Source organism: Streptomyces sp. NPDC005820 (genome assembly GCF_040630255.1).
GTDB lineage: Bacteria > Actinomycetota > Actinomycetes > Streptomycetales > Streptomycetaceae > Streptomyces.
Genome location: NZ_JBEXXE010000022.1, coordinates 1 through 56,378, shown reverse-complemented (window position 1 = coordinate 56,378; position 56,378 = coordinate 1). Strand labels below are relative to the sequence as shown.

Below are 56,378 nucleotides of genomic sequence, written 5' to 3'. Positions count from 1 at the left end.
ATGACAAGGCTTGAACAATAGAAAAGCGTGATCTCTCCATGCTCAGTCCGCATGGGCGGGCCGGGCGGACGGCCAGCTGCCGCGCCCGACCGCCGCCTCGATCCGCCGGACCAGTTCCCGGGCGACGACCTGGACGGCGGGCGGTGTCCGGCCCGCCCGGGGAGTCGCGAGCACGATCGAGCGCCACACCTCCGGCTCGCACAGCGGCGCGGCGCTCAGGGTGCCGTGCGCCACGTCCTCGGCGATGCCGACGCCCGGCAGGACGGTCCAGCCGTGCCCGGCGAGGACCAGCTGTTTCTGCACCCGCAGGGAGTTGGTCTGCACGGCCACGTCCATGGCGGCCCGGGCCCGTCCCGCCGCGGCGTCGATCAGCGCCCGCAGCGCATGACCGGACGCCGGCATGACCAGCGGACGGGCCGCCACCTCGGCGAACGGCACCGGACGGTCGGCCCGCAGTCCGGCCGCCGGGGGAGCGACCACCCACAGGCGCTCCCGGACCAGCGGACGGGCGTTCAGCGAGGGCGTGCTGTCCAGGTTGTAGAGCAGCGTCAGATCCAGGTCGCCGTCGTCCAGCCAGCGCTGGAGATGCCCGGAGTAGCCCGTCATCAGCCGCAGTTCGACGCCGGGATGCTCCTGGGCCAGGGCCGACACCAGGGGCTCGGCCAGCAGGTCCGCCGTGCTCTCCAGCAGACCGGCGGTCACAATGCCGGTCACCGCGCCGGGCGCGGGCTGCACCTCGACGCGGGCCCGCTCCAGCTCGTTCAGCGCCCGCCGGGCGCGCTCCACCATCACCGTCCCGGCCTCGGTGGGCCGCATGCCCTGCCGGGTCCGCTCGAAGAGCGCGACGCCGAGCTCCTCCTCCAGGGTGCGGATCTGCCGGGTCACGGCCGGCTGCACCAGGTGCAGCAGCTCGGCGGCCCGGGTGACACTGCCCACCTCGGCGACCGTGACGAGCGCCTTGAGCTGCTTGAGGTCCATCGCTCTCCCGTCATCCCCGACCGGCGTCATCCCCGACCGGCATGGTGCCATCAGAATTTACTATTTCACCGCGCCTCCCATGAGCACCCATGATGTCGGTATGACCGAGCCGCCCGAAGCCCCGCTGCCGCTCGCCGGCATCACCGTCGTCAGCCTCGAACAGGCGGTCGCCGCCCCGTTCGCCACCCGCCAGCTGGCCGACCTGGGCGCCCGCGTGATCAAGGTGGAACGCCCCGGCGGCGGCGACTTCGCCCGCCGCTACGACACGACCGTGCACGGCGAGTCCAGCTACTTCGTGTGGCTCAACCGGTCCAAGGAGTCCCTGACCCTCGACCTCAAGACGGACCACGGCCGGGAGGCGCTGGAGCGGCTGCTGGGCCGGGCCGACGTGTTCGTCCAGAACCTGGCCCCGGGAGCCGCCGCCCGGATGGACCTCGGGGCGGAGGCGCTGCGCGCGCGCTTCCCCGCACTGATCCCGTGCTCCATCACCGGCTACGGCTCCGACGGCCCCTGGGCCGACCGCAAGGCGTACGACCTGCTGGTGCAGTGCCAGACCGGCCTGGTCTCGCTCACCGGAGGCCCCGCGGAACCCGCCCGGGTGGGCATCTCCATCGCCGACATCGCCTGCGGCATGTACGCCTACTCGGGCATCCTCACCGCCCTGTTCACCCGGGCCACCACCGGGGTCGCCCGGGCCGTCGAGGTCTCGCTGTTCGAGGCGCTCGCCGAGTGGATGGGGCAGCCCGCCCACTACACGCGCTTCGGCGGCACCCAGCCCCCGCGCGTCGGCACCCAGCACGCCACCATCGCCCCCTACGGCGCCTACACGGCCGCCGACGGCAAGGACGTCCTGTTCTCCATCCAGAACGAACGCGAATGGGCCGCCCTGTGCGAGCGGTTCCTGGGAGACCCCGGTCTGACCGACGACCCCCGCTTCGCGACCGGCCCGGCCCGGGTCGCCCACCGCGACGAACTGAACGCGATCGTCGCCGAGCGTTTCGCCGCGTCGGACAGCCACGAGGTGCGGGAACTGCTGGACGCGGCGGGCATCGCCAACGCCGACGTCAACGACGTCCACGACTTCCTCGCCCACCCCGTGCTCGCCGCCCGGGACCGCTGGCGGGAGGTGACGGTGCCCGGCGGAGCCGCGGTCCCGTCCCTCGTCCCGCCCGTGGACCTGGCCGGGGTGGTCCCCCGGATGGGCGCGGTCCCGGCCGCGGGCGAGCACACCGACGCCATCCTGGCCGAACTCGGCCTCCCACCGGCAAGGAGCGGCACCGCATGAGCACCCTGGACATCCTGTCCGAGGACGAACGGTTCGTCGTCCGCACGGTCCGCGACTTCGTGGACAAGGACGTGAAACCGGTCGTCCGGGAGCTGGAGCACACGGACACCTACCCCGAGGCCCTCATCGAGCGGATGAAACACCTCGGTGTCTTCGGTCTCGCCGTCCCCGAGGAGTACGGCGGCACCCCCGTCTCCACCCCCTGCTATGTGCTGGTCACCGAGGAACTGGCGCGCGGCTGGATGAGCCTGGCCGGCGCGATGGGCGGCCACACGGTCGTCGCCAAGCTGCTGCTGCACTTCGGCACCGAGGAGCAGAAACGGCGGTATCTGCCGCGGCTGGCCACCGGCGAGCTGCGCGCGACGATGGCGCTGACCGAGCCCGGGGGAGGCTCGGACCTCCAGGCGATGACCACCGTCGCCCGCAGGCTCCCCGACGGATACGTGGTCAACGGCGCCAAGACCTGGATCACCAACTCCCGGCGCTCCGGCCTGATCGCCCTGCTCTGCAAGACCGACCCCGACGCCACCCCCGCGCACCGGGGCATCTCGATCCTGCTCGCCGAACACGGCCCGGGACTCACCGTCTCCCGCGATCTGCCCAAGCTCGGCTACAAGGGCGTGGAGAGCTGCGAGCTGTCCTTCGAGGACTACCGGGCCCCGGCCGACGCCCTGCTCGGCGGGGTCGAGGGCAAGGGGTTCGCGCAGATGATGAAGGGACTGGAGACCGGCCGCCTCCAGGTCGCCGCCCGCGCCCTGGGCGTCGGCCGGGCGGCCCTGGAGGACGCGCTCGCCTACGCCCGGGAACGCGAGTCGTTCGGCAAGCCGATCTGGCGCCACCAGTCGATCGGCAACTACCTCGCGGACATGGCCACGTCCCTCACCGCCGCCCGCCAGCTCACCCTGTACGCCGCCCGGGAGGCGGAGGCGGGCCGCCGGGTCGACATGGAGGCCGGCATGGCCAAGCTGTTCGCCTCCGAGACGGCGATGCAGATCGCCCTCAACGCCGTCCGGATCCACGGGGGTTACGGCTACTCGACCGAGTTCGACGTCGAACGCTACTTCCGCGACGCCCCGTTGATGATCGTCGGCGAGGGCACCAACGAGATCCAGCGCAACGTCATCGCGAGCCAACTGGTCAGGCGCGGCGGCCTCGACACCTGACCGGCCGCCTCACTCGCCGAGCCGTCCGCGCCACTCGCTGGGCGACATGCCGTAGGCGGCGCGGAAGGCTCGGCTGAAGTGGGAGTAGCTGGTGAAGCCGTAGCGGTGGGCGACGGCCGTGAGCACGGGGGCGTCCCGGGCGGGGCGGCCGAGCGCGCGGCGGCAGGCCTCCAGCCGGCGGTGCCGGATCCAGCGGCCGACGGTGGTGCCCTCGGCCTGGAAGAGCCGGTGGACGTGCCGTACGGAGATGTGGTGGGCGGCGGCGATCGTGCGGGGGGTGAGGTCCGGATCGGTGAGATGGTCCTCGATGAAGCCCTTGATGCGCAGCCGCAGCAGGGTGCCGGCGGGGTCGGCGCCGGCGCGGGGGGTGCCGTGGGCCAGGCGCTCGGCGGCGAGGGTGGCCAGCAGGTCGGCGACGTTGCGGGCGAGCAGGGGGCGCAGGTGCGGTGCGTAGCCGCCGGCCCGGTCGGCGAGCCGGGAGAGGAACGGGACGACCAGGGCGGCGGTCTCGGTGTCGGGCGGGACCGGCGCCTCGGCGATGCGCCGCCGGTCGGCCTCGCGCAACCCCAGCGAGTGCGGCGGTAACCGGAAGGCGTGGGTGCGGGAGCCGTCCCCGCGGATGAGGGTGTAGGGCCGGGTGGTGTCGGTGAAGGCGAGGCAGCCGGGCCCGAGCAGGGTCCGCCGGTCGTTCTGGTCGAGGAAGACGCAGCCGCTGACCTGGAGCAGCACCGTGATGTGGTCGTCGGCCGTGAAGCGGCCGATCGCGTGGGCGGCCGGGGGGATCTCCACGGGGCCGGACTCGGTGGTGGTGACGCACAGCGGGCCGAGCCGATGGATGGTCACGGTACCGCCGAGCTGTGGATCGGCGGTGGACTGCGTGACGCTCATGGCGGTTCCTCCCCTGCGGTGATTCCTGTCGCTGCTAGACACGCGGGGCGGAACACGGGTTGGGGCCGAGGAGGCGTCGTCGCGGGGCATGATCTGTGGCGCGGACGGGCAACTCGGCCCGCGACCCGGCCCATACCTTCGTGCCGCCCGTAGATCGAACTCCCCGCCCCCGACCCGTGCGGGAGTTCCCGGTCCCAGGAGACGTGCGATGACGACTGCCCGCCAGGACCCCTCGGCGCCGCCTCCCGTGCAGGAACTCGGGGTCCCCTGGCGGGCGTTGAGCGTGGCACGGGTGACGGTGACGCAACAGGTGGCCGAGTGGGAGCAGCCGCCCTCGGACGGGTTCCGGATCGTCGCGCATCTGCGGGGTACCGCCCTGTTCGACGCGGACACCGGTGACGGCCGGCGGCGCACGGTGTCGTGCGCGCCCGGTGACGTCTGCCGGATCCCGCCCGGGCACCCCCGGGTCACGGTCCGTTGCCGGCTGCTCGGGCCGGGCCCCCTGGAGATGGCGCACATCCTCCTGTCGGCCGAGGTGTTCGAGCGCCACACGGCCGAGGAGCCGGGCGGCCGGCCCGTCGATCTCCGGTCGCTGGAGAGGCCGCCGGCCCCGGATCCGCTGATCTTCACCATGGCCGCCGCGCTGCTCCGGGCCCGCGAGGCGGGAGCGGGACAGCTCTACGCCGACTCCGCTGCGGAGTACCTCGCGGCGCATCTCCTCGCGCCCCTGCACGGGGCGGCCCCTGCCCCCGGCGCACTCGGCCGGCGCGAGCTGGACACCGTCGTCGCGTACATGCGGGCCCACCTCGCCGACCGCATCGGCCTGGACGACCTGGCCCGTCAGGTCGCCCTGAGCCGGTTCCACTTCCTGCGTCGGTTCTCCGCGACGACCGGGCGGACGCCCCATCAGTTCCTCACCGGTCTGCGGATCGAGACCGCGCGCCGGCTGCTGGAGACGGGTGACGAACCGGTGGGCAGGATCGGCCGCTCGTGCGGGTTCAGCACGGCCAGCCACTTCACCACGGTGTTCCGCAGACAGGTCGGCCACACGCCCACGGAGTACCGGCGGCTCCGGCGCGGACCCGCGTGACCGGACGGGACAGGCCCGGCCGAGGGGACACCCGGCCGGGCCTGCAGAGGGGAATGGATCAGATGTAGTCGGCCCAGTACGTGCTGAACCTGCCGACGCCGAGGTCGGCGAGCACGCCGAACGCGGCCGGGCTGAGATCCACGTCGTACGGCCCGCAGTTCGCACACCGGTCGACGATCTTTGCCCAGGTGGCCTTCCCTCCCGCGGCATAGACGATCACGTACTTGCCGCACACGGGGGAGTTGTTGGGGTTGGGGTAGCTGCCGTACATCTGCGGGGAGACCGCCGCCACCAGCTCGTTGTCGCCGTGCCACTCACCGCACGCCCCGACGCCGGCGCTCGGGTTGTACCAGGTGATGCTGCCGTAGTGCCAGGTCTCGGCGGAGGCGGGGGAGGCGCCCAACGCGGTTGTGGCGGCGATGCCGGCGGCGACTGCGCCGACCGTCAGAGAGCGCCGGGTGGCGCTGTTCATGGCTTTGACGGACTTCACGATGCGGGACACGTTTCAACTCCTGCGGGAGAGAAGGCGAGAGGGCGAACGCCGGTTCCGGAACCGTGCACGTGCTGTGGCCGGAAAGGACGATACGCACTCCACCCGCAGGAGCTCTGTCGTGAACGTGCGGTCGATTAACGTGTTGTTGCACAGGCCCGTACGAGGCTCTCGAAGAGCCCCTGTTGTGCGGGGTCCTCGTGGGCGGTGTCCTCGGGGTGCCACTGGACCGCGGTGAACCACCCTGCGGCGCCCGGGAGTTCGAGGCCCTCCACGGTGCCGTCGGCGGCACGTGCCGTGACCGTGAGGCCCGCGCCGACGCGGTCCACCCGCTGGTGGTGATAGCAGGACGCCTCGGCCTTCTCCGCGCCGAGCGCCTGCTCCAGCAGCGAGCCGCGCCGGACCGTCACCGGGTGCACGATGTGCCGGTGCTCGCCCTCGGGGCCGCCCATGTCCTGCTCCAGGGTGCCGCCGAGGGCGACGTTCACGACCTGCAGGCCGCGGCAGATCGCCAGCAGCGGCAGGCCCAGGGCGAGGGCGTGCCGGGCGAGGTCGAGGTCGAAGGCGTCCTGTGTGTCGTCGACGTCGTAGACGCTGGTGTGGGTGTCGGTGGCGCCGTAGCGGTACGGGGCGAGGTCGCCGCCGCCGGGGAGCAGCACGCCGTCGAAGCGGTTGAGGCGCCCGGGCAGCTCACCGGCGCAGGGGTGGACGGTCGCCGGTTCGCCGCCCGCCCGCCAGACGGCCTCGATCAGGGCGCGGGCGGTGACCTCCGCGGCGTACCGCAGCGCGGAGGTGGTCGCGGAGAAGCGGGCGGGGACGGCGATCAGAGGTCGCGTGGAGCTGCTCGTACGGCTCACAGCTGGATCCAGGTGGTCTTCAGTTCGGTGTACTTCTCGATCGCGTGCACAGACTTGTCGCGGCCGTTGCCCGACTGCTTCATGCCGCCGAACGGGACGGTCAGATCGCCCTCCTCGTAGCAGTTGACCCAGACCGTGCCGGCCTTCAGCGCGCGGGAGACCCGGTGGGCGGTGGACAGGTCGGAGGTCCACAGGCCGGCGGCGAGGCCGTACTCGGTGGCGTTGGCCAGCCGGACCGCCTCGTCCAGGTCGTCGAAGGCGAGGACGGACAGGACCGGCCCGAAGATCTCCTCCCGGGCCAGCCGCATGCCGGGGCCGACCCGGTCGAAGACGGTCGGTTCCAGGAAGGTGCCGCCGGTGGCGGGGAGGGTGCGGGAGCCGCCCGTGACCAGGCGGGCGCCCTCCTCCAGGCCCGTGGCGATGTGGTCCCGCACCCGCTCCAGATGGCTCTCTCCGACCAGGGCGCCCATCTCGGTGGCCGGGTCGAGAGGGTCGCCGATCCGCAGCTCGCGGGCCTGCCGGACGATCGCCTCGGTGACGCGTTCGGCGACGGAGGAGTGCACCAGCAGCCGGGACGGGGCGGTGCACATCTCGCCCTGGTTGAAGAAGATGCCCCAGGCGGCGGTGGCGGCGGCCTGCTCCAGGTCGGGGGCGTCGGGCAGGACGATGTTGGGCGACTTGCCGCCGAGCTCCAGCCAGACCCGCTTGAGGTTGGAGTCGGCGGCGTAGCGCAGGAAGTGCCGGCCGACGGCGGTGGAGCCGGTGAAGGCCAGCACGTCCACGTCCGGGTGCAGCCCGATAGCCCGGCCGGCCACCGGGCCGTCCCCGGTCACCACGTTGAGCACGCCCGGCGGCAGTCCGGCCTCGGTGGCGATCCGGCCGAGCAGCAGGGCCGACAGCGGTGAGTTCTCGGACGGCTTCAGGACGACCGTGCAGCCCGCCGCGAGCGCCGGGGCCACCTTCCAGCTCGCCAGCGTCAGCGGGAAGTTCCACGGCACCACGGCGCCCACGACCCCGGCCGGTTCCCGGGTGACCAGGGCCAGGGCGTCGGGGGCGGTGTGGGGCGACTCGTCGGTGAGTTTGTCGGCGAGCTGCCCGTACCAGCGGAACGTGTTGATCGCGGCGCGCAGTTCGATGCGGTACGCGTCACTGATCGGCTTGCCCATCTCCAGGCTGACGGTCAACGCCAGTTCGGTGCGCCGCTCTTCGAGGAGGTCGGCGACGCGCAGCAGGATCCGGCCGCGGTCGGCGGGTGCGAGGCGCGGCCAGGGGCCGGTGTCGAAGGCCCGGCGGGCGGCGGCCACGGCCAGGTCCACCTCGGCCTGTCCGGCGTCCGCGACCTCGGCCAGCACCCGGCCGTCGCGGGGGGAGACGACGGTGAACGCGGTCCCGCCGCCCGGCTCCTCCCGCCCGTCGATGTGGTGCCGGGTGGGCGGGGTCAGCTCCTCGGCGTGACGCAGCAGCTCGTCGTGGGCGAGGGCCGGCATCAGCTGTTCTCCTCCTCGTGTCCGGCGGTGGTGACGTGTCCGGCGGCGGTGGCGGGCGCGGTCGCCGCGAGGGGAGGCCGCCGGGTCAGCCGCGCCACGATCAGCCCCAGGACGAGCACGGCCGGGACGGTGAGCTGGAGCCAGAGGGCGGTGGTCGAGTCGCCGCCGATGAGCGTGGTGAAGTTCTGGACGATCAGCCAGATGGTCGCGGCGATGCCGAGCGCACCCAGCACCGGTGCGATCACCGTGTTCCAGATCCGGCGGTCGGCACCCGAGCGGCGGAAGAAGACGATCACGGCGACGGAGGTCAGGAAGTACAGCAGCATGGCGGCCAGTACGGCGACCCCGCTGAACCAGGAGAACAGCGTCAGCACCGGGTCCTTGCCGAGGACCGCGAACGGCATCACCAGCGCCACCGCGATCACCGTCTGCACGATGCCGGCCGCCCAGGGGGAGTGGCGCCGGTTGAGCGCGGTCAGCCGGTGCGGCAGCAGACCCTCGCGGCCCAGCGAGAACAGATAGCGGTTGGCGGAGTTGTGGAAGGCCAGGATGCCCGCGAACAGCGAGGTCGCCAGCAGGATGGGCAGTACGTCGCCCGCCCAGGACCCGAACTGGGCGGTGATGGGGGCGAAGACGAAGGAGGCGGCGTCGCCGGAGGCCAGTGCCTTGCCCGCCTCGTCCGTGACGCGTGACGCGCCGTGCGCGGAGACCAGCATCCAGGAGGTGAAGGCGAAGAAGCCGGTGACCACCGCGACCGACAGATAGGTGGCGCGCGGGACCGTCTTCTTCGGCTCCCGGGCCTCCTCGCCGTAGATGGCGGTGGCCTCGAAGCCGAACATGGACGCCACGGCGAACATCAGCGCCACCCCGGGAGCGCCCTGCAGCGCGGCGTGCGGGGAGAAGCTGTCGCCGAGGCCGAGCCCCTCGGGGCCGCCGCCCTTGAACAGGGTGACGAGCGCGAAGGCGATGAGGATGCTGAACTCCGCGAGGACGAACACGGTCAGCACCCTGGCGCCCATCTCGATGCCGGAGGCGCCCAGGATCTGGACGATCACCATGGTGACCAGCGTCCAGACCCACCACGCGACGTGCACGTCGGCGTAGTGCTCGACCAGACCGCTCACGGTGGCGCCGTAGAGCCCGTACATGGCGGCCTGGACGGCGCAGTAGGCGAAGAGGGCGACGCCGGCGCTGCCGGAGCCGGTCGAGCGGCCGAGGCCCTTGCCGATGTAGGTGTAGAAGGCGCCGGCGTCCACGACATGGCGGCCCATGGCGACGAAGCCGATGGAGAAGAGCAGGACCACCACACCGGCCGCGAGATACGCGGCGGGGGCGCCGGCCCCGTTGCCGATGGCGATGGCGATGGGGACCGCGCCGGCGATGCCGGTCAGCGGCGCCTGGGCGGAAAGGACGAAGAAGAGGATGCCCAGGACGCCGAGCGAGTCGGGCTTGAGCCGGCCTGTGGCGGAGGAATCGTGCGCGGAGTGCGGGGCGACCGCCGTCTGACTGTCCACTCGGATCACCTGTCGGGGGACGGGGAGGGATGGGAGTTCGTTTTAGGTCAAACGAGTTGCCTCATCGTGGGCGGGAACTATCCGTTTGGCAAGGGGGTGCGGTGGGTTTTCTGGCCGCGCGACGCGCAAAGCCCCGGACGGCTGACGTCCGGGGCTCGGGAAAGAGCAGGTGGAAGGGTTACGCGCGGGCCTCGCCGTCGGCGTCGAGGAGTCGGAGCAGGGAGCGCAGCTCCTCCACGGCGGAGTCCGTGACCTCGGGCTCGCCGAATATCAGCTGGTGCAGGACGAGCCCGTCGAGCGCGGCGAAGACCAGCCGGGTCAGCGCCCGGTCCGCGCCGGCCGGCAGCATCCGGCCCAGCTCGCGCCGGGTGGCGTCGAAGTACTGGTCGTAGAGCGCGCGCAGCTGGGGCAGCAGCTCCGGCCTGCGGCGCGACTCCAGCAGCAGCTCGTACTGGAACACCTGGGTGTCCGGGTCCGCCGAGACCATCTCGGACAGGCCGGTCGCGAAGTCCGCGACCTTGCCGGTGCCCGGTTCGAGGGCGCTGGTGCTCAGCGAGGTGCGGATCGTGTGGGCGAGGGCCTCCTCGATCAGCGCGTCGCGCGAGCCGAAGTGGTGGACGACCAGACCGTGGGTGACGCCGGCCTCCTCCGCGACGGCCCGGTAGGTGAGCTTGCGCAGTCCGCCCCGCGCCACCACGCGTACGGCGGCGTTCAGCAGGGCCTCGCGGCCCTCGCCGTACTGCAGCCGCTTGCGTGACGGCCGGCTCTCGGGGCCCGCAGGGGAATCGGTCATGCGGCGACCCTATCGCGGGGTGCCGGGGTGACCTTCAACACATCCGACGTCTGCTTCCGGGCAGGTGGCTTCATCCTGCACTTGTTGCTCATCGCGCACTGTTCCCGCAGCGCGAGCACGTGTCACCCGATCTCTGACAGCGCGTCATATGGCTTTCGATAAACGGAAGGTGGAGCTCACACCTACCTTCGGGTAATCGACGAGGGCGTTCATGAACGTCTCTCGTCCCGCACACCTGCCTCTAGTCTGTTGCCAGACCCCACCCAGTCTGCTGCCAGACCCCACCGAGAACAGGCGGCCGAGGGCATGAAAACACTGCGCCCGGAAGATCCCGAACAGCTAGGGCCCTACCGGCTCCTGGCCCGGCTCGGAGCGGGCGGCATGGGCCGGGTCTATCTGGCGCGGTCCTCGGACGGCCGCACCGTCGCGGTCAAGGTCATCCGGCCCGAGATGGCCGAGGACAGGAAGTTCCGCATCCGCTTCCGCCGTGAGGTGGCCGCGGCGGCGGCGGTCGGCGGCGTCTACACGGCGCCGGTGGTGGACGCCGCGCCGGACGCCGAGACACCCTGGCTCGCCACCGACTACGTGGCCGGCCCCACCCTCGCCGAGGCGGTCGCCGAACACGGACCGCTGCCGGTGGAGACGGTCCTCGCGCTGGGCGCCGGGATCGCCGAGGCGCTCATGGCGGTGCACGCCGAGGGGCTGGTGCACCGCGACCTCAAACCGTCCAACGTGCTGCTGGCCGCCGACGGCCCGCGCGTCATCGACTTCGGCATCGTCCGCGCCCGGGACGGCTATGAACTCACCGGCGACGGCTCCCTGTTCGGCTCCCTCGACTACATGTGCCCCGAACAGGCCACCGGGGGGCAGATGGGGCCGGAGGGAGACGTCTTCTGCCTCGGCTCGGTGCTCGCGTTCGCCGCGTCCGGACACGCTCCCTTCGGCGGGGCGGCCGGAGCCGCGCTGCTCTACCAGGTGGTCCACGGCTCGGCCGATCTGACCCAGGTGCCCGAGCCACTGGACAAGATCATCAGCCTCTGTCACGCCAAGGACCCGGCCCTGCGGATCGACCCCGACCGGCTCTCCGCCGCCTGTGCGCCCGGCGGCGCCGAACAGGTGCTGACCGAGGGCTGGCTGCCGGGACCCGTGGCCGACATGGTCACCGCGCACCGGGCGGCCGCGGCGCTCGCGGAGCGCCGGGCGATCGCGACGGATCTGGCCCGTGCCACGGGAGGGCCCGACGGCGTGCGCAGCGCGGAACCGGCCGCCTCCGCCGATGTGCCCGAGCCGCGGCCGTACGCGTCCGGCCGGGGCGGAGCGGCCTATGCGACGGTGGGCTGGTCCTCGTACGACACCGCCGCCGCCGGTGATCAGGGCGGTGCCGGTGGCGGTGACTGCCCCCGTGGGGGTGGCCCGGCCGGTGCCCGCGGCGCCGGGCGCACGGGTGAGCCGGGGGACCGGGACGACTACGCCGGAGGTCTCGCCACCGATGCGCCGGAAGCGGAACTCCATGTCCTCGGACAGCGACCGGAGGCCGCGCCGGGCCGCGCGACGGCGTTCGACCCGGTGCAGGCGGGGCCCCGGGGAGGGGCGGACACCCCGGCGCCGGAACGTTCCGCCACCCCCACGCCCCATCGGGCCCGCACCCGCTCCCGGGTCTCCCGGCGCACCCTCCTCACCGCCGCGGCGACCGCCGGCACGGGGCTCATCGGGGGCGCGGCCGTCGTGGCCGCCCGCAGAAGGCCGAGCCGACCGGGAGTGCGCCCGGCCGGCCCCGCGCCCGAGCCGGCCTGGGTCTTCCGGGGCGGCCCGCTGCTGCAGGCCCCGGCCGTCTTCCAGAACGGCACGGCCCTGCTCAAGACCCGCCCCGGCACCATGATCTGCCTCGACGTGACGAACGGCGCCCAGCCCAAGTGGGCCTACCAGGGCATCAGCCTCTCCCCCACGCCCGTCTTGCTGACGTACGGCGCGGCGGTCGCGCTCGGCGGGACGGGGGCGACCCTGATCGGCGTCGACCCGGCCGACGGCACCGAGAGGTTCACCCTCGACTTCGGCGAGGACTACCAGTTCGACCAACTGCTGGGCAGCTACGACGGCTACGCCATCTCGGTCCTCGGCGCCAGCCTGGAGCGCCGGTCGGGGGAGCAGGGCGTGGCGACCTCCACCAGCACCGTCTTCGGCGTCGACCTCCGGACCCGCCAGGCCCTCGTCATCCCCATCGACCCCGAGGACGTCGGCGTCCCCCTGCAGCCCGTCATCACCTCCAGCTACTTCGTCTACGCCGACGGACTGCGCAACGTCGCGGTCCGCGACACCCGTGACGGCGGCAGCCTGCGCTGGCGGCACCAGGTGGGCTACGACCTGCGGCCCGGGCTGGCCGTGCTCGGCCGGACCGTGTTCGCCATCGGCTCCGAGTTCATCGCCCTGGACCTGCCCACCGGGAAGATCCGCTGGCAGGTCAAGGCGGAGCGCGGCATGTTCGCCTCCCTCGGCGCGGCCGGCAACACGGTCTACGCCATCGGCACCGAGCCGTACGGCGTCCACGCCTTCAACGCGGCCAACGGCACCCGCCGCTGGTTCTGCGAGACGCCCCGCCTCAACGTCGACAACCCGATCGCGGTCGGCGCACACGCCGTCTACGTCCCCGCGTACGAGAACAAGGACGGCTTCTACGCCATCGACACCGCCTCCGGCCGTCTGCTGTGGAACTTCACCGACGGCCGCGAGACCGGCGTCAACGACTGGCAGCTCTCCTGCGACGGGGCCGGACACCTGGTGGCCCAGCACTTCGACCGGGCCTACGGACTGCCCGTCACCTGAGGCGGTGCGTAGGCTCCGGCCCCGTGAGCACCCCGCCCCCGGCCGACTGGAGCCGGCTCCACCACGCGTACGGCCGGGCGGCCGACGTACCCGGGCAGCTGGCCGCGCTGGCGGACCCGGATCCGGCGGTCCGCCGCGCGGCCGTGTCGGCCCTCACCGGCAACGTGTACCACCAGGGCACCCGTTGGCCCGCGAGCGCACACGTCGTCGCTCCCCTGGTCGCCCTCCTCGACACCCCCGCAGCACCGGACCGGGCCACCGTCCTCGGCCTCCTGCACGCCGTCGCCGTCGGCGACCTGCCCGACGACCTGCTCCCCTTCGACCCCGCACAGGCCTTCGCCGAGGCCGACCGGATCGGCCCCGAGGACGAACGGGCGGTGCTCCGCGTCCTGTTCGAGGAGGACGAGCCGGACCCCGAGTCCGTGGCCGAGGTGGCCGACGCCGTGGCTCTGCGCTGGGCCGCCGACGCCTATCACGCGGCCGGACGCCATACGACGTCCCTCCTCGGCCTGCTGCACGACCCCGACCCCGTCGTGGCGGCCCACGCGGCAGCCCTGGCCGTCTGGTACCCGCACACGGCCGGCCTGCCGGAGGCACTCACCGCCGTCCCGCACGGTCCCGCCCCCGCCAGGGCGTCCGCCAACCTCGCCCTGGCCCACCTCCCCGGCCCCCTCGGCCCCGGCGAACTCACCGCCCTGACCGCGTGCCTGGAGTCCCCGGACGCCACGGTCCGGGTGACGGCGGCCGTCGCGGCGGCCCGCCGCCGGCCGACGGCCCTGCCGGACGAGGCCCTGACGGTCCTCGTCCACGCCGACGCCACCGACATCCCCGGCGGCGTCCCGGGCTGGTCCCGCTCCCTCCGCGGCCACACGGCCCGCACCCTCCGGCACCTCGGCCTCTGACGGTGCCGCGCGGCGGTCCCGGCCGAAGGACGGTTCGGGTCAGACGTCGGCGAGCAGGATCGCCGGGCGTTCCACGCAGTCGGCCACGAACCGCAGGAAGCCGCCGGCGGTGCCGCCGTCGCAGACCCGGTGGTCGAAACTGAGCGACAGCTGAGTGACCTTGCGGACGGTCAACTCGCCGTCCACCACCCAGGGTTTGTCGATGATCCGGCCCACGCCGAGCAGCGCCGCCTCGGGGTGGTTGATGATCGGCGTGGAGCCGTCGACACCGAACACACCGTAGTTGTTGAGGGTGAAGGTGCCCCCGGTCAGCCGGTCGGGCGGCAGCTTCCCGGTCCGGGCCAGCTCGGTGGTCCGGGCCAGCTCCGCGGAGAGTTGGACCGTCGTCAGCCGGTGGGCGTCGCGTACGACGGGGACGACCAGACCGCGGTCGGTCTGCGCGGCGAAGCCCAGGTGCACCTCGTCGTACCGCAGGATCTCCCGACGCTCGGTGTCCACCGCCGAGTTGAGCTCCGGGTGGCGGCGCAGACCGGCGACACAGATCCGGGCCAGCAGCGCCAGCAGGCCGACACGGCGGCCGGGTTCGGCGGCCTCCAGCGCCTTCTTGGCCTGGAGCAGTCCGGTCGCGTCCACATCGACCCAGGTGGTGGCGTCGGGGATCTCGGCGCGACTGCGGGAGAGCTTGTCGGCGACGGCCCTGCGGACACCCCGGAGCGGGATGCGGGTGGGGCCCGCCGAGGGCTGCTCAGGTGCGGCTGTGGCTGTGGCTGTGGCTGTGGCTGCGGACTCGGCTGCGGACGCGGGTGCGGGTGCGGACTCGGCTGCGGGCGCGGCAGAGGCCGGCGCGGTGTGGGCGACGGCCTGTTCCACGTCTCGCCGCAGGACGACCCCGGCGGGACCGGACGGCACCAGCGCGGCGAGGTCGACGCCGTGGTCCCGGGCGAGCCTGCGGACGAGGGGGGAGATGACACGGGGGGCGTGCGACGCGCTCGGGTCTCCGGACCGGGCCACCGAAGCACCCTCGGCCACCGACGCCGTGCCGGCCACCGACGCCGTGCCGGCCACCGACGCCGCGCCGGCCGACGGCCCCGTGGCGGCCACCGACGCCGTGCCGGCCGACGGCCCCGTGGCGGCCGGTGCCGTGCCAGCCACCGGCCCCGTGCCGGCCACCGACGTCGCGCCGCTAACCGGCCCCGTGGCGGCCAGCCCCGTGCCGGCCGACGGCCCCGTGGCGGCCGGCGCCGAGCCGACCACCGGTGCTGTGCTGGCCGACGGCCCCGTGCTGGCCACCGGTGCTGTGCTGGCCGACGGCCCCGTGCCGGCCGCCGGCCCCGTGGCGGTCGGCGGTGCGATTCCGGTCGGTGGTGTGCTGATCGTCGTAGTGCCGATACGGGGGCGGCGACGGCGTGGGGCCGGGGCGTGGCCGGTGCCGTAGCCGATCAGGACGTTGCCCGAGCCGGCCTGCTCCTCCTCCCGGTAGCGCTCGGCGGCGGCCTCGCCCGGTGCGGGTGCCGCGGAGCCCACGGTGATCAGCGCTTCCCCCACCGCCAGGGCCGTCCCCGCCTCGGCGTGCAGACGCAGGACCGTCCCGGCGTACGGCACCGGCACCTCGACGGCGGCCTTGGCGGTCTCCACCTCGACCACGACCTGGTCGATCGTGACCGTGTCGCCGACGGCCACCTTCCACTCGACGATCTCCGCCTCGGTCAGCCCCTCGCCGAGGTCGGGCAGGCGGAACAGCTGCTCGCTCGCTGTCGCGGTGGTCATGCGGCCACCCCCTGCGGCTGCGGCAGGTGCCGGGTGTCGGGCTCGTCGGTGAACTGGAGACGGTCGACCGCGTCCAGGATCCGGTCGACGCCGGGCAGATGCGCGTGCTCCAGCTTCGGCGGAGGGTAGGGGATGTCGAAGCCCGTCACCCGCAGCACGGGCGCCGCGAGCGAGTGGAAGCAGCGCTCCTGCACCCGGGCCGCGATCTCCGCACCGACCCCGGCGAAGCCCTGCGCCTCCTGGACGACCACACAGCGCCCGGTCCGGCGCACCGACTCCGCGACGGTCCCGTCGTCGAAGGGCACCAGCGTCCGCAGGTCCACGACCTCCAGCTCGATCCCGTCCTCGGCGGCGGCCTCCGCCGCGGCCAGGGCCACCGGCACCGACGGGCCGTAGGCGACGAGCGTGGCGTCCCGGCCCGCCCGCCGGATCGCCGCCTGCCCGAACGGCCGCGCCCGGCGCGTCTCCAGATCAACCTCCTCGCGCGACCAGTACAGCTTCTTCGGCTCCAGGAAGACCACCGGATCGGGGTCGGCGATCGCGTCCCGCAGCAGCCAGTACGCGTCCTCGGCGGTGGCCGGCGTGACCACCTTCAGGCCGGGCGTGTGCGCGTAGTACGCCTCGCTGGAGTCGCAGTGGTGCTCCACCCCGCCGATCCCGCCCGCGTACGGCACCCGGATCACCATCGGCAGCCCGATCCGGCCCCGGGTGCGGTTGCGCGTCTTGGCGACATGCGAGGCGATCTGCTCGAACGCCGGGTACGCGAAGGCGTCGAACTGCATCTCCACCACGGGCCGGAACCCGCCCATCGCCATGCCGACCGCGAGACCGACGATGCCGGCCTCCGCGAGCGGGGTGTCGAAGCAGCGCTCCTCGCCGAAGTCGCGGGTCAGCCCGTCGGTGATGCGGAAGACCCCGCCGAGCGGGCCGACGTCCTCCCCGAAGACGAGGACCCGTTCGTCCTCGCCGAGCGCGTCGCGCAGGGCGGTGTTGAGCGCCTGCGCCATCGTGACCTTGGCCATCGTCGTCAGTCCTCCTGGGCCTGGGTGGTTGCGGCGAGCTCGGCCGCCAACTGGGCGCGCTGCTCCCGCAGTTGAGGGGTCGGCTCGGCGTAGACGTGGTCGAACAGCTCCAGCGGGTCGAGCACGGAGTCCGCGTTCATGCCCGCGCGCAGCGCCGCCGCCAGCTCCTCGGCCTCCTCCCGCACCGCCGCCACGTCGGCGTCGGTGAGCGCGCCGCGCGAGCGCAGATACGTCTCCAGCCGCGCGACCGGGTCGGCGGCCCGCCACCGCTCGACCTCGTCGTCCTGCCGGTAGCGGGTGGCGTCGTCGGCGTTGGTGTGCGCGTCCATGCGGTACGTGTGCGCCTCGACGAGGACGGGGCCGCTCCCGGCACGGGCGTGTGCGACGGCCGAGGCCAGCACCGCCAGGACCGCGACCGGGTCGTTGCCGTCGACCTGCTCGGAGCGCACCCCGTAGCCGATGCCCTTGTACGCCAGCGAGGGCGCCGCGGTCTGCCGGGCCAGCGGCACCGAGATCGCGTACTGGTTGTTCTGCACGAAGAACACGACCGGCGCCCGGAACACGGCGGCGAAGTTCAGCGCCTCGTGGAAGTCGCCCTCACTGGTGGCGCCGTCGCCGATCAGCGCCATCGCCACCCCGTCCTCGCCCTTGCGGCGCAGGGACTCGGCCATGCCGGTCGCGTGCAGCACCTGGGTGGCCAGCGGGGTGCACTGCGGGGCGACCCGGGTGGCGGCGGGGTCGTAGCCGCAGTGCCAGTCGCCGCGCAGCAGGGTCAGCACCTCGACCGGGGCGATGCCCCGGGTCACCAGGGCGACCGAGTCGCGGTAGGTCGGGAACAGCCAGTCGTCCGGGCGCAGCGCGAGCACCGCGCCGACCTGGCAGGCCTCCTGGCCGCGGCTGGACGGATAGACGGCGAGGCGGCCCTGCTTGGTCAGGGCGGTCGCCTGGGTGTCGAACCGGCGGCCCAGGACCATCCGCCGCCACGCCTCGCGCAGGGTCTCCACCGGGGGCTCCGCGTAGTCGGCGGGCGGCCGGGCGACGGGGGTGCCGTCCTCGGCCACGAACCGCACCGGCGTCAGCGACGGCAGGAGGCCCTGGACCGTCTGCCGGAGGCTCTTCACGGACATGGGGGGCACTCGCTTTCTCTGGACGCTTGACAGGAGAATGGTGGGCATCGCGGAATATGTGTTCAATAGCTCGGCAGAACCGGCGATGAACTGCCGGATGGAAGCGCCTGGGAGGACAATGTGTCCGAGGAAACCTCGCTGTCGGCGTCGATGGCCGGACGAACTGCCGTCCCGCTCGACGACATCGACCGGCAGATCCTGAGCCGCCTCCTCGAGGACGGCCGTATCTCGGTCCGCGCGCTCGCCGAGCAGGTGCACATCTCCCGGGCCAACGCCTACACCCGGATCGGGCGGCTGGTCGCCGAGGACGTCATCACCGGCTTCACCGCGCAGCTCAACCCCCAGCGGGCCGGCCTCGGCACCAGCGCCTACGTCACGCTGAGCATCGAGCAGAACGCCTGGCGGGACATCTCCCGCGAGCTGCGCGCGATCCCGTACGTGGAGCATGTCGCCCTGGTGACGGGCGACTTCGACGCCCTGGTGCTGGTGCGCGCACCCGACAACCTGACGCTGCGCAGGGTCGTCCTGGAGAGCATCCACGCGGTGCCCGGGGTGCGCTCCACCCGCACCTGGCTGGTCTTCGACGAGGTGCGGGGGCGCGGCGCCACCTGGACCGACTGAATCCGGTCATACGTGGACCAGCTCGGCGGCGACGTCGAGGCGGGCCGGCACCGGCGCCGACGACGGCGCGTGCCGGCGCGAGCGCACCACCCGGAACCGCCCGGTGATGAAGTCGGCACCCGAGCCCGGCAGGTCGGCGAAGGCCGAGGACGGGTCGGCGGGCAGGTCGTCGAGGTTCTCCACGAGATGCACCCCGGCGTCCAGCGCCGCCGTCTCGGCCGCCGCCAGCACCAGCGGATCGGTGGAGTGCACCGCGGCGTACAGCGCCCCGTGCCGGCCCACCGTGCGGCGCAGCAGGTCCAGACCGTGCGAGGTCGACTCGGTGCCCACCAGGAAGGTGACGGGCCCGGGCCACTCGCGGGTGTAGACCCGCTCGTCCGAGGCGCGCAGCCGCACCAGCAGCGGGCCGCGCAGCTCGGCCCCCGGATGGTCCGGGTGGGCCATCGCACCCGAGGAGCGCAGCACCGGACCGCAGCGCGCGGCCTCCGCCAGGGCGGCCCGCACCTCCTCACCGGTGATCGCCCCCAGCAGCCGCGCCGACCGGGCGGGGTGCCCGAGCAGCCGGTCCACGGCGTCACCGACGTCGGCCCCGAGGTCCCGCAGCGTCTTGTGCCCCTCGTCGGTGGCGAAGCCCCGCTCCGGGACCAGGATGTTCTGCGGGGTGGTGCGCACGGTGCCGTGACACCGGCACGCGGCCAGGGCGAGCCCCCGCACCAGTCCCCGGTAGTCGTCGGTGGAGTCCACGAGCACGGTGTTCAGCCCCGTCCGGTCGGCGAACACCACCGCCTGGCAGGCGTGCCGCTCCAGCCAGTTCGCGAAGCGCCCGGAGCCGGTGAAGTCGACGATCCGCACCGCCGGGTCCGTGGCCAGCCGCCGGTGCACCCGCCGCTCCGGCTCCGCCACCGCCAGCGTCACCAGGTCCGGGGAGTGTCCGGCCTCGGCCAGCACCTGCCGGGCGACCCGTACCGTGATCGCCAGCGGCAGCACCGAGCGCGGATGCGGGGCCACGATCACCGGGTTGCCGGTCACCAGGCTCGCGAACAGGCCCGGCCAGCCGTTCCAGAGCGGGAAGTCGGGACAGCCGACCAGCAGCGACACCCCCCTGGGCACCAGGGTGCAGGTGTCCCGCAGCGCACGCGGCCGACCGCCCCGTCCGGCGCTCTCCCAGTGCAGGTCCGCCGGGACGCGCTCCGACTCCGCGAAGGCCCGGGCCACCGCCTCCAGGGCCCGGTCCTGGGCGCGCGGTCCGGCGGCCCGGAACGCGGCCTCGAGGGTCTGGCCGGTCGTGTGGTGCACCGCCAGGGCCAGCTCGTGGCTGCGGGTGTTGAGCAGGCGCAGGATCTCCACGGCGAGCCCGGCCCGCCGGTACGGCCCCGCGGCCCGCCAGCCGGCCGCCGCCCGCCCGGCCGCCGCGACCAGCTCGGCGGGCTCGCAGCGCGGATAGGAGACGGCCGGCCCGACGCCGTACGGCGAGGACTCCGTGCGCACACGGCCCGCCTCGCCGGGCTGCCCCAGCTCGAAGGGCCGCCCCAGCAGCGAGTGGAACACCTTGCCCGCGGTGCGGGTCGACCTCATGCCCGCGTCGGCCGCGTCCTGGCCGGTCGCCTCCGTGAAGGGGCGACGGCACTCACCGGCGGCGAGCGCGCGGACCATCCCGTGCAGCAGCTCGCGGTGCCGTTCGTAGGGACCGGGGCGCATGGCCGTCAGCCTCTCCAGCTCGCCGCGAGCGCGAGCAGGGCGTCGTTCTCCTCCGGCAGCCCGATCGTCACCCGGACGCCCTCGCCGAGGAACGGGCGGACCATGACCCTGCCGTCCGCGCAGTGCAGGGCGAAGTCCCCGCTGTCGTTGCCGAGCGGCAGCCAGACGAAGTTGGACTGGGAGTCCGGCACGTCGTGGCCGAGCGCGCGCAGCCGCCCGGCGACCCGGTCGCGTTCGGCGACCGTGAGCGCGGCCCGCCGGGCGACCTCCGCCCGCTCGCCGAGCGCCACGACCGCCGCCCGCTGGGCGAGGGCGCTGACGCTGAACGGCACCTGCGTCCGCCGTACGTGCCCGGCGATCCCGGGCGGCGCGACGCAGTAGCCGACGCGCAGGCCCGCCAGGCCGTACGCTTTCGAGAAGGTCCGCAGCACCGCCACGTTCGGCCGGTCGCCGAGCAGCGCGAGACCGTCGGGGACCCGCGCCGGATCGGCGTACTCCCGGTACGCCTCGTCGACCACGATCAGCACGTCCCGCGGCACCCGGTCCGCGAACTCGGTGAGCGCCCGCGCGCCGACCGCCGTGGAGGTCGGGTTGTTCGGGTTGCACACGAACACCAGCCGGGTCCGGGCGGTGATCGCCGCCGCCATCGCGTCGAGGTCGAGGGCGTGGTCCCGCAGCGGCACCCGTACCGCCGTACCGCCCGCGACGGCGGTCAGGATCGGGTAGGCCTCGAACGACCGCCAGCCGAAGACCACCTCGTCGCCCGGCCCGACCACGGTGTGCAGCAACTGCCCGCACACCTCGGAGGACCCCGCGCCCACCGCGATCCGGTCCGGCTCCACGCCGTGGTGCTCGGCCAGCGCCTCGATCAGCGAGGCGGCGTGCAGATCCGGGTACCGCGACACACCGCCGGCGGACTCCACGAGGGTCGCCGCCACTCCGGGCAGCAGCCCGTGCGGGGATTCGTTGCTGGCCAGCACCACGGCCCCGGGCAGTTTGCGGCCCGGGACGTAGGCGGGCAGCTGGGACAGAGACGCACGGACGCGCACCATGCTCGACTCGCTTCTGCAGCGGGGGGCCCGAGGCCTGGCCGTCGGGCACTTGACAGGGAAATCGTGAAGAGCGGACGACAACCGCTCAACTGTTTGGCGAATTCGGCTACGAATCGTCGAAAAGTGGTCCGGAGATCGGCAAACCGTCTGCCGGGGAGCCCTGTGGGACCTTTGGTACGAGACGGACTGCGCACCCCGCGCCGTCCACCCGGCCACCTCCTTGATCACGCAACGGACACAGCGGGCCTTCGACGCCCCCGGCGCCCGGCGAGGCCCCCGCAGACTGCCGACCGCCCGTTCCGATCGCTGAGGGAGACCATGCACAGGACCCGGCCCCGGCCCCGGCCCCGGACCCGTCCGCGCCGTGGCGCGCTGACGGCGTACGCGGCGGGGATCGCGCTGCTCGCGACCGGCTGCTCGAATGCGTCCCCGGACGCGCGGACCGGCGGCTGCCGTGCCGACGGCGCATGGACGCAACGGGAACGGACCGCGTGGCTGAAGGCCGCGGTGACCTTCCGCGGGACCGTCGACGGGGCCGCATCGGCGTACGCGGACGCCTCGGTCGTCGTCCGCGCGCCGCGCACCGGGGATGTCCGGCCGCTGTGCCGCCCGCTCGAGGCGCAGGTCCAGTTCTGGACGCTCATGGGGGAGGGGCACGGCACGGAGCTGTCCTCCGTCCTGCGCTACCGGCTCGACACGGACGGGTCCAGGACCCGTACCGTCGGCTTCCCCTCCGTCCTTCCCGTCGGCGTGGACGGGGTCTGCGCCGGGGTGCTGGCGGCCGTGTATCCGGGCGCACCGCTGACCGGCGCCGAACTGCCGGAGAGCACACCGGAGCCGACCGGTTCGGCGGACGCGGACGTGGCGTTCCGCACGGAGCGTGTCGCCGCCTACCGGCTACTCACCCCGAGCGATCCCACGGCCTGCGCCACGGACCGGCCGGCCACCGGCCCGTCCCCCACCCCCACGGGTGCGGCGCGCTGGGACGCCTCCCACCCCTGACCGGCGCCGGGCGAGGACGGCGACGGGCGCGACCTGTGCGCACCGGTCCGGCCGGCGGGCCTCCATCCGGACGAGGACCCCGGCCGGCACACAAAGCCCTCACTCACCGGGCCGTACCGCCAGCACCGCGACCACCGCCCGGTGGTCCGTGCCCGGCAGGGTCCGTTCGCCGACGGAGACCCCCGTCAGGCCCGGGCCGTGCAGGACGTGGTCGAGCTGGACCAGGGGCGGGAGGAGCGCCTGGCCCGCGGGCCAGGTGCGGGCCCAGCCGCGGCCGAGCTCGGCGTGTGTGTCCGTGAGCCCCGCCGCCAGCAGCGAGCGCATCGGCGCGTGGTCGAGGGAGGCGTTGAAGTCGCCCAGGAAGACGGTGTCCGGGCCGTCGTCCCGGGTGACGGAGGTGAGCGCGGTGAAGTCCCGTGTCCAGCGGTCGGCGTCACCGAGCGGGTAGTACGTGTGGACGGCCACCAGCCGGACGGCCCGGCCGCCCACGGTCACCTCCGCCGTGGTCTGCGGCCAGGTGGTCCCGGCGTCCAGCGGACCGGCGTCGGTCAGCGGGAGCCGAGAGTAGATCGAGGAGTCGTTCTCGGGGTGGAGCTCCTGGTGGGGCAGCAGCCGGCCCAGACCCGCCTCGGCGAACGCGGCGACCCCGGCCCGGGTCAGCTCCTGCACGGCCAGTACGTCGATCCGCTCGGCCCGCACCAGCCGCAGCACCGCCTGCGGATCCACCCCGCCGACATGCGCGTTGAGCGTGGCCACCCGCAACTCGGCCGCCCCGGCCGGGACATGCCGCTCGTCGGACAGGAAGCGCGGTACCAGCACGGCGACTTGCGCGACCGCCAGCAGCGCGACCACGGCCACCGTCCACCGCGAGCGCAGCCCGGGCACGGTGGCCACGGTCACCAGCAGCAGGACGCTCAGTGCGGCGCCGTAGGGGAAGAGCACCATGGGAACCGCGAGCGCGGATCCCGCGTCCAGTCCCGTCAGTCGCACCACGAGCAGGGCGAACATCAGGCGTCCTCCACTTCCGCACGCCCCGGCGACGATCACCGGGCTCCGGAAGAGGACGACGGTGGCGGCCACAACGGTTGCCACCTGGTCGCAGGCCCTTCCGGGCATGATGACCGCAAGCGGTACGACACGGACGGACGGAGATGAATCGGTGCCCGAGACGGACGGGACGGCGATACGGCTGGTCGGCAGGGCCGGGGAACTCGCGCGGCTCGACGAGGTGATCGCCGGTCTCGGGCGGGCGGACGTTCCCGCCGTGGTCGACATCTCCGGGGACGCGGGGCTGGGCAAGAGCCGGCTGCTCGGCGAGGTCTGTGCGCGGGCGCGGCGGGCGGGGCTGGTGGTGTTGCGGGGGACGGCGACCGAGTTCGAGCGGTACACACCGTTCCAGGTGTTCACGGACGCCTTCGCGGATGCCGATCCCGCGTTTCTGGCGTCGGGCGGGGTGCCGGAGGCTGCGGGCGCGGTGGTGTTCGGGGTGGGTGCGGGTGCGGCGGGTGTGGCGGGGTCGGCGGGGATGCGCGGTGGTGACCGGTTCGGCCGGTACCGGGCTGTGGCGGAGGTACTGGGCGCTCTCGCGGGGCGGCACGGTGGGGTGATGGTGGCGCTGGACGATCTGCACTGGGCGGATCCGGCGTCGCTGGAACTGCTGGATCAGCTGATCCGGCATCCGGTGGGCGGGCGGGTGGTGCTGGTGGTGGCCCGGCGGGAGCGGCAGACGCCGTACGCGCCGGCTGCCGCGCTGGCCCGTGGGGTGGACCGGGGTGCGGTGCTCGGGGTGCGGCTGGGGCCGTTGCCGGAGCGGGAGTGGATCGAGGCGCTCGCCGCGGATCTGCCGCTGGAGGAGGCGCGGGGGCTGTACGCGGCGGGCGAGGGCAATCCGCTGTATCTGCGGTGTCTGCTGGATGCCCGCAGGCAGGGCGGGGCCGTACCCGCGGCCCGGGAGGTCGCTGTTTCGGGGGTGCCGGAGGGGCTGGCGGCGCTGCTGCTGGAGGAGGTGGGGGCGCTGAGCACGGTGGAGCGCGGTGTGGTCGAGGCGGTGGCGGTCCTGGGGGACCATGCCACGTCCGGCCTGCTGCGGGCGGTGTCCGCAGACTCCTCGGCGGAGGAGCTGGACGCCGGTACCGGTGCGGCGGTGCGGCGGGATCTGCTGCGCATGGGCGCCGACGGACGGTGGGTGCTGCGTCATCCGCTGGTGCGGGCGCTGGTCTACGAGAACATTCCCGCACTGCGCCGGGCCGCGCTGCACCGCGCGGTGGCGGAGGAGCTGACGCGCAGGGGGGCCGGTGCGGCCGAGCGGGCTCATCATGTGGAGCGGTCGCTGACGGGGTGGGACCCGGTGGCGGCGGAGGTGCTGACCGAGGCCGCCGCGCAGTGCGCGCCCACCGCTCCCGCGACGGCCGCGCACCTGCTGGAGGTGGTCCTGCGGCTGATGCCGGACACCCCCGCTCACGCGGGCCGGCGGGGTGAGCTGACACTGGCCCGGGCGAGGGCGCTCGCGGTCGGCGGGAGCCTGCGCGAGAGCCGGGATCTGCTGCACACCCTGATCAGCGGCTGCGGACCGCACGAGGCGGTGCTGCGCGGGGACGCGACGGCGCTGTGCGCCCTGATGGAACGGTACTTGGGGCATTCCCCGGAGGCGAGTGCCCTGCTGCGGCGGGAACTGACCCGTGATCCCGGGCCCGGCCCGCGCCAGGCGGTCTCCCTGGGCCTCGCGCTCGGCACGGCCGCCCTGAACACCGTCAGCTACCCGGCCGTCCGCGACGACATCCAGCGCACCCTCGCACTCGCCCGCTCCCACCACGACCCGATGGGAGAACTGGGCGCGCTGGCCCTGGCCGCGCTGGGCGAGGCCTATGAGGGGGAGACGGCAACGGCGACGCGGTCGGCCGACTCCGCCGCCGCGCTCGCCGACGGACTGACCGACCCCGACCTCACCGAACTCTCCGAGGCGCTGGTCTGGCTGGCCTGGGCGGAAGCCCTCCTGGAACGCTACGCCGACGCCGAACGCCACACCGACCGCGCACTGGACCTCGCCCGCCGCGCGGGCCAGGTCCATGTCCTGCCCCACCTGCTCACCGCCCGGGCCTTCGTCCACCTCACCACCTGCCGGCTGCCCACCGCCCTCGCGGCGGCCGAGGAGGCCGAAACCGTCGCCCGGGCCGTCGCCGGGGGCGACCTGCTCGCCTTCACCCTGAGCTTCAAAGCACTCATCCTCCTGCTGCACCGACCGCTCGGCGACACCCAGGCCCTCTGCACGGCCGAGGAGGCCGTGGCCGCCGCCGGCCCCAGCCGCCACTGGTGGGCGTCGCTCGCCGGATGCGTCCTCGGCCATACGGCCCTGGTCAGCGGCGACCCCCACCGCGCCCAGGACGCCATCCTGCGCGCCGGCGGCCCCGAACTCCTCGGCCTGCAGCCCTCCACCCGCCCCGGCCAGCTCGACACCCTCGTCGCCACCGCCCTCGCCACCGGCGACCCCGACCAGGCCGAGCGCTGGGCCGCCCAGGCCACCGCCGAAGCCGACCGCATCGACCTCGACGGCCAGCGCGCCGCCGCCCTGCGCGCCCGGGCCGCCCTCGCCCAGCACCACGGCGACCCCCACACCGCCGCACGCCTCCTCCAGGACGCCGCCCGCGCCTACGCCCCCTCCGGCGCCGGCCTCTGGCAGGCCTACTCCCTCCTGCTGGCCTCCACCCAGGCACAGGCGACGGGCGACCACCCGCGCGCCGTCGCACTGTGGGAACACGCCCAGCGCCTCGCCGAGACCGGCGGCGCCCGCCTCCTCACCGACCTGGCGGCACTCGTACGCCCCCGCACCGAGGAGCCCCCGCCCGCCCCGACCGAACTCGACCAGCTCACCGCACGCGAACGCCAGATCGCCGAACTCGTCGCCGAAGGACTCGGCAACCAGGCCATCGCCACCAAGCTGTTCCTCAGCCGCCGCACCGTCGAGACCCACCTGTCCGCCATCTACCGCAAGACATCCGTCCCGTCCCGCTCCGCCCTGGCCGGCCTCATGACCCGCGCCACCCTCGACCGGAGCCCGTAGACGGCCCGACCACATCCGGCGCGCCGGGGTACTGCCTGGCCGCCGTCGGCGACTGACCGCGGGGCGTCCGAAGGGCGCCGGACCTGTCGGCGGTGGTCGTAGTACCGGCGGAGGAGAACGCGGCCCGGGACGTACCAGTAGGGCGTCCTCCGATTTCGGTAGCTCGCGGTGCCAGTAGCCGCACGACGACGCGGAGGCCCCCGCCGGGGGAGTGTGGGCGGGCAAGCGAGATCGGATCGGGAGTTCGCTGACGTGGCTGCTTTTCTCTACCGACTGGGCCGTCTGGCCTTCCGGCGGCGCTGGTACGTCGCCCTGCTGTGGGCGGCGGTCCTGGCCGCCGTGGGACTGGGTGCGGCGCAGGCGCCCGGAGCCTCCGACGAGGAGTTCTCGGCGCCGGGCATCGAGTCCCAGAAGGCGTTCGACCTGCTGGGCGAGCGCTTCCCCGGCTCCGCCGCCGACGGGGCCACCGCCCGTGTCGTGTTCGTCGCCCCGGACGGGCGCAAGGTGACCGCCTCGGACGAGCGGGCCGCCATCGAGGACACCGTGCACGCCCTGGCCCGCGGTACGCAGGTCGCCGCCGTCGCGGACCCCTTCGAGACGAAGGCGGTCGGCGCGGACGGCTCGACGGCGTACGCGACCGTCACCTACAAGGTGCCGTCCGCCGAGGTCACCGACGCCAGCCGGACGGCGCTGGAGAAGGCCGCCGACCGGGCGCGGGAGGCCGGTCTGACCGTCGAGGCCGGCGGATCCGCGATGGACTCACCAACGACGACGCCGCCACCACGCCTTCGGCCGAGCCGGGCGGCGGCGGCTTCGGTCTGATGGGCATGCGCGAACGCGCCCACTCGGTGGGCACAGACCTGCGGGCCGGCCCACGCCCCGGGGGCGGCTGCGAGGTGACCACCGCCCTGCCGCTCCAGTCCCTCGCCCCGGAAGAACACGAGGCGGCAGGAAACGGGGCGGCAGAACGCAAGGCGCCAGAAGGCAAGCCGCAAGAAGGCAAGGCTCCGGAACACGAGGCGCCAGCCCACGAAGCCGCAGAACACCAAGCCCCAGAACACCAAGCCGCTGAACGCGAGGCGGTCCGGTGACCGTCCGCGTCCTGCTGGCCGACGACCAGGCTCTGCTGCGGGGCACGTTCCGGCTGCTCATCGACTCCTGCGAGGACCTGGAGGTGGTCGGCGAGGCCGCGAACGGTGCCGAGGCGGTCGACCTCGCCCGCGCCCTCATCACCCGCTTCCTAGCCGCCCCGGCCCCCGGCGCCCTGCTGGCGTCACCGGAGCGCCTGGCCACCCTCACGCCCCGCGAACGCGAGGTCACCGCGCTCGCCGCCCGGGGCAGGTCCAACGACGAGATCGCCGGGGAACTCGTCCTGAGCGTCCTGACCGTACGCAGTCACATCCAGCGTTCGCTGACCAAACTCGGCGCCCGCGACCGCGCCCAGCTCGTCGTCATCGCCTACCAGACGGGCCTGGTGCGCCCCGCGGGGCCGTGAGGCACGGTACGTGCCGTGATCTTGGGACTTGTACCCTCCCGGGTATGACGGATGACGAAGCCGCCCGCGCCGCACGGCTGTCGGAGGCCCAGGCGAAGGCCGTTCGGCTCTTCGCGGAGATCGAGGAGCGCGGGCTCGTGGCGCCGGGCCGGGGCGAGCGGGAGGTGAGTGACCGGATCCGCGACCTGGCCAACGAACTGTTCGGCACCACCCGGCACTGGCACAAGCGGATCGTGCGCTCGGGACCGAACACCCTCCTGCCGTACAAGGAGAACCCGCCGGACCGGGTGATCGGCGCGGACGACATCGTGTTCGCCGACTTCGGGCCGATCTTCGAGGAGTACGAGGCCGACTTCGGGCGGACCTTCGTCCTCGGCGAGGACCCGGTCAAGCACCGGCTGCGCGAGGATCTGCCGAAGGTCTTCGCGGCCGGCCGCCGGTACTTCGAGAGCGACCCCGACATCACCGGCAAGCGTCTGTACGCCGAGGTCGAGCGGCTGGCCGCCGGGGCCGGCTGGGAGCTGGGCGGCTGGCACGCCGGGCATCTGGTCGGCGAGTTCCCGCACGAGTGGATCGACGGCGCGGACGTCGAGTCGTACATCACCCCCGCCAACGACACCCCGCTGCGCCGCACCGACAAGGCGGGCCGCCGCTGCCACTGGATCCTGGAGATCCACCTCGTCGACCGCGAGCACGGTTTCGGCGGCTTCCACGAGGAACTGCTCACCCTCTGACCCACGGTGATCGGCCTCGGGCGCCGACGACCGCCGCGGCATGGGCCGCCGCGGCGGGTCTCAGCAGGGTGTCGAGCTGCTCGAACAGCCCGCCCGCGGCCATCCCCGGCCAGTCCGGCGGCAGCAGGTCCAGCGGGAGGCCCGGGTCCCGGTCGGGCAGTCGCCGCCACCGGGTCAGCATCGGCACATACGTCCGGAACGCCTCAAGGGGTCAGGAGCGGATCTTCTCCCGCGGGTCCCCGAAGGCGATGTGGTCGCCGGTGAAGAGGTCGACGTACGCGGACAGCTCCCGGCGTTCCGGGGTGCGGCGTGGCTCGGCCGCCAGGTTCCCGGGCGCGACCCACACCCCGGCGGCCGCCGTGCCGAAGCCGAGCCGGGTCGGGACCGTGCGCAGCTCGTGCCGCTTCTCGCGCTCGGACTCGGGCACGGAGAACACCGCCAGGACCCAGCCGTCCTCCCGGGTGGCCCGGGTCCGCCGGAAGATGCGCACATCTCCCTCGGCGAGCGTCTGCACGGTCGCGTCGGCCGGGGTGTAACCGGCGACCCCCGCCGGCCGCTCGCCGCGCAGCACCGCGCGGCGTTTCATCCGCGGTATCGAGGACCGTACGGCCCGGCTCTCCACCCCGAGGTCCGCCATCAGGGCGATCAACAACGCGACCGAGAGCCGGCGGGCGCGACTCGCGTCCGCCCGCCGGGGCGGTCGCCGAGGCCGTCCGCGCGGTCATCCGGCCTCCGGAGCGTCGGGTGCTGACAGGGCCCACGATCGGACCACATGTATTGACTTTAATTGACGGCCGTGAAAAATACGAGACATCGGATCCCGGACCCGACCGCCCGACCGAACGGAGCCCGTCCCATGGAGCCCGACCTGAGCACGTACCGGCTGGACCGATGACGGCTCCCGCACCGACCTCCGCCGTCTTCACCGCCGCCGTCACCCTGAAGCCCGCCGAGCCCGAGCACTTCGACCTCGCCTTCACCGCCGTCACCCAGCCCTGCCCCTGGCCCAAGGCCTACGGCGGCGACCTGGTCGCCCAGGCGGCGGCCGCCGCCATGCGGTCCGTGACCGACGGCAAGTCCCCGCACTCGATGCACAGTTACTTCCTGCGCCCCGCCGACATCGGCGCCGAGGTCCGCTACGAGGTGGAGGTGCTGCGCGACGGCCGCGGCTACAGCACCCGCCAGGTGCGCGGCTACCAGAACGGCAAGCCGCTCTACGTCTGCCTCGCCAACTTCACGGCGGGCGAGGCCGGTTCGGCCTTCCACACCACCCTCGCCGAGGAGGTGCCCGGCCCCGAGGACCTGCCCACCTCGGCCGAGTACCTGGCACAGCACGCCGCCGCCCCCCTGTCCGAGGAGGTCAGGACCTACTGGTCCGGCGGCCGCGGCTTCGACATGCGGCACGTCCCCGGCCCGGTCTACCTCACCGTCGAAGGAGACCGCCTGCCGCACCAGGCGGTCTGGATCAGGCCCTACGACCCGCTCCGCCCCGTCGACGGACTCACCGACGCCCAACGGGACCTGGCCGCCCTGGCCTACGTCTGCGACTACACGATCCTCGAACCCGTCCTGCGGGTCCTCGACCTGCCCTGGTCGCAGCCGGGGCTGGTCACCGCGAGCCTCGACCACGCCATGTGGTTCCACCGCCCGGCGCCGATGGGCGACTGGCTCCTCTACGTCCAGGAAGCCGCCGCCGCCGACGCGGGCCGCGGCCTCGGCACGGGCCGCTTCTTCACCCGCGACCGCCGCCACCTCGCCACCGTCGCCCAGGAGGGCATGATCCGCCCCGCCTGACCCGCCCCGCTCCCGGGCGGGATCCCGGAAGGACACGTCCGTTGCCCCCTCCCTTCCCCCTCTCTCCGTCGGCGCACGTCGACACCTTCACCCGCGACCATCTGCCGCCCGCGCACCAGTGGCCGACGATCGAGTTCAGCACGCCGGAACTGCACTACCCGGACCGGCTCAACGCGGCGACCGAACTCCTCGATCCCGCCGTCTCGCGCCACGGCCCCGACCGCCCCGCCCTGCGCACCCCGGCCGGCGAGGTGTGGACGTACGGCGAACTGCGTACCCGCGCCAACCGGATCGCCCAGGTCCTCACCGAGGACCTCGGTCTGGTACCGGGCGGACGCGTCCTGCTCCGCTCGCCCAACAACCCCTGGACGGTGGCCTGCTGGCTCGCCGTCCTCAAGGCCGGCGGAGTCGTGGTCACCACCATGGCCGCCCTGCGCGCCCGCGAGATCATCCCGGTCGTCGAACGCACCCGGCCGTCGATCGCCCTGGTGGACGCGCGGTTTGCCGAGGACCTGCACACCGTGCGGGACTCCGTGCTGCCGTCGCTGACCGTCGTCGAGTACGGGGGCACCGGCCCCGAGGACCTCCTTGCCCGGGCCGCCGCCAAATCCGGCGAGTTCACCGACGTCGACACCGCCGCCGACGACGTGGCACTGCTCGGCCCCACCTCGGGAAGCACCGGCGTCCCCAAGATCACCATGCACTTCCACCGGGACATCCTGTCCATCGACAACACCTTCGGCCGCCACACCCTCGGCCTGGTCCCCGACGACCTGGTCGCCTGCACCGCACCCCTGGCCTTCACCTTCGGCCTCGGCATGCTGGTCGTCTTCCCGCTGCGGGCCGGGGCCTGCGCCCTGCTCACCGAGTCCGCCACTCCGCTCCAGCTCGCCGACCTCGTGCACGAGCACGGCGTGACCGTCCTCGCGACCGCGCCCACCGCCTACCGCGCCATCCTGCGCGAGGGAGCGGAGAGCAGGCTGGCCGGACTGCGCGTCGGCGTCTCGGCGGGCGAGCACATCCCCCGCGCCACCTGGGACGACCTGCACAGCCGCATCGGACTCAAGGTCGTCGACGGCATCGGCGCCACCGAACTGCTGCACATCTTCATCGCCGCCGCCGGCGACGCCATCCGCCCCGGCTCCACCGGCCTGCCCGTCCCCGGCTACCGCGCCGCCGTCCTGGACGTGGACGGCACGGAACTCGGCCCCGGCGAGCCCGGCCGGCTCGGCGTGATCGGCCCCGTCGGCTGCCGCTACCTCGACGACCCCCGCCAGCACGACTACGTCCTGGACGGCTGGAACATCACCGGGGACGTCTTCCACCGGGACGAGGACGGCTACTTCCACTACCACGCCCGCAGCGACAACATGATCGTCTCCTCCGGCTACAACATCGGCGGCCCCGAGGTCGAGGCCGCCATCGACACCCATCCGGACGTCGTCGAATCGGCGGTCGTCGCCCGGCCCGATCCCGAACGCGGCTCGGTCGTCTGCGCGTTCGTCGTGCTGCGGGACGGCGTCGCGGGGGACGAGGTGAAGGCCAAGGAGATCCAGGACCACGTCAAACAGGTCCTGGCACCCTACAAGTACCCCCGCGACGTGCGCTTCCACGACGCCCTGCCACGCAACACCAGCGGAAAACTGCAGCGGTTCGCCCTCCGCAGGATCATCGAGGCCGAAGAGGCCGCCGGGCAGTGAGGACGACCCGGGTCAGGCGTCCGGCGCCGCGTGGACCCGCTTCCCGGCCACGAAGGTCTGCAGGACCCGGGTGCTCGCGATCTCCGCGGGCGGGCCCGTGAAGGGGTCCCGGTCGAGGACCACCAGGTCGGCCGCCTTGCCGACGGTGATGCTGCCGGTGAGGTCGTCGAGGTGGTTCACATGGGCGCTGCCCGCCGTGTACGCGGCGAGCGCGGTGCCGAGGTCGAGTCGCTGACCGGGCAGGAACTCGGGGGTGCCTGCCGGGGCGTCGGGGGAGACCCGGTTGACCGCGACATGAACGGCCTGCAGCGGGTCGGGGCTGCTGACCGGCCAGTCGCTGCCTGCGGCGAGCGTCGCCCCCGCCCGCAGCAGATCGCCGAACGGATACTGCCGGGCGCCGCGTTCGGGGCCCAGGAACGGCAGGGTCAGCTCGTCCATCTGCGGCTCGTGGGCGGCCCACAGCATCTGCAGGTTCGCGGTCGCGCCGAGCGGCCGGAAGCGCCGTACGTCGTCCGGGTGGACCACCTGGAGATGCGCCAGGTGGTGGCGGGTGTCGCGATGCCCGTTGGCGGTACGGGCCGCCTCCACCGCGTCCAGCGCCTCGCGCACCGCGCGGTCCCCGAGGGCGTGGAAGTGCACCTGGAAACCGAGCGCGTCGAGTTCCGTGACGTACTTCTTCAGATCGCCGGGGTCGACGAAGCTGATGCCGCTGGTGCCGGACCCACAGCCGCAGCCGGTGAGATACGGGTCGAGCATCGCGGCGGTGTGGTTCTCGGCGATGCCGTCCTGCATGATCTTCACCGTGCCGGCCCGGAACCGTCCCCCGCTCAACTCCTCGCGGCGGGCGACGAGTTCGGGGATCTGCTCGGCGCCGCGCTCCCGGTCCCACCACAGCGCGCCGACCACCCGGGCGGTGAGCAGCCCCCGCCGCCGCGCCTCGCGGTAGGCGGGCGCCGGATCGGTCATGTTGGCGTACGCGCCGACGATCGCGTCCTGCCAGGCGGTGACCCCGTGCGCGTGCAGCACGGCCTGGGCCCGCAGCAGGGCGGCCAGTTGTTCCTCGGGGGTGGGGGCGGGCACCAGCCGGCCCACGAGATGGACGGCGCCCTCCTGGAGCATGCCGGTGGGGTTGCCCTCGGCGTCCCGCTCGATCCGGCCGTCGACGGGATCGGGGGTACGGGCGTCGATGCCGGCGCGCTCCAGGGCCCGGCTGTTCACCCAGGCGCCGTGGTGGTCCCGGTTGGGCAGGAAGACGGGCCGGTCGGGGACGATCGCGTCGAGGGCCGCCGCGGTGGGGGCGCCGCCGGGGAACGCCTCCAGGGACCAGCCGCCGCCCGTGATCCACTCGGCGTCGGGGTTGCGGTCGGCGTACTCCCGGATCCGCCGCAGATACTCGGCGGGGTCGACGGTGTCGGCCAGATGGCACTGGCCGAGTTCCAGGCCCGCGCCCTGCGGGTGCACATGGGCGTCCTGGAACCCGGGGAGCAGCAGCTTCCCGGCGAGGTCGACGACCTCGGTGCCGGGACCGATCAGCGCGTGCACCTCGGCATGGCCCACGGCGGTGATCCGCCCGTCGTGCACGGCCACGGCCGTGGCGCGGCTGCGGGCGGGGTCGACGGTGTGGACGGGCCCGCCGGTGAGGACGAGATCGGCGGGGCCCTTGGCCTCGTACTGCGACATGGGGTCGGACTCCTGGAGGCAGGTGACGGGTGGGGGAGGGCGGGGCCGGCCGGGGTCTCAGACCGCCGCGCCGTCCATGGGCAGCGTGAGCGTCTCGGCGTCGGTGCCGCGTCCGGTGGTGAAGTACGGCGACCGGCGGACGTACTTGGCGACCGCGGCCATGCCGAGGCCGGCGAGGACGATGACGGCGGGCAGGGAGAACATGAACCACCCGTTGTCCGGGCTCAGCGCGAAGTGGTCGCTCATGGTGAGGTACGAGTAACCGAGATAGCAGCCGAGCCCCAGCAGCACCAGACTGGACACCGCGGGCACCCACACGGCGAGCAGCGCGGACCGCAGCCCCTCGCGCAGGGCCGACCGGAAGCGGACGGCGCAGGCGAGCGCGGTGAGACCGTAGTAGAGGGCGACGAGCAGCCCGATGGCGTTGACGGCCGCCAGCAGCATGTCGCTCAGCTTGGGGATGGCGACGGCCAGCAGGGCGATCACGGTGGCGATCGCCAGCACCACGACCGTCCCGGCGGCGGGGGTGCCGTAGCGCGGATGCACCCGGGTCCACACCGGGCCCATGGTCCGGTCCCGGCCCATCGCGAGCAGCCCGCGCGCGGTGGGGATCAGCGTGGACTGCACGGAGGCCGCGGCCGAGAACATCAGGGCGACCAGCGGCAGGGTGGCCCAGGGCTCGGCGGCCAGCTTCTGCCCGAGGTACGGCAGGGCCTGCGGTCCGTTGCGGATGAGCTCGGTCAGGCTCATCTCCCGCTGGAAGGCGACCGCCGCGAACAGGAACAGGCCGAGCATCGCGAACAGCGCGATCAGACCGCCCCGGGCCGCGTCGTCCGGCCGCTCGGTCTCCTCGTTGACACTGAAGGCCGCGTCCCAGCCCCAGAAGAAGAACACCGCGAGGACCATGCCCTGGGCGAACGCGGTGCCGTCGCCGATCGCGAAGGGGTTGAACCAGGACAGGGAGAAGGACTGGTCGCCGCTGACCAGGGCCCAGCCGCAGAAGCCCAGCAGCACCGCGTACTCGAAGACGAGCAGCACGAACTGGAAGCGGGTGGTGGTGCGCGTCCCGGTGACGGCGAGCGCGGTGAAGGCGACCAGGAGCAGCAGTCCCACGGCCGTACTGATGCCGGTGGACGTCGGATCCAGGGCGAGGCCCGCGAGGGAGTGCAGGCCGGCCCGGTTGGCGAAGATCAGGACCACCGAGCCCATGACCGCGCTGGTGTAGGCGCAGAAGACGACCGAGCCGACCAGCGTGACCCAGCCGGTCAGAAAGCCGGGCCACGGGCCGAGGGTCTTGCCGACCCAGGTGTATCCGTTGCCGCAGTTGGGCTCGGAGCGGTTCAGACGGGCGTAGGCGGTGGCGATGCCGAGCACCGGCAGGAAGGCGAGGAGCAGCAGCGCCGGGGCCTGCAGACCCACGATCGTGGCGATCGTGCCCATGCCGATTCCGATGCTGGTCGTGGCGGCGGTGCTGGAGGCGGCGATGGCGACACCGTCGACGACACCGAGCGAGCGGCGCAGGGCGGGGCCGCCGGTTCCGGCGGACGGGGCCGGCGGGGAGGGCGGGAGCGGGGCGGAGGACATGAAGGGCTCCTCGGGAGGAGAGGGGCTGGGAAGAGCCGCGCGGAAATGCGATGGAACAGCTGATGTCCACCTTCGGTCAACCCTGTTGACGTAAGGCGTCCGGAGCCGTTCACTGAGGGGGCCCGATCGCCCGGAGGGAACGGAAGAAGGGAAACCCGGTCATGACCACGCGTGTTCCGCCGGAGCGCCGACGCCGGCGCCCCACCCGCTCGGGGGTCCTGCTGTCGGAGGAGCTGATCGTGGAGACCGCGCTGCGGCTGATCGGCGAACACGGCCCCGAGGCGCTGAGCGTACGGCGGCTGGGGACGGCCCTCGGCTGCGACCCGACCGCCCTCTACCGCTACTTCCACGACACCGACGACCTGGTGCTCGCCATCGCGGACCGCATCATCGGCGACGCCATGGAGGGCTTCGTCCCCGGCGACGACTGGGTGGCCGCCCTGCGCGAGATGGCCCGCCGGGTCCGCGCCGGATACCTCGCCCATCCCCGCGCGGCCGCCTTCGCCTCGTACCGGGTGACCCGGCGCGAGAACGAGATCCGCGCCGTGGAGACCGGGATCGGTCTGCTGCTCTCCGCGGGCTTCGGCCCCGCCGACGCGACCCGTCTCTACCTGACCTTCATCGACACCGTGCTCGGCCACGCGGCCATGGACGCCGCGTTCCAGGCGCTCCCGCGCGGCCAGCGCGAGGCCGACCACCGGGCCTGGCGCGGCGTCTACCAGGGCCTGGACCCCGCCGCCCACCCCGCCCTGACGACCGTCCGCCATGTGCTGCCGGCCGTGCAGGACAGCTCCTTCGAACAGGCGGTCGACCTCCTCCTGGAGGCCCTCACGGCCCGCGCGCCGAAAGTCCGATCCTCCGGTGTCAGTGGCCCGGAGTAGGGCCTGTCGTTTGGACCACCTTTTCGGCATCGCGCCGGGACAGGGGGTACCTCGGCGGACGTGATGCTCGGCATCAGGGGTGACTCCTCGGCGCGACCGGCTGCTTCGGCCGGGAAGACCTGTCCGGCCGCCGTACGCGGTTCCGCCGTCGCCGCCCCGACTTCGCTCGGGCGCAAAGGTTCAACCGCGCGAAACCCTCGCTTCACCCGCGGGCGGCCCGGCGACAACTTGGTCCAGGGGGCCGCGCATCAGGCGCATCACGCCCGCCACCGCGGTGAAGGGCACCGCGAGGACGTTGGCCGACAGCATCCACCATGTGCCGTAGACGAGGTCACGGAGCCCTTCGCTCACCAGCTTCTCCTCGGCGCCGTCGGCCACCCCCATGACCCAGAACAGGGTCAGCGGCACCATGGCCGACCACAGGAGCCAGAACGCTCCGGTGGCCGTGGCCCAGACCCGGGTGACCGTCGGGGGACAGCGCTCCAGGCGTGGACGGAGGTACTGCAGCGCCACGAGGGCGACGAGGAGGAGCACCGTCAACGGCACCCGCCACCCGTCGTCGTCCATCGCCCAGTGATGCAGACTCGTCCACCAGGCGCCCTGCTCTTCCGTCGTCGGGTGCTCACGAGCCTGCGCCTTGAGGTCGGATCCCGTGACCAACAGGGCGCACATCGGCACCAGGCCGACCAGGCTGAACAGCGGGCGGCCCAGCACGAGCCTGCGCACCCAGGGGGCGATCCGGACCTCTGCCGCCGCCGGCATCGAGGACGGCACGGGCGGCACGGACGGCGAGGACGGCACGGACGGCGTGTGCGGCGGTTGCCAGGGCGGCGGCGGGCTCGAGCGGGTCGGGACGTGCGGGCGCGAGACCGCTGTCGCGGTGGGCCGGTCGGCGACCGGGGGCAGCCCGGTCGCCCGATCGCCGAGCCCCGTACCGCGGAGCGTCTCCCTCCTTCGGGCCATGTCCGACGCGAGAGAGGGAGGGAGCCAGTCCGCGGCGTCCGCGACCTGCTCCTCCGCCGACGCGAGCAGTTCCCCCGGGGAGGGCCGGTCCCCGGGCTCCTTCGCCAGGCAGTCGCGCACCACCGCCAGCAGGCCGTCCGGCACCTCGCTCAGGTCCGGCTCCTCGTGCACGGCCCGGTACCGTAGGTCCAGGTCCGATCCCACCCCGAACGGATTGCGCCCGGTGGCAGCGAACGCCAGGACCACCCCGAGCGAGAAGACATCGCTGGCGCCGTTCACCTCCCTTCCGAGAGCATGCTCGGGTGACATGTAGCCGGCCGAACCGATCATGAACCCTGTTCTTGTCAGGGCGGTTTCGTCGACGGCGCGGGCGATCCCGAAATCGATCAGCAGCGGTCCGTCGGGGGACAGCAGCACGTTCTGCGGCTTGAGGTCACGGTGCACCAGCCCGGACGCGTGCACCGTACGCAGTGCCTCGGCGAGCCCCGACAGCAGGCGCCACAACGCGGGTACGGGCAGCGGACCGTGCCCGTCCACCGCCTCTTGGAGGGGCGGCCCCGCCACATAGGAGGAGGCCAGCCAGGGCACGGTCGCGTCCGGGTCGGCGGCCAGCACCGGCACGGTGCCCGGTCCGCGGACCGCCAGCGACGCACGGACCTCGCGGGCGAATCGCTGCCGGAACCCGGGGGAGCCGGCCAACTCCGCGCGCACCGTCTTGACCGCGACCGTCCGGCCGGCCGGCGACCGCCCGAGATACACGCGCCCCATGCCGCCCTCGCCCAGGCGGAGCAGCAGCCGGTACTCGCCCAGCTGACGCGGATCGTCGTCGGTCAACGCCTCCACTCGCCACGCCCCCCGACCCCACGCGCACCTGAACGACGTTCGCATCGTGACAGCACCGCACCACTTGCGCCACTGCCCGGGCGGACCGATCCCCGATCCCCGGCAGCTCTGCGAGGTGAGCCTGCCGGGGAAGGGGAAGTCGCCGAGACGGGTCAGTTGCGGCCGGCCATGACGCCGCCGTCGACGTCCCAGACGGCGCCGGTGACCCAGTCGGTCCGGTGGGACAGCAGGAACACGACGGTGGCGGCGATGTCGTCGGGGGTGCCGGTGCGGCCGAGGGGGTGGAAGGCGTTGAAGCCGTCGAGGGCGGAGTCGACCTCCGCCGTGGGGATGAACTCCTCGTAGATGGGGGTGCGTACGACGGCGGGGGCGACCGCGTTGACCCGGATGCCGTGGCCGGCGAGTTCCATCGCGAGGTGCTGGGTGAGGGAGTGCAGTGCGGCCTTGGCCATCGAGTACGCCGAGGAGGGTGTGGCGGCGACGGCCTGGTGGGCCCACATGGAGCCGATGTTGACGAGGGATCCCTTGGCGCCGCGGGCGATCATGTTGGCGACGACGGTCTGGGTGAGGAAGAAGAAGGCCCGGTTGATGGCCTGGTAGCGGTCGTAGTCCTCGGCGGTGTGCTCCAGGAAGGTCTTCGGGGCGAAGACCCCGGCCGCGTTGACGAGGAGGCTGGCGTCGGCGTGCTCCTCGGTGAGGGTGACACGCAGACGGTCGACGGCGGCCGGGTCGGCGAGGTCGGCCGCCAGGCCGAAGGCCTTGCCGTGGGCGGACAGGGCGGCCGCCGCCTCCTCTGCGCCGGCCTGTGTGCGGCCGGTGACGACGGCGGTGCCGCCGGCGTTGAGGACGTGACGGGCGACGGCGTGCCCCATGCCGCTGGTGCCGCCGATGACGACGACCTTCTGCCCGGTGAAGTCGAGGTGGGTGCTGGACAAGGGATGCTCCTGTGTCGGACGGACCGTCGGCGGGGTCGGACGGTGTCGTGGATTCGCACCTCGACACGGTGGGCCGGGGCCACCCGCAGGGTGATCGCACGATACGCCTTGGTTATGCCCCACTTGATCGGAAAGGCTGAGCCGTGCGGTGGATACCGCGACGTGCCTGCCAAGTTAGGCATTCCTTGGGCGGGCGGGTAGGGGATCCCGTTGAATCAAGCTATAAGCGGTGCGTATGGCTAGCGACGAGCGGCCGCGAGGCTGTCGGCGAGCTGGAGCAGGTCGGTGCCGAGCGGGGAGTCGGAGCTCCAGACCGCCTCGAAGGAGATCTGCACCTCGCGGCCCTCGTTCATCAGCGGACGGTGCGGCACCTCGGGCGAGGTGAGTTTGGAGCGCGGAACCATCGCCGAGCCCAGGCCCAGCTTCGCCCAGTCCTCCAGGACCTGGTAGCCGAGGGCTTCTCCCGCATAGGTGCGCAGCGGCATCTCGTGCGCCTGGAAGAGCTGCGTGGTGAAGGTGGTCAGGCCGCAGGTGTCCGGTACGAGGATGAACTGCTCCTTGCCGGCCTCTTCGAGCTCGAGCGGGGTCGCCTCCGTGATGTCGGGGCTGACGACGACGATGGGCTCGACGTCGACGACCCGGTGCTCGAAGCGCGGCATCGCGGCCACGGCCGGGATCAGGATGATGTCGAGCTGCCCGGCCTGCAGGCACTCGCGCAGGTCCTGCATGTTCGCCTCGCGCAGCACGAGGTCGCGGGGAAGGGGAAGGTCGCGCACCATGGTGAACGCGCGGGCGACCAGGTGCGAGCCGATCAGCGGCGAGAGGCCCATCCGGATCCTCTGCTCGCCGGGCTCGGTCAGCCGCCTGGCCTCCGCCGCCACGGCGTCGAGCGCGGCCAGGGCGCGCTCGATCAGCGGAAGGATCCGGGCGCCGAAGGCGGTCTGGGTCACACCGCGCGGCGACCGGTCGAAGAGCCTGTCGCCGAGGCGCTCCTCCAGTTTGGCGATGCCGTTGGACAGGGCGGGCTGGGTCACCCCGTAGGCGCGTGCGGCGGCGCTGAACGACTTGGTCTCCGCGACCGCCTGCGCGTACCGGAGCCCTTCGGGATTCAGGCGATCGATCATAGCCACGGCTTATCGCTCCATTCAGTGATGTCCCCTACCGCGCCTGGTTGCCTCTGCCTACGGTGGGGCTCCTCCTGATTCAGGATAACCACCAGCTATATGCACCATCGTGATGTGCACCGTTGTGTTCGGAAGGAAGAGGCGCCATGTCGGACAGTGCCGTGGCCATGGTCGTGACCGAGCCCCGGGGGCCCGTCCACCCCGCCGTGACCGGGACGGCGTCGCCGAGCGGTGACCAGGTCCGGGTGTCCGTCGTCGCGAGCGGCGTGTGCAACGCCGACCTCGGAACGGCCGCCGCCACCGGTGCCGGTACGTCCTTCCCGGTCACCCCGGGGCACGAGGTGGCCGGCGTGATCGCCGAGATCGGCGACCGGGTCCGGGGCTGGGCGGTCGGGGACCGGGTGGCCGTCGGCTGGTTCGGCGGCAGCTGCGGGCACTGCGCCTTCTGCCGGGCGGGAGACGTCGTCCACTGCCCCGAACGGAAGGTGCCCGGTCTGTCCTACCCGGGCGGCTGGGCCCAGAGCATCACGGTGCCCGCCGACGCGCTCGCGCGCATCCCCGACGGACTCGACCTGTTCGACGCCGCGCCGTTCGGCTGCGCGGGCGTGACGACCTTCAACGCCGTCCGCAGGGCCGGCACGCGCGCGGGCGGCCGCGTCGCCGTGTTCGGGCTCGGCGGACTGGGGCACCTCGCCGTGCAGTTCGCGGCGAAGCTCGGTCATGAGACCGTCGCCATCGCCCGGGGCGGCGACCGGGAGAAGCTCGCCCGCGAGCTCGGCGCGCACCACTACATCGACGGCGACGCCCACGCGCCCGGAGCCGCTCTGAAGGAGCTCGGCGGCGCCGACCTCATCGTCTGCACCGCCTCCGCCACCGCCCCCGTGGACGAGCTGCTCACCGGGCTGAGCGTGCACGGCCGGCTGACGCTCGTCGGCGTCGACGCCGGATCGGTGACCGTACCGGCGGCCCGGCTCGTCATGAACGGCCACACCGTCACCGGCCATCTCACCGGCAGCGCGCTCGAGACGGAGGAGACGATGCGGTTCGCCGTCGCCAACGGCGTACGGCCGATGATCGAGCGCATGCCGCTGCGGCAGGCCGGTGACGCCGTGCACCGACTGCGCTCGGGAGCGCCTCGCTTCCGTATCGTCCTGGACCCCGCCGACGGCGCGTGACCAAGCCCTCGACGCGGGTTCGGACCGATCAGAAAAGGAAGCCACACATGTCCCACCAGGACGGCCACGACGTGATCGTGGTCGGCGCCGGAGCCTCCGGACTGGCCGCGGCCACCGCCCTGCACGCCGCCGGCCGGGACACGGTCTGCCTGGAGGCCCGCGACCGCGTCGGCGGACGCCTGCTCTCCGTCCCCACCGCACACCCCGACCGGGCCCTCGACCTCGGAGCCACCTGGTTCTGGGACGGCGAGGACCGCGTGCGGAGCCTGGCCGCACGCGGCGGCATCGAGACCTTCGCCCAGCACCTCGCCGGCGACACCCTCCTGCAGGAGACCACCGGCACCCGCCGTCTGACCGGCAACCTGATCGACGGCCCCTCCCACCGTTTCGCCGCCGGCTCCCAGAGCATCGCCACCGCTCTCGCCGCCGCGCTCCCCGCCGAGTCCCTACGACTGGACACGCCCGTCACCGCCGTCCACCCGGACGGCCGAGACGGCCTCACGGTGCGCACCCCGGCCGGGACCCTGCGCGCCGAGCACGTCATCCTGGCCCTCCCGCCCGCCCTGGCCCTGGAACGCATCGACTTCGGCGACGCCCTTCCCGCCGACCTCGTACGCCTCGCCCGGTCCACCCCGGTCTGGATGGGAGCCGTCGCCAAGGTCGTCGCCCACTACCCGGCGGCGTTCTGGCGGGAGGACGGGCTGGCCGGCGCCGCGGTCAGCAGGACTGGGCCGCTCCAGGAGATCCACGACATGTCGGGGCCGGGCGGCCGGCCCGCCGCGCTCTTCGGCTTCGCGCACGCGCGCACCGTGCGCCCGGGCTTCGACCAGGCCGTCATCGCCCAGCTCGCGCGGATCTTCGGCCCGGCCGCGGCCGCTCCCGAGGCCCTGCACCTACAGAACTGGAGCACCGAGCGGTGGACCTCGCCGTCCACCGTGCAGCACCTCGCCGACCACTCGCTCTTCGGCCACCCCCTCTATCGTCGGCCCGCGCTGAACGGCCGACTGCACTGGGCGTCGACCGAGACGGCGACCGCCCACGCCGGTCATATCGAAGGCGCCCTCGCGGCCGGGGAACGAGCGGCCCGGGCGGTACGGGAGGCGTCCGGCACCCCGGACGACCGCGGCATCGCCCTCCCCACCCCCTAGGGATCGGCGATCCGGTAGCCGATCGTGGGGGTCGTGGTGATCACCGGTGGGTCGCCGAGCTTGCGGCGGAGTCTGCTCACGGTCACGGCGACGGTGTTCGTGAACGGGTCGGCGTTCTCGTCCCACACCTGTTCCAGCAGCGCCTCCGCGCTCAGCGAGGCGGGGCCGGCCCGCAGGAGGGCGGTCAGCACCTCGAACTCCTTGACCGAGAGGTCGAGGCGGCGCCCGTCCCGGGTGGCCGTGCGGTGCACGGGGTCGAGGGCGATGCCCGCGGCGCGCAGGGTGCGGGCCAGGGCGTAGGGGCGCCGACGGACCAGTGACCGCAGACGGAGCACGAGTTCGGGGAAGTGGAAGGGCTTGACCAGGTAGTCGTCGGCGCCGAGGCTCAGTCCGTCGACGCGATCGGCCGGTGTGTCCGCGGCGGTCAGCATCAGCACCATGGGGCGGTCGTCCCGGTCGGTGACCATCCGGCACAGCGTGTCGCCGTGGATACCCGGCAGGTCCCGGTCCAGGACGACCGTGTCGTACGCGTTGGCGTCCAGCTTGGCCGCGGCCTCCAGGCCGTCGTAGGCGACGTCCACCGCCATCCCCTGGTCGCGCAGGCCCTCGACCAGCACGTCGGCGAGCGCTCGGGCGTCCTCCACCACGAGCACCCTCATGGCGCGGCCCCGGCTTCGGCGGCCCGGGACAGGGTGACCGCGGCCCGCAGTCCGCCCTCGGCGCGGGCCCGCAGCGCGAGGGTGCCCCCGTGCGCCTCGGCGACCGCCGCGACGATCGAGAGTCCGAGACCCGCCCCCGCGCCACCGCCCCCGCCGGTCCGCTCGGCGCCGAGCCGGCGGAACGGGCGGGTCAGCTGCGCCACCTGATCCTCGGTCAGCAACGGCCCTCCGTTCTCCACGACCAGGCACACGTCCGTGTCCTCGACCCCGGTGGCGACGCGGATCCAGCCGCCGGGCCGGTTGTGCCCGATCGCGTTGTCCACGAGGTTGTCCACCATCCGGCGCAACAGCGTCCGGTCGCCGCCCACCCACGCGCCGGACCCGTCGGCGGCGCGGCCGGTGTCCACCCGGAGCTGCTTCCCGGAGGCCGCGGCGGCACGCTCGGCGAGGGCGGCCGCGACGAGCGCGTCCAGGCAGACCGGCTCGGTGCCGGGCAAGGGCACTCCGTGCTGGGCGCGGGCCAGCATCAGGAATCCGTCGAGCAGCCGGTCCACCTGATCCAGCTCGGCCCTGACGCGGCGCGCCACGGTGCGCGTCTGCTCGGGCACCGGGCCCGGTTTGGCGAGCGCCACGTCGACCGAGGCCCGCATGGTCGCGAGCGGAGTGCGCAGCTCGTGCGAGGCGTCGGCGACGAAGCGCCGCTGCGCGGCGAACGCCTGCTCCAGACGTTCCAGCAGTTCGTCGATCGTGTCGCCGAGGCCCCTGAGTTCGTCGTGCGGGCCGGGGACGGCGAGACGTTCGTGCAGGCTGTCGGCGGAGATACGGCGCGTGGCCGCCGTCATCGCGCGCAGGGGGCGCAGCACGCGCCCGGCGGCGAACCAGCCCAGCCCGACCGACAGCAGCCCCGTCACCGCCAGCCCCACCGCCGAGCCGAGCAGCAGCTGCTCCACCTGCCGACTGTGCGCCTCGGCGAGCTGGTGCTCCAGACTGGCGATCCGCTCCCGCGCCGCGGACGGGAGCGTGCCCGCCCCGGCGCCCGGCACGGGGGCCGCCTGGTGGCTACCGCCGGCCACCAGGCCGACCACGGTCAGCAACACCACGGCCGAGGCCAGGAACAGTCCGGCGTACAAGGTGGTGAAACGCCAGCGGATACCGCGGCGTTGCGCCGCCCGTACCGGAAGCCCCAGTTCCGCTGCCATCGGTCTCCCTTCTTCCCCACTGCCCGCCTCAGGCTAGGCGAGCCGGCCTAACAACGGCATGACAGCGGCCGTTCCGCCCGCGTTACGGCCCCCGGCGCAGCGTGGTCGCCTCCGGAGCGGTACGAGCGAGAGGCGGAACGGCGAACATGACGGACGATCACCGGATCGAGGTCGAGGGCCTGCGCAAACGCTTCGGCGCGACCCAGGCCCTCGACGGCATGACCTTCACCGTCCGGCCCGGGCGGGTGACCGGGTTCGTGGGTCCGAACGGCGCGGGCAAATCCACCACCTTGCGGGTGGTCCTGGGCCTGGACCGGCCCGACCGGGGGACGGCGCTGGTCGGGGGACGGCCGTACCGGACGCTGGGCAGTCCGCTGTGCCATCTCGGCTCACTGCTGGACGCCGGTGCGCTGCAGCCCGGCCGGACCGCCCGCAACCACCTGCTGTGGCTGGCCCGTTCCCAGGGGCTCCCGGCCGGCCGGGTGGACCAGGTCCTCCAACGGGTGGGGCTCGCCGAGGCGGCGCGGCGCCGGACGGGCGGCTTCTCGCTCGGCATGCGACAGCGGCTCGGCATCGCGGCGGCGCTCCTCGGGGATCCGCCCGCGCTGATGCTGGACGAGCCGTTCAACGGACTGGACCCCGAAGGGATCCGGTGGATCCGCGGTCTGCTGACCTCGCTCGCGGCACAGGGCCGTACGGTGCTGGTGTCCAGCCATCTGATGAGCGAGCTCCAGGACGTCGCGGACCATCTCGTCGTCGTCGGCCGCGGCCGGGTGGTCGCCGACACGGGCGTGCGGGAGTTGCTCGCCCGACTGTCCGCGGGCCGGGTCACGCTGCGCACCTCCGAGCCCGTCGCGGCGGGGGCGGCGCTGGTCCGGGCCGACGCGGTCGTCCGGGTCGCGGGCGCGGACACGCTCGAGGTGAGCGGGCTGACCGGCGAGGACATCGTGACCGTGCTGACCGCGGAGACGATCCCGTTCGCCGAACTGGCCACGCACCGCGTCAGTCTGGAGGAGGCGTACCTGGAACTCACCCGCGACGACGTGCAGTACCGCGGCACGGGTGCCGGGGAGGCCACGCGATGAGGCGGCTGCGAGTCCTGCGCGCGGAGTGGACCAAGTTCCGCACCGTACGCGGCTGGGTCCTCGCCACGGCCGCCGCGGTCCCGGTCTTCGTCCTGCTCCTGCTGGCCGGGACGACCGCCTCGAACGGGCCCGGCCAGGACGTCGCCGCGCTGCCGATCGGCTCCGCGGGCGAGGCGGTCAACGACAACTTCTTCTTCTTGCACCGGGCCCTGGCCGGAGACGGCGCCCTCACCGTGCCGGTGCTCGGCCTGACGGGCGTACTGGCCCGCGAACCGGGACGGACCGTGCCCGGGGTCACCCCGTGGGCCAAGACCGGGATCATCGTCAAGCAGAGCCTCGAACAAGGCTCGTCCTACGCCGCGTTGATGGTCACCGGCGCGCACGGCGTACGGATGCAGCACGACTTCACCCACGACCGCGCCGGTCTGCCCGGCCGTCCCTCGGCGGCCTCGCCGCGCTGGCTGCGGCTCGTCCGCGCCGGGTCCACACTCACCGGCTACGACTCGACGGACGGCGTGCACTGGAACGAGGTCGGCCGGGCGCACCTGGACGGCCTGGCCGGCACCGTACAGGTGGGCCTGTTCACCGCCTCCCCGGCAGCCGTGCAGACGTCCGGCTCCCTGGGGGGTTCGCGCCCCGCCGTCGCCACCGGGGCGTTCGGCCCGGTGACACTCGGCGGATCCTGGACCGGCGTCGACCCGGACCAGGGCTGGCGGGGCGGGCAACTGGGCGGCGACGCGGGCACGTCCGGCAGTTACGCCGACGACACCAGGGGCGGCTGGACACGGACCGGCCACGGCTTCACCGTCACGGGCGCCGGGGACATCGCCCCCGTCGTCGGCGGGCCGTCCCTCGGACCCGCCTACACCGTCGAGAACTTCCTCGTCGGTACGTTCGCCGCGCTGATCGTCCTGACCGTCGTGGCCGTGCAGTTCGTCACCGGCGAGTACCGGCGCGGGCTGATCGGCACCACGCTCGCCGCGACACCCCGACGCGGACGGCTGCTGGCCGCCAAGACCGCCGTGGTCGCGGCCGTCGCCTTCGGGGTCGGACTGCCGGCCGCCGCGATCAGCGTCCCGCTCGGCCGGCAACGCGCCCACGCCACCCACTTCGTGGTGTTCACCGTGCCGCACACCGTGGAACTGCGCGCGGTTCTCGGCACCGGACTCCTGCTGGCCACCGCCGCCGCGCTCGCGCTGGCGTTCGGCACGCTGCTGCGGCGCAGCGCCCCGGCGATCACCGCCGTCGTCGTCACGACGGTACTCCCCTACCTCCTCTCGATCAGCGGCGCGCTGCCCCCGACTCCCGCCCGGTGGCTGCTCCGCGTCACCCCGGCGGCGGGTTTCGCCGTCCAGCAGACGCTGCCGCACCACCGCCATGTGCTGAGCGTCTACACGCCGCCCTTCGGCTACTTCCCCCTCGGCCCCTGGACGGGCTACGCGGTCCTCGCCGGCTGGACCGTCCTCGCCCTGGCGGCCGCCGCCCTCCTCCTGCGCCGGAGGGACGTATGAGGACCACCACCGTTCTGCGCCGAGCGGTCCACGCCGAGTGGACCAAACTGCGCACCGACCCGGGACACGCGTGGCTGCTGCTGGGCCTCGCCGCCGTGACCGTGTCCGTGAGCGCGGCGGTGGCCGCGACGGCCCGCTGTCCGGCGGCCGACTGCGGCCAGGACCAGGTCAGGCTCAGCCTGACGGGTGTGACGCCGGCCCAGACGATCGCCGCGATCGTGGCCGTGCTGGCCGTCGGACAGGAGTACGGCACCGGCCTGATCCACACCACGCTCGCGGCGGTACCGCGGCGCACCACCGTCCTGGCCGCCAAGGCCGCCGTCGTGAGCGCGGCGGTGGGCGCCGCGGCGATACCCGCCGTCCTCACGTCCGTCCTGGCCGGACGCCTCCTGCTGCCGGGCAACGGCTTCACACCTGCCCACGGCCACGCCGCCCTCTCCCTCACCGACGGCCCCACCCTGCGAGCCGTCGCGGGCTCGGTGCTCTACCTGGTCCTGGTCGCCCTGCTGGCCCTCGGCATCGCCGCGGCGGTCCGGGACGCGGCGGTGGCGACGGGCGTGGTGCTCGGGTTGCTGTACCTCTTCCCCCTCCTCGGCCACATGGTCACCGACCCCCAGCTGCGCCGGCACCTCGCGCAGATCGGCCCGATGCCCGCGGGGCTGGCCGTCCAGGCGACGACGGACCTGCGAAACCTCCCCATCGGACCGTGGGCGGGCCTCGGCGTACTCGCCCTGTGGGCGGCGGGCGCGCTCCTCGTCGGCGGCACACTGCTGCGCCGGCGCGACGCCTGACAGCGTTCCTGACGTCATTCGGCGGATTCGGCCCACAGGGTGCAAACCGTCTTCTGACTCACCCAGTGGACATCTCTTGACGCCTTTCTGACCTGCTCACATGCTTCCGAGCACATCCGACGTGCAGGAGTTCGGTGAGGAGATCGGATGACAACGCATGTGCATGACCGAGAGGCCGCAAGGGCGGAAATCCCCGCGCAGGCCAAGCGACGCTTCTTGATCAGGCTGTCCGCGGTCCTGATCGGAGGGATGTTCCTGGACGGCTACATCCTCGGGATCATCGGACCGGTGAGCGCCACGATGACCGAAGACCTCGGTCTGTCCTCGCTCCAGGAGGGCCTCGCCGTGGCGGCCGCGCTGCTCGGCATCCTGATCGGCTCGCCGCTCGGCGGTCACCTCGCCGACAGGTACGGCCGTAAGCCGCTGTTCATGGCGGACATGGCGATCTTCGTGATCGGCTCGGCCCTGCAGTTCGTCGTCGACTCGCCCACGCAGCTCGTGGCGGTGCGCCTGCTGATGGGCATCGCGATCGGCGCCGAGTACTCCGTCGGCTGGCCGCTGATGTCCGAGTTCTCCCCCGCCCGGCTGCGGGGACGCATGCTCGGGCTGACCCTGATCGCCTGGTACGTCGGGTTCATGGTCGCGTTCCTCGTCGGCCACCTCCTGATCGAGTACACCGACCTCGACTGGCGGACCGTGCTGGGCACGAGCACCCTGATCGCGGTGATCCTGCTCATCAGCCGGATCGGCCTGCCCGAGTCGCCGCGCTGGCTGTGGAACGCGGGCCGCAGGGAGGAGGCCAGGCACATCGCCCACGACTACCTGGAGAGCGAAGCCGACATGGCCGACGTCGAGCACGAGGACGCGCGGCCGGGGACCTTCGGGATGCTGTTCTCGGCGCAGTACTGGCGGGCGACCGTGTTCGTCTCGCTGTTCTGGTTCTGCGCCGTCGCCCCCTATTTCGCCATCGCCACCTTCGCCGACAGTGTGCTGAAGAGCTACGGCCTCGGCGGGGGGCTCGCCGGCGGCGTCGCGCTCTCCGTCGTCGCCGTCGCCGGGGTGGTGATCACGGTTCTGCTGATCGACAAGGTCGGCCGCCGCCCGCTGACCGTGCCCCCGCAATGGCTGTGTGCCGCGATCCTGGCGATCATCGGGCTGTGGGCGGGCGCACCGTCGATGGTGGTGCTGGCCCTGTTCCTGGCCTTCTCGTTCGTCAACGCGATGTACAACACGTTGACGGGTGTCTACCCGGGCGAGGTCTTCCCGACCGAGATCCGGGGGATCGGAACAGGATTCGCGGCCGCTGTCAGCCGGGTCGGGGCCGGCCTCGGCACCTTCCTGCTGCCCTGGTCGATGACCCACCTGGGGACCGGACCGACGATGCTGATCGCCGCCGGAGTCGCCCTCGCGGGCGCCGCGCTCTCCCAGGCACTGGCCCCCGAGACGAAGGGGAAGAGCCTCAGCGAGGCGGCGGCCGGATACGGGCACTGAGACCTGACCGACGCGGCGTGGGCGGTGTGCCGGTGCCTGCCGCGAGGGCCCGCAGGAGTGGCTTGGTCAGGGTGGTCGGTGACGCGGGCGCTGCACGGATCTGCGAGTGCCGCGCGGCCACCCAGATGCTGCAGCGCTCCGCAGACCAAGGCTGGTACAACCCCTACGGCGACCGGCACCCGTACCACACCACGTCCCTTCCGATCCTGCACTGGCAGAACTGGTACGACCCCGGCCTCGCCCCCCTCGGACTGCGCGACTGGCGCCAACCCGGCCACCCCCGTCCGCGCGCCCGCTGGCACGTCGGCCACGTCGGCTGGCAGTCCTCACAGGAGCACCCGCCGCCGAGCTCCTCACGGCGCGCACCTCTTCGCCAAACTCCAGGACGTGTACCCCGACGGCACCACCCGCCCGATCTCCTGGGATCGAGCCGTCCTGTCCGGGCGAGCGGGGGACACCCTGACCCTGGCCCTGGACGACAACGCCTACCGCCTCCAGTTGCAGATCCAGTCCAGCGGCTTCCCGCACTCCGCCGTCCATCCCGGCACCGGCGGCAACCCGTGGCTCGTCGCGGCGGATCCGGACGATGCCCGTCGGCCGCCTGTGCCTGGACGCCATCCCCGGCAGGTAGCCTCTGCCGGATGACCGATGACGTCGACACCTGGCACCGGCTCGCCGCCCTGCTGCCCCCGGCCGAGGCACAGGGGTTCGTCGACTGCTGGGAGATCGGCGAGCAGGAGGCCGGACTGGACCTGCTCGTCACCGGTCCGCGCCCAGCTCTCGGTGCTCGCGGAGGCGTGGGGCGAGCGGGAGGGGCTCACGCCCCGAATCCTCCGGTGCCGCGGGGACGGACACCTGGCCCCCGCCGTGACACTGATCGAGCACGACGACGCCCTGCACTATGCGATCACGATGCCGGACCGCACCACGGTCACCCGGCTGTTCCCCGCCGACGCCGTCGAAAGGGCCTTCACGAGCCTCCTCGAGTCGTGCGAACAGCATGGTGACAGCCGCTCCTTATAGCCCTATTCACCATGATCCTCTATCGGGATCCATCAGGACGCCCTACCGTGCAGGCGGAGTCAGAGATCGGCGTAGACGTTCTCAGCCATAGGGGGAATCCGCCAGTGACAAGCACCGCCCCGGACACCAGCGCCGGTGCAGTCGCCAGGTCCGAGGCCCAGCGCCGTGTCCTCGCCGCCCTGGTCAGCAGCCAGATCCTGAGCGGGGCGGGGCTCGCGGCCGGGATCACCGTCGGCGCCCTGCTCGCGCAGGACATGCTCGGCGCCACCGACCTCGCGGGGCTGCCCAGCGCCCTGTTCACCGCCGGCTCCGCTCTCGCCGCCGTCACCATCGGCCGTATCTCCCAGGCCCGGGGCCGCAGGCCGGGTCTGGCCGCGGGATACCTGACCGGCGCCATCGGCAGCGCGGGCGTCATCACCGCCGCCGTCACGGACAGCCCCGTGCTGCTCTTCATCGCCCTGTTCGTCTACGGCGCCGGCACCGCCACCAACCTCCAGGCCCGGTACGCCGGTGCAGACCTCGCCGCTCCCACGCACCGCGCCCGCGCCGTCTCCACCGTCCTGGTCGCCACCACCCTCGGCGGCGTCGTCGGCCCCAACCTCGCCGCACCCACCGGCGCCTTCGCGGCCACACTCGGCATCCCCGCGTTGGCCGGCCCGTTCCTGCTCTCCGGTACCGCCTACGCGCTGGCCGCCCTCGTCCTCGCCGTCCGGCTGCGCCCCGACCCCCTGCTGCTCGCCCGCAGCCTCGACCTCGAGCGAGAGAGGGGGACCGCCGGGGCGAAGACCCGCGGGCCGGGGCTGATACCGGGCGCGCTGACGATGATCCTCACCCAGCTCGTCATGGTGGCGATCATGACGATGACCCCCGTGCACATGCACGACCACGGCCATGGCACCGCCGCCTCCGGCCTCGTCATCGCCCTCCACGTCGCGGCCATGTACCTGCCCTCACCGCTGACCGGCCGGCTCGTCGACCGTCATGGCCCGACCGTCGTCGCCGCCGCTTCCGGCCTCACCCTCCTGGCCGCCGGAATCACCGCCGCGGCGGCACCCGCCGACTCCGTCGCCCTGCTCGCCCTGGCGCTGGCCCTGCTCGGCCTGGGCTGGAACCTCGGTCTCGTGTCCGGCACCGCGATGATCACGGACGCCGTGCCGCTGGCCACCCGTGCGAGGACCCAGGGCATGGTCGACGTCTCCATCGCCATCGCCGGCGCGACCGGCGGCCTGTCCTCCGGCCTCGTCGTGGCCGCCGCAGGATTCCCCGTTCTCGCCCTCACCGGTGGCCTCCTCGCCCTCGCGGTCCTGCCCGCCATCGTCGTCACCGCGAGCAGCCGCTGACAGGAGAGCGTCGCGTCGCTCCGCCGGTCACGATCAACCGTGCGCGGAACGTCGAGCGGGAGGCGGTCCGAAACCCAGGTGGCTTCGGCGCGCCGTCTCGGTAGGGTCGGGCCGTGCCCGAGCTGAAGCAGCTGCATGCTGGTCATGCCCCGGCGGTCCTGGCCTTCGAGCTGGCGAACCGCGCCTACTTCGCTGCCTCCGTCTCCGACCGCGGCGACGCCTTCTTCGACGAGTTCACCGACAGGTACCACGCCTTGCTGGCTGAGCAGGAGGCCGGCATCTGCGCTTTCCACGTGCTCGTCGCCGAGGACGGCTCGGTACTCGGCAGGTTCAACCTGGTGGACATCGAGGAACGCACCGCGCAACTCGGCTACCGGGTGGCGCAGCACGTCACCGGCCGCGGCGTGGCGACCACGACCGTTCGGGAGCTGTGCCGACTGGCGGCGGCGCGGCACGGGCTGCGCACACTGAGGGCGGCCGCCTCCCACGAGAATGCCGCTTCCCGGAAGGTGCTGGCCAAGGCCGGGTTCGTCCTGGTCGGCCCGGCTGATCCCGCTGACGTCGGCGGCAAGCCGGGCAGCTGGTATCAGCGCGACTTGCCTTCGCCCGAGGAGAGGTCGTCCTTCACCGGCCCCGGGTCGTAGCACGACTCGGGCACGATCCCCTGCGGGGGAGGGGGACGGCGAAGAACGCCAGTGCCGCGAGGGCCGCCACGCTCGCGGCGAGCGCCAACGCGCCTGGAAGGGACCGGGTCGCGACCGGTCCGGCGGCAGCCGCCCCGATGGCGAATCCAGTGATCTTCAAGCTGGCGCCGGTGGTGAAGATCTGGCCGCGCAGGCGTTCGGGAGCCTCCCGATGGCGGACCGCGAACAACGCGGCCAGTTGGGGGCCTTCACCGATCCCGGCGACGAAAACGGCCACGATGAGCAGGGCTGGTTGCCCCGACGCGGCCAACGCCAACGCGGCAGCCTGAACGAGGGCACTGCCCCAGATGATCGTGTCGGGGGTGACCGAGTGCGGAAACCTTGCGAGGACGGCGTTGGCCGCCAGGGCGGAGAGCGCCGCGCACGAGAGCAGCACCGCCCCGCGCCCGGCTCCGCCCAGGACGCGCTCGCCCAGGAGAGCGATGCAGGCCGTCAGCATGCCCTGAGCCGCACACGAGAGGACCGAGGTGAGGGTCGCTCGGGCCAAGGGCGGTCTCTCGACGACGACCCGCATTCCGGCAGTGAGGTCGCTGATCACGGAGGTGGTCCGAGTGGCCCGCGCCCGGCCGGAACGGGCGGGCAGCATCCACGCGGCAGGCAGTGCCAGGGCGATGAGCGCCACGGAGACCACCACGGCCGTCGGGGCTCCCAGAGACTCCGCCACGCCGCCGGCGAGAGCCGGACCGGCCAGACTCGCCAGGCTGAAGGTCATGGCGTCGAGCGCGTTCGCCCGGGGCAACTGGTCGGCCGGCACCGCCCGGGGCAGCTGGGCCGTCCATCCGCCCGACAGGGCCGGCCCCAGCAGCCCCGTCAGCACCGCGATCAGGATCGTGACGGTGAACGGCAACCGGCCGAGCCCCGCGAGAACCGTCCCCAGACCCGTCGCATACAGGACGAGGGCGCCCGCCAGCAGGCGCCCCGGCCGGCCTGCTCTGTCGAGAAGCGCCCCGAGCACCGGGCCCCCCACCGCGGACGAGATCGTGATGCCCGCGAGCAGCGACGACGCGTCGGTGGTCGATCCGGCCGACGCGAACCCCGCCAGCATCAACGCCGGTCCTGACATCTCGTCCCCGGCACGAGCTGCCACCGCTCCGATCAGATGGAAACGGAGTGAGTAACGCGTATTCATCGGCGAGACGTTACGCAGGTAACGTAAAACTCAGCAATATGCGTTACATTCCACCGGTGTCCTCCACCACCGACGACTGGTCCACCCGGCACTCCGTGCTGACGACGGCTCGGCGGACCGCCGCCCTGATCAACGCCCTCGCCGACGACCGCCCTGACCCGACCGACGTCGCCGATGTGCTCCGCGCCTACGGGGAGAGCGACCCCATCGACCTCACCGGCCGGGATGTCGCCGCGATGCGGGCGGCTGCCGCGCTGTTGCGGGAGGTCTTCGCCGCCGAGCACGCCGACGCCGCCGCCGCCACGCTCAACCGCCTCCTACGGGAACACACCGGACCGATCCGCCTGACGTCGCACAGCGGCAGCACCCCCTGGCATCCTCACCTCGACCCCGACGACGACGCCCCCTGGGACGAGTGGTTCCTCACCTCGTCCTGCATGGCGCTCACCGTCCTCGTCTGGGACCGTCAACGCCCGCCCGGCAGGATCTGTGCATCGCCCGGCTGTCAGAACGTCTTCATCACCCAGGGCAGTGGCCCGGAACGCCGCTACTGTTTCCGCCGATGCGCGACCCGCGAAAGAGTCGCAGCCCACCGACGCCTCCACGCCACCGAGCCGCCGCGCGGGGACGAGTAGGGCCGGTTCTGTCAACGAGGCGGTCGGTAGCACCTGGTGGCGTCTCGGCAGGGTGCGATACGCGGAGTCAGGACACGGGCGTGGGCTCCGGTGCCGGCTCGGGTTCCGTGCCGGCCGCGGCGGCGCGCAGGCGTGCGTGACGCCGGGAGGCGGCCCAGGCCAGCACCGCACCGCCCACCGCGTACGCGCCGAGCACCCAGAACGCGGACGCGGTGGCGTGCCCCGAGAAGTACACCGTGTTGCGGACCACGGTGGTGCCGGCGCCCGGCGGCAGGGCCTGCCCGATCGCGCTCCAGAACGGCGGGAGCAACGGCGCGGGGTACACGCCGCCTGAACTCGGGTTGCCCAGCACCACGAAGAGCAGGATGACCACCCCGGTGCCGAGAAGACCCAGCAAGGTCTGCAGAGCGAGCGCGGTCGTCGCGGCAGCCAGGACGACCAGGGTGCCGATGCCGCTCAACGCCCAGAAGTGACCGCCGAGCGCGTCGAACACCGGCCCCACGATCACCGCTCCGGCGATGCCCGACACGATCGCGTACGGCACGAGGACGGCGAGGCGGACAAGGGTGCGGTGCGGGTTGGCGGGCCGGGACCCTGCCGCCATGCCCATGATCGTCGCGGTGAGGTAGCCGCCGATCACCCAGCCCAGCACGAGGTAGAAGGACGTCATGCCGCGCCCGTCACCGGCGTTCGGCGGCCGGATGTCGGTGACGGTGACCTGCCGCTTCTCCGCCGCCTCTATCTTCTGGGCGATCTGCGTGGCGGTCTGCGACACCGACGGTCCGCCCGCCGAGGCGACGAGGAGCGTGTCCTTGGCTCCCGTGGCGTCGAACAGGAAGGCGGCGTCGGTCTCGCGCGACAGGACCGACTGCCGGGCGGCGGCGGCGCTCGCGACGGCCGTTGCCTTCACGGGGTCGCCGTCGAGGGCGTTGAGCTGGGCGACGATCTTCGCGGACGCCTGCTGCGGAGCCACCACCGCAACGGGGATCCGGTGCGGTGTGGGCGAGTGGAAGGCGCCGACGTAGGACACGACGAACGCGAGCTGGACGAGCAGTCCGCCGAGCACGAGCCCCAGCGCCCGGAGCGTGACGGCGTCCTTGAACTCGGCCACGAAACCGGAGGACTTGGCGGAACCTGCGGCGGCAGATTCCCCTGATGAAGGGATGGAGGCGGCTTTCACGGGCGCATGATGGCACAGTCAGGTAAAACCCTCTCCAAGGCGTTCAGACGCTGATGTCGGTGGCGGCTCCGGTGGGCAGCCAGCGGAAGCGGTGGCGGATGTCGGCGGGTGCCCGGGCGAGTTCGTGCTCGATGGCGTGGCGGCCTTCGTGGAAGTGCTGCCAGCCCTCGTAGTGGACGGGGATGGCGGTGCGGGGGCGCAGCAGGCCGCACAGCCGCACGGCCTGGGCGGCGGTCATGGTGTAGCGGACGGGGCCGGTGATCGGGAAGCGCACTCCGTCGGCGTGCAGCAGCGCGGTGCCCTCGGTCAGCCGCCGGGCCACCTCGCGCACGCCGCCGTGGAGGCCATGCCCATGATCCGGCCGGTGCGCTGACCGAGCACGGCCGCGAGGGCGTTCAGCGGGACCTCACCGCGTTCTTCCGCACCCAGGCGTGGAGCTACCTGGTCGAGCTGCCCGAGGGCGCCCAGACCACCGCGGAGGACCCGGAGCCGCGGTTCCTGGTGGAGGCGACGAAGACGGTGCTGGCCGCCGCAGGCCTGGGCGCCGACCAGGCCCTGCGGGTGTGGGTGCTGGTGCACGAACAGCCCGACGGCACCTGGGGCGCGGGCGGCTCGGTCATCCGGCACGCCGACCTGGCGGCCCTCGCCAAGGGGTAGCGAACCGACGTACGTCGTCTCCCACCCCGACCGGACACCGCCCCCTCCCACCTCGACGCGCCGGTGCCTCAGCAGGCGGCCGCGGTGGCGCCGGTGAGCAGGGGGGCGCCGGTGCGGGCGGCGATGTGCTCGACGGTGACGCCCGGCGCGGTCTCGACCAGGGCGAGTCCGGCCGGGGTGATGTCGAGGACGCCGAGGTCGGTGATGATCCGGTGGACGCAGCGCTCGCCGGTGAGGGGGAGGGTGCACTCCTCGAGGATCTTGGGGGTGCCGTCCTTGGCGGTGTGTTCCATGAGGACGATGAC

The 56,378-nt window shown here is 73.3% G+C and carries 51 protein-coding genes and 2 pseudogenes; 27 read left to right on the top strand and 26 right to left on the bottom strand.

The window, feature by feature from the left end; all coding sequences use genetic code 11:
- Positions 1-42: 42 nt before the first annotated feature.
- On the bottom strand, positions 43-978 hold the full coding sequence (locus tag ABZ464_RS26405; RefSeq protein ID WP_359280338.1) for a LysR family transcriptional regulator: 936 nt from the start codon (positions 976-978) through the stop codon (positions 43-45).
- Between the two features lie 100 nt (positions 979-1,078).
- Here ABZ464_RS26405 and ABZ464_RS26400 point away from each other — a divergent pair, with 100 nt between their 5' ends.
- Both ABZ464_RS26400 and ABZ464_RS26395 read left to right on the top strand, forming a co-directional pair.
- Entirely contained in the window at positions 1,079-2,263 is a 1,185-nt protein-coding gene (locus tag ABZ464_RS26400) for a CaiB/BaiF CoA-transferase family protein (protein WP_359280337.1), read from the top strand.
- Complete coding sequence (locus tag ABZ464_RS26395) at positions 2,260-3,426, top strand: acyl-CoA dehydrogenase family protein (protein WP_359280336.1); 1,167 nt, start codon at positions 2,260-2,262, stop codon at positions 3,424-3,426. The genes ABZ464_RS26400 and ABZ464_RS26395 overlap by 4 nt, the downstream gene beginning before the upstream one ends.
- Positions 3,427-3,435: 9 nt before the next feature.
- On the opposite strand, the gene ABZ464_RS26390 is transcribed toward ABZ464_RS26395, so the two are convergent.
- Positions 3,436-4,314 (bottom strand): helix-turn-helix domain-containing protein, encoded by an 879-nt coding sequence (locus tag ABZ464_RS26390; RefSeq protein ID WP_359280335.1) that lies wholly within the window; start codon positions 4,312-4,314, stop codon positions 3,436-3,438.
- A 208-nt stretch (positions 4,315-4,522) separates the two neighbouring features.
- Here ABZ464_RS26390 and ABZ464_RS26385 point away from each other — a divergent pair, with 208 nt between their 5' ends.
- Positions 4,523-5,404, top strand: coding sequence for a helix-turn-helix domain-containing protein (locus ABZ464_RS26385; protein WP_359280334.1), 882 nt, complete (start codon positions 4,523-4,525; stop codon positions 5,402-5,404).
- Between the two features lie 58 nt (positions 5,405-5,462).
- Here ABZ464_RS26385 and ABZ464_RS26380 read toward each other — a convergent pair whose 3' ends face one another.
- The 5 genes from ABZ464_RS26380 to ABZ464_RS26360 all read right to left on the bottom strand — a co-directional run bounded on the left by ABZ464_RS26380 (position 5,463) and on the right by ABZ464_RS26360 (position 10,545).
- Entirely contained in the window at positions 5,463-5,906 is a 444-nt protein-coding gene (locus ABZ464_RS26380; protein ID WP_359280333.1) for an RlpA-like double-psi beta-barrel domain-containing protein, read from the bottom strand.
- Between the two features lie 125 nt (positions 5,907-6,031).
- Positions 6,032-6,751, bottom strand: a complete 720-nt coding sequence (locus tag ABZ464_RS26375; protein WP_359280332.1) for a gamma-glutamyl-gamma-aminobutyrate hydrolase family protein — start codon at positions 6,749-6,751, stop codon at positions 6,032-6,034.
- Positions 6,748-8,238 carry an aldehyde dehydrogenase gene (locus tag ABZ464_RS26370; protein WP_359280331.1) on the bottom strand — a complete coding sequence of 497 codons (1,491 nt, stop codon included), beginning with the start codon at positions 8,236-8,238 and terminating at the stop codon, positions 6,748-6,750. Before ABZ464_RS26370 ends, ABZ464_RS26375 begins: the two co-directional genes overlap by 4 nt.
- Positions 8,238-9,752, bottom strand: a complete 1,515-nt coding sequence (locus ABZ464_RS26365; protein ID WP_359280330.1) for an APC family permease — start codon at positions 9,750-9,752, stop codon at positions 8,238-8,240. Before ABZ464_RS26365 ends, ABZ464_RS26370 begins: the two co-directional genes overlap by 1 nt.
- Before the next feature lie 178 nt (positions 9,753-9,930).
- Positions 9,931-10,545 carry a TetR family transcriptional regulator gene (locus ABZ464_RS26360; protein WP_359280328.1) on the bottom strand — a complete coding sequence of 205 codons (615 nt, stop codon included), beginning with the start codon at positions 10,543-10,545 and terminating at the stop codon, positions 9,931-9,933.
- Positions 10,546-10,851: 306 nt separating this feature from the next.
- Here ABZ464_RS26360 and ABZ464_RS26355 point away from each other — a divergent pair, with 306 nt between their 5' ends.
- Both ABZ464_RS26355 and ABZ464_RS26350 read left to right on the top strand, forming a co-directional pair.
- On the top strand, positions 10,852-13,365 hold the full coding sequence (locus ABZ464_RS26355) for a protein kinase (RefSeq protein ID WP_359280327.1): 2,514 nt from the start codon (positions 10,852-10,854) through the stop codon (positions 13,363-13,365).
- 23 nt (positions 13,366-13,388) lie between these two features.
- Positions 13,389-14,267, top strand: a complete 879-nt coding sequence (locus tag ABZ464_RS26350; protein WP_359280325.1) for a hypothetical protein — start codon at positions 13,389-13,391, stop codon at positions 14,265-14,267.
- A 39-nt stretch (positions 14,268-14,306) separates the two neighbouring features.
- On the opposite strand, the gene ABZ464_RS26345 is transcribed toward ABZ464_RS26350, so the two are convergent.
- Genes ABZ464_RS26345 through pdhA form a run of 3 tightly spaced genes read right to left on the bottom strand, consistent with a single transcriptional unit; the run spans position 14,307 to position 18,183 of the window.
- The gene (locus ABZ464_RS26345; RefSeq protein WP_359280324.1) at positions 14,307-16,034 is read right to left on the bottom strand and encodes a 2-oxo acid dehydrogenase subunit E2; all 1,728 of its coding nucleotides are present in this window, start codon (positions 16,032-16,034) and stop codon (positions 14,307-14,309) included.
- Positions 16,031-17,056 (bottom strand): alpha-ketoacid dehydrogenase subunit beta, encoded by a 1,026-nt coding sequence (locus ABZ464_RS26340; RefSeq protein WP_359280323.1) that lies wholly within the window; start codon positions 17,054-17,056, stop codon positions 16,031-16,033. The genes ABZ464_RS26345 and ABZ464_RS26340 overlap by 4 nt, the downstream gene beginning before the upstream one ends.
- A 5-nt stretch (positions 17,057-17,061) precedes the next feature.
- Positions 17,062-18,183 carry a pyruvate dehydrogenase (acetyl-transferring) E1 component subunit alpha gene (gene pdhA, locus ABZ464_RS26335; RefSeq protein ID WP_359280322.1) on the bottom strand — a complete coding sequence of 374 codons (1,122 nt, stop codon included), beginning with the start codon at positions 18,181-18,183 and terminating at the stop codon, positions 17,062-17,064.
- 150 nt (positions 18,184-18,333) lie between these two features.
- On the opposite strand from pdhA, the gene ABZ464_RS26330 reads away from it, so the two are divergent.
- On the top strand, positions 18,334-18,804 hold the full coding sequence (locus tag ABZ464_RS26330; RefSeq protein WP_359280488.1) for an Lrp/AsnC family transcriptional regulator: 471 nt from the start codon (positions 18,334-18,336) through the stop codon (positions 18,802-18,804).
- A gap of 6 nt (positions 18,805-18,810) precedes the next feature.
- Here the strand turns inward: ABZ464_RS26330 and ABZ464_RS26325 are convergent, their stop codons facing one another.
- Together ABZ464_RS26325 and ABZ464_RS26320 are read right to left on the bottom strand one after the other, a co-directional pair.
- Entirely contained in the window at positions 18,811-20,502 is a 1,692-nt protein-coding gene (locus ABZ464_RS26325; RefSeq protein ID WP_359280321.1) for an aldehyde dehydrogenase family protein, read from the bottom strand.
- A 5-nt stretch (positions 20,503-20,507) separates the two neighbouring features.
- Complete coding sequence (locus ABZ464_RS26320) at positions 20,508-21,554, bottom strand: histidinol-phosphate transaminase (RefSeq protein WP_359280320.1); 1,047 nt, start codon at positions 21,552-21,554, stop codon at positions 20,508-20,510.
- Between the two features lie 318 nt (positions 21,555-21,872).
- Between ABZ464_RS26320 and ABZ464_RS26315 the strand changes: the two genes are divergently transcribed.
- The gene (locus tag ABZ464_RS26315; protein ID WP_359280318.1) at positions 21,873-22,556 is read left to right on the top strand and encodes a hypothetical protein; all 684 of its coding nucleotides are present in this window, start codon (positions 21,873-21,875) and stop codon (positions 22,554-22,556) included.
- Positions 22,557-22,655: 99 nt separating this feature from the next.
- Here ABZ464_RS26315 and ABZ464_RS26310 read toward each other — a convergent pair whose 3' ends face one another.
- Positions 22,656-23,648 carry an endonuclease/exonuclease/phosphatase family protein gene (locus ABZ464_RS26310; protein ID WP_359280317.1) on the bottom strand — a complete coding sequence of 331 codons (993 nt, stop codon included), beginning with the start codon at positions 23,646-23,648 and terminating at the stop codon, positions 22,656-22,658.
- A gap of 67 nt (positions 23,649-23,715) precedes the next feature.
- Between ABZ464_RS26310 and ABZ464_RS26305 the strand changes: the two genes are divergently transcribed.
- From ABZ464_RS26305 to ABZ464_RS26285, 5 genes and pseudogenes are all read left to right on the top strand, one after another.
- Positions 23,716-26,613 (top strand): AAA family ATPase, encoded by a 2,898-nt coding sequence (locus tag ABZ464_RS26305; RefSeq protein ID WP_359280315.1) that lies wholly within the window; start codon positions 23,716-23,718, stop codon positions 26,611-26,613.
- Positions 26,614-26,865: 252 nt separating this feature from the next.
- Positions 26,866-27,372 (top strand): annotated as a pseudogene (locus ABZ464_RS26300) (MMPL family transporter); the annotation flags it as partial.
- 44 nt (positions 27,373-27,416) lie between these two features.
- A pseudogene (locus ABZ464_RS26295) lies at positions 27,417-27,704 on the top strand (hypothetical protein); the annotation flags it as partial.
- Positions 27,701-28,108, top strand: a complete 408-nt coding sequence (locus ABZ464_RS26290) for a LuxR C-terminal-related transcriptional regulator (protein ID WP_359280314.1) — start codon at positions 27,701-27,703, stop codon at positions 28,106-28,108. The pseudogene ABZ464_RS26295 and the gene ABZ464_RS26290, both read left to right, overlap by 4 nt.
- Before the next feature lie 44 nt (positions 28,109-28,152).
- Complete coding sequence (locus tag ABZ464_RS26285; RefSeq protein ID WP_359280312.1) at positions 28,153-28,842, top strand: M24 family metallopeptidase; 690 nt, start codon at positions 28,153-28,155, stop codon at positions 28,840-28,842.
- Here the strand turns inward: ABZ464_RS26285 and ABZ464_RS26280 are convergent.
- Entirely contained in the window at positions 28,832-29,023 is a 192-nt protein-coding gene (locus tag ABZ464_RS26280) for a PaaX family transcriptional regulator C-terminal domain-containing protein (protein WP_359280486.1), read from the bottom strand. The genes ABZ464_RS26285 and ABZ464_RS26280 overlap by 11 nt on opposite strands.
- A 30-nt stretch (positions 29,024-29,053) precedes the next feature.
- The gene (locus ABZ464_RS26275) at positions 29,054-29,479 is read right to left on the bottom strand and encodes a hypothetical protein (protein ID WP_359280311.1); all 426 of its coding nucleotides are present in this window, start codon (positions 29,477-29,479) and stop codon (positions 29,054-29,056) included.
- A gap of 254 nt (positions 29,480-29,733) precedes the next feature.
- On the opposite strand from ABZ464_RS26275, the gene ABZ464_RS26270 reads away from it, so the two are divergent.
- Positions 29,734-30,636, top strand: coding sequence for an acyl-CoA thioesterase domain-containing protein (locus tag ABZ464_RS26270; protein ID WP_359280310.1), 903 nt, complete (start codon positions 29,734-29,736; stop codon positions 30,634-30,636).
- 41 nt (positions 30,637-30,677) lie between these two features.
- Positions 30,678-32,336, top strand: coding sequence for an AMP-binding protein (locus tag ABZ464_RS26265; protein WP_359280309.1), 1,659 nt, complete (start codon positions 30,678-30,680; stop codon positions 32,334-32,336).
- A 12-nt stretch (positions 32,337-32,348) separates the two neighbouring features.
- Here the strand turns inward: ABZ464_RS26265 and ABZ464_RS26260 are convergent, their stop codons facing one another.
- Both ABZ464_RS26260 and ABZ464_RS26255 read right to left on the bottom strand, forming a co-directional pair.
- Positions 32,349-34,016, bottom strand: a complete 1,668-nt coding sequence (locus tag ABZ464_RS26260) for an amidohydrolase (RefSeq protein WP_359280307.1) — start codon at positions 34,014-34,016, stop codon at positions 32,349-32,351.
- Between the two features lie 57 nt (positions 34,017-34,073).
- The gene (locus ABZ464_RS26255; RefSeq protein ID WP_359280306.1) at positions 34,074-35,600 is read right to left on the bottom strand and encodes an APC family permease; all 1,527 of its coding nucleotides are present in this window, start codon (positions 35,598-35,600) and stop codon (positions 34,074-34,076) included.
- Between the two features lie 161 nt (positions 35,601-35,761).
- Here ABZ464_RS26255 and ABZ464_RS26250 point away from each other — a divergent pair, with 161 nt between their 5' ends.
- Positions 35,762-36,481 (top strand): TetR/AcrR family transcriptional regulator, encoded by a 720-nt coding sequence (locus tag ABZ464_RS26250; RefSeq protein ID WP_359280304.1) that lies wholly within the window; start codon positions 35,762-35,764, stop codon positions 36,479-36,481.
- Between the two features lie 180 nt (positions 36,482-36,661).
- Here ABZ464_RS26250 and ABZ464_RS26245 read toward each other — a convergent pair whose 3' ends face one another.
- From ABZ464_RS26245 to ABZ464_RS26235, 3 genes are all read right to left on the bottom strand, one after another.
- Positions 36,662-38,278 carry a serine/threonine-protein kinase gene (locus tag ABZ464_RS26245; RefSeq protein ID WP_359280303.1) on the bottom strand — a complete coding sequence of 539 codons (1,617 nt, stop codon included), beginning with the start codon at positions 38,276-38,278 and terminating at the stop codon, positions 36,662-36,664.
- 161 nt (positions 38,279-38,439) lie between these two features.
- Positions 38,440-39,222, bottom strand: coding sequence for an SDR family oxidoreductase (locus tag ABZ464_RS26240; RefSeq protein WP_359280301.1), 783 nt, complete (start codon positions 39,220-39,222; stop codon positions 38,440-38,442).
- A 239-nt stretch (positions 39,223-39,461) separates the two neighbouring features.
- Positions 39,462-40,346 (bottom strand): LysR family transcriptional regulator, encoded by an 885-nt coding sequence (locus ABZ464_RS26235; RefSeq protein ID WP_359280484.1) that lies wholly within the window; start codon positions 40,344-40,346, stop codon positions 39,462-39,464.
- Between the two features lie 146 nt (positions 40,347-40,492).
- Between ABZ464_RS26235 and ABZ464_RS26230 the strand changes: the two genes are divergently transcribed.
- On the top strand, positions 40,493-41,521 hold the full coding sequence (locus ABZ464_RS26230; protein ID WP_359280300.1) for an alcohol dehydrogenase catalytic domain-containing protein: 1,029 nt from the start codon (positions 40,493-40,495) through the stop codon (positions 41,519-41,521).
- Positions 41,522-41,568: 47 nt separating this feature from the next.
- Positions 41,569-42,669 carry an FAD-dependent oxidoreductase gene (locus ABZ464_RS26225; RefSeq protein WP_359280298.1) on the top strand — a complete coding sequence of 367 codons (1,101 nt, stop codon included), beginning with the start codon at positions 41,569-41,571 and terminating at the stop codon, positions 42,667-42,669.
- Here ABZ464_RS26225 and ABZ464_RS26220 read toward each other — a convergent pair.
- Together ABZ464_RS26220 and ABZ464_RS26215 are read right to left on the bottom strand one after the other, a co-directional pair.
- On the bottom strand, positions 42,666-43,328 hold the full coding sequence (locus ABZ464_RS26220; RefSeq protein WP_359280296.1) for a response regulator transcription factor: 663 nt from the start codon (positions 43,326-43,328) through the stop codon (positions 42,666-42,668). The two genes, ABZ464_RS26225 and ABZ464_RS26220, sit on opposite strands and share 4 nt — an antisense overlap.
- Entirely contained in the window at positions 43,325-44,527 is a 1,203-nt protein-coding gene (locus tag ABZ464_RS26215) for a HAMP domain-containing sensor histidine kinase (protein ID WP_359280295.1), read from the bottom strand. The genes ABZ464_RS26220 and ABZ464_RS26215 overlap by 4 nt, the downstream gene beginning before the upstream one ends.
- Before the next feature lie 146 nt (positions 44,528-44,673).
- On the opposite strand from ABZ464_RS26215, the gene ABZ464_RS26210 reads away from it, so the two are divergent.
- The 8 genes from ABZ464_RS26210 to ABZ464_RS26175 all read left to right on the top strand — a co-directional run bounded on the left by ABZ464_RS26210 (position 44,674) and on the right by ABZ464_RS26175 (position 52,412).
- A complete protein-coding gene (locus tag ABZ464_RS26210; RefSeq protein ID WP_359280293.1) occupies positions 44,674-45,612 on the top strand; it encodes an ATP-binding cassette domain-containing protein in 939 nt (312 codons plus the stop codon).
- Positions 45,609-47,123 (top strand): ABC transporter permease subunit, encoded by a 1,515-nt coding sequence (locus tag ABZ464_RS26205; RefSeq protein ID WP_359280292.1) that lies wholly within the window; start codon positions 45,609-45,611, stop codon positions 47,121-47,123. Before ABZ464_RS26210 ends, ABZ464_RS26205 begins: the two co-directional genes overlap by 4 nt.
- Positions 47,120-47,914, top strand: a complete 795-nt coding sequence (locus ABZ464_RS26200) for an ABC transporter permease (protein WP_359280291.1) — start codon at positions 47,120-47,122, stop codon at positions 47,912-47,914. The genes ABZ464_RS26205 and ABZ464_RS26200 overlap by 4 nt, the downstream gene beginning before the upstream one ends.
- A 147-nt stretch (positions 47,915-48,061) precedes the next feature.
- Positions 48,062-49,405 (top strand): MFS transporter, encoded by a 1,344-nt coding sequence (locus tag ABZ464_RS26195; RefSeq protein WP_359280290.1) that lies wholly within the window; start codon positions 48,062-48,064, stop codon positions 49,403-49,405.
- A gap of 387 nt (positions 49,406-49,792) precedes the next feature.
- Positions 49,793-50,050 (top strand): hypothetical protein, encoded by a 258-nt coding sequence (locus ABZ464_RS26190; protein WP_359280288.1) that lies wholly within the window; start codon positions 49,793-49,795, stop codon positions 50,048-50,050.
- 222 nt (positions 50,051-50,272) lie between these two features.
- Entirely contained in the window at positions 50,273-50,428 is a 156-nt protein-coding gene (locus ABZ464_RS26185) for a hypothetical protein (protein WP_359280287.1), read from the top strand.
- 104 nt (positions 50,429-50,532) lie between these two features.
- Positions 50,533-51,768, top strand: coding sequence for an MFS transporter (locus ABZ464_RS26180; RefSeq protein ID WP_359280285.1), 1,236 nt, complete (start codon positions 50,533-50,535; stop codon positions 51,766-51,768).
- Between the two features lie 113 nt (positions 51,769-51,881).
- Complete coding sequence (locus ABZ464_RS26175) at positions 51,882-52,412, top strand: GNAT family N-acetyltransferase (protein ID WP_359280284.1); 531 nt, start codon at positions 51,882-51,884, stop codon at positions 52,410-52,412.
- On the opposite strand, the gene ABZ464_RS26170 is transcribed toward ABZ464_RS26175, so the two are convergent.
- A complete protein-coding gene (locus tag ABZ464_RS26170; protein WP_359280283.1) occupies positions 52,393-53,601 on the bottom strand; it encodes an MFS transporter in 1,209 nt (402 codons plus the stop codon). The genes ABZ464_RS26175 and ABZ464_RS26170 overlap by 20 nt on opposite strands.
- Positions 53,602-53,639: 38 nt before the next feature.
- Between ABZ464_RS26170 and ABZ464_RS26165 the strand changes: the two genes are divergently transcribed.
- On the top strand, positions 53,640-54,236 hold the full coding sequence (locus ABZ464_RS26165) for a CGNR zinc finger domain-containing protein (RefSeq protein WP_359280281.1): 597 nt from the start codon (positions 53,640-53,642) through the stop codon (positions 54,234-54,236).
- A 67-nt stretch (positions 54,237-54,303) separates the two neighbouring features.
- Here ABZ464_RS26165 and ABZ464_RS26160 read toward each other — a convergent pair whose 3' ends face one another.
- Positions 54,304-55,401, bottom strand: a complete 1,098-nt coding sequence (locus ABZ464_RS26160; RefSeq protein WP_359280482.1) for a DUF3533 domain-containing protein — start codon at positions 55,399-55,401, stop codon at positions 54,304-54,306.
- 58 nt (positions 55,402-55,459) lie between these two features.
- Positions 55,460-55,747, bottom strand: coding sequence for a hypothetical protein (locus ABZ464_RS26155; RefSeq protein ID WP_359280280.1), 288 nt, complete (start codon positions 55,745-55,747; stop codon positions 55,460-55,462).
- Positions 55,748-55,785: 38 nt separating this feature from the next.
- Between ABZ464_RS26155 and ABZ464_RS26150 the strand changes: the two genes are divergently transcribed.
- Positions 55,786-56,073, top strand: a complete 288-nt coding sequence (locus ABZ464_RS26150) for a hypothetical protein (RefSeq protein ID WP_359280481.1) — start codon at positions 55,786-55,788, stop codon at positions 56,071-56,073.
- Between the two features lie 68 nt (positions 56,074-56,141).
- Here ABZ464_RS26150 and ABZ464_RS26145 read toward each other — a convergent pair.
- A partial coding sequence (locus ABZ464_RS26145; RefSeq protein WP_359280278.1) for a CoA-transferase occupies positions 56,142-56,378 on the bottom strand: 237 nt, incomplete at its 5' end.

Excerpts from the sequence above, each read along its gene's own strand:
- ABZ464_RS26405 (WP_359280338.1), bottom strand. The coding sequence starts at position 978 with ATGGACCTCAAGCAGCTCAAGGCGCTCGTCACGGTCGCCGAGGTGGGC.
- ABZ464_RS26400 (WP_359280337.1), top strand. The coding sequence starts at position 1,079 with ATGACCGAGCCGCCCGAAGCCCCGCTGCCGCTCGCCGGCATCACCGTC.
- ABZ464_RS26395 (WP_359280336.1), top strand. The coding sequence starts at position 2,260 with ATGAGCACCCTGGACATCCTGTCCGAGGACGAACGGTTCGTCGTCCGC.
- ABZ464_RS26390 (WP_359280335.1), bottom strand. The coding sequence starts at position 4,314 with ATGAGCGTCACGCAGTCCACCGCCGATCCACAGCTCGGCGGTACCGTG.
- ABZ464_RS26385 (WP_359280334.1), top strand. The coding sequence starts at position 4,523 with ATGACGACTGCCCGCCAGGACCCCTCGGCGCCGCCTCCCGTGCAGGAA.
- ABZ464_RS26370 (WP_359280331.1), bottom strand. The coding sequence starts at position 8,238 with ATGCCGGCCCTCGCCCACGACGAGCTGCTGCGTCACGCCGAGGAGCTG.
- ABZ464_RS26360 (WP_359280328.1), bottom strand. The coding sequence starts at position 10,545 with ATGACCGATTCCCCTGCGGGCCCCGAGAGCCGGCCGTCACGCAAGCGG.
- ABZ464_RS26355 (WP_359280327.1), top strand. The coding sequence starts at position 10,852 with ATGAAAACACTGCGCCCGGAAGATCCCGAACAGCTAGGGCCCTACCGG.
- ABZ464_RS26345 (WP_359280324.1), bottom strand. The coding sequence starts at position 16,034 with ATGACCACCGCGACAGCGAGCGAGCAGCTGTTCCGCCTGCCCGACCTC.
- ABZ464_RS26340 (WP_359280323.1), bottom strand. The coding sequence starts at position 17,056 with ATGGCCAAGGTCACGATGGCGCAGGCGCTCAACACCGCCCTGCGCGAC.
- pdhA (WP_359280322.1), bottom strand. The coding sequence starts at position 18,183 with ATGTCCGTGAAGAGCCTCCGGCAGACGGTCCAGGGCCTCCTGCCGTCG.
- ABZ464_RS26330 (WP_359280488.1), top strand. The coding sequence starts at position 18,334 with ATGGCCGGACGAACTGCCGTCCCGCTCGACGACATCGACCGGCAGATC.
- ABZ464_RS26325 (WP_359280321.1), bottom strand. The coding sequence starts at position 20,502 with ATGCGCCCCGGTCCCTACGAACGGCACCGCGAGCTGCTGCACGGGATG.
- ABZ464_RS26320 (WP_359280320.1), bottom strand. The coding sequence starts at position 21,554 with ATGGTGCGCGTCCGTGCGTCTCTGTCCCAGCTGCCCGCCTACGTCCCG.
- ABZ464_RS26315 (WP_359280318.1), top strand. The coding sequence starts at position 21,873 with ATGCACAGGACCCGGCCCCGGCCCCGGCCCCGGACCCGTCCGCGCCGT.
- ABZ464_RS26285 (WP_359280312.1), top strand. The coding sequence starts at position 28,153 with ATGACGGATGACGAAGCCGCCCGCGCCGCACGGCTGTCGGAGGCCCAG.
- ABZ464_RS26280 (WP_359280486.1), bottom strand. The coding sequence starts at position 29,023 with ATGCTGACCCGGTGGCGGCGACTGCCCGACCGGGACCCGGGCCTCCCG.
- ABZ464_RS26275 (WP_359280311.1), bottom strand. The coding sequence starts at position 29,479 with ATGGCGGACCTCGGGGTGGAGAGCCGGGCCGTACGGTCCTCGATACCG.
- ABZ464_RS26270 (WP_359280310.1), top strand. The coding sequence starts at position 29,734 with ATGACGGCTCCCGCACCGACCTCCGCCGTCTTCACCGCCGCCGTCACC.
- ABZ464_RS26260 (WP_359280307.1), bottom strand. The coding sequence starts at position 34,016 with ATGTCGCAGTACGAGGCCAAGGGCCCCGCCGATCTCGTCCTCACCGGC.
- ABZ464_RS26255 (WP_359280306.1), bottom strand. The coding sequence starts at position 35,600 with ATGTCCTCCGCCCCGCTCCCGCCCTCCCCGCCGGCCCCGTCCGCCGGA.
- ABZ464_RS26250 (WP_359280304.1), top strand. The coding sequence starts at position 35,762 with ATGACCACGCGTGTTCCGCCGGAGCGCCGACGCCGGCGCCCCACCCGC.
- ABZ464_RS26235 (WP_359280484.1), bottom strand. The coding sequence starts at position 40,346 with ATGATCGATCGCCTGAATCCCGAAGGGCTCCGGTACGCGCAGGCGGTC.
- ABZ464_RS26230 (WP_359280300.1), top strand. The coding sequence starts at position 40,493 with ATGTCGGACAGTGCCGTGGCCATGGTCGTGACCGAGCCCCGGGGGCCC.
- ABZ464_RS26225 (WP_359280298.1), top strand. The coding sequence starts at position 41,569 with ATGTCCCACCAGGACGGCCACGACGTGATCGTGGTCGGCGCCGGAGCC.
- ABZ464_RS26220 (WP_359280296.1), bottom strand. The coding sequence starts at position 43,328 with ATGAGGGTGCTCGTGGTGGAGGACGCCCGAGCGCTCGCCGACGTGCTG.
- ABZ464_RS26215 (WP_359280295.1), bottom strand. The coding sequence starts at position 44,527 with ATGGCAGCGGAACTGGGGCTTCCGGTACGGGCGGCGCAACGCCGCGGT.
- ABZ464_RS26210 (WP_359280293.1), top strand. The coding sequence starts at position 44,674 with ATGACGGACGATCACCGGATCGAGGTCGAGGGCCTGCGCAAACGCTTC.
- ABZ464_RS26205 (WP_359280292.1), top strand. The coding sequence starts at position 45,609 with ATGAGGCGGCTGCGAGTCCTGCGCGCGGAGTGGACCAAGTTCCGCACC.
- ABZ464_RS26200 (WP_359280291.1), top strand. The coding sequence starts at position 47,120 with ATGAGGACCACCACCGTTCTGCGCCGAGCGGTCCACGCCGAGTGGACC.
- ABZ464_RS26195 (WP_359280290.1), top strand. The coding sequence starts at position 48,062 with ATGACAACGCATGTGCATGACCGAGAGGCCGCAAGGGCGGAAATCCCC.
- ABZ464_RS26170 (WP_359280283.1), bottom strand. The coding sequence starts at position 53,601 with ATGAATACGCGTTACTCACTCCGTTTCCATCTGATCGGAGCGGTGGCA.
- ABZ464_RS26165 (WP_359280281.1), top strand. The coding sequence starts at position 53,640 with ATGCGTTACATTCCACCGGTGTCCTCCACCACCGACGACTGGTCCACC.